The 57671-nt window shown below is 38.0% G+C and carries 58 protein-coding genes, 1 tRNA gene, 2 rRNA genes and 2 pseudogenes (1 of these 63 running past the window's edge); 15 read left to right on the top strand and 48 right to left on the bottom strand.

Features of this window, described 5'->3' with window-relative positions; translation table 11 throughout:
* Together IQ10_RS16095 and IQ10_RS16090 are read right to left on the bottom strand one after the other, a co-directional pair.
* A protein-coding gene (locus IQ10_RS16095) for a response regulator (RefSeq protein WP_144451493.1) crosses the window boundary here: on the bottom strand, window positions 1-202 show its beginning. 497 nt of this gene lie to the left of the window's left edge; 202 of the gene's 699 nt are visible here — the first part of the coding sequence; it begins with the start codon at window positions 200-202; its stop codon lies beyond the left edge, outside the window.
* Window positions 203-213: 11 nt separating this feature from the next.
* Window positions 214-1845 (bottom strand): ATP-binding protein, encoded by a 1632-nt coding sequence (locus tag IQ10_RS16090; RefSeq protein WP_144451492.1) that lies wholly within the window; start codon window positions 1843-1845, stop codon window positions 214-216.
* A gap of 229 nt (window positions 1846-2074) precedes the next feature.
* On the opposite strand from IQ10_RS16090, the gene IQ10_RS16085 reads away from it, so the two are divergent.
* The 4 genes from IQ10_RS16085 (at window position 2075) to IQ10_RS16070 (ending at window position 8647) form a co-directional block, all read left to right on the top strand.
* Window positions 2075-2437 (top strand): hypothetical protein, encoded by a 363-nt coding sequence (locus IQ10_RS16085; protein ID WP_144451491.1) that lies wholly within the window; start codon window positions 2075-2077, stop codon window positions 2435-2437.
* 398 nt (window positions 2438-2835) lie between these two features.
* The gene (locus IQ10_RS16080) at window positions 2836-4500 is read left to right on the top strand and encodes a hypothetical protein (protein ID WP_144451490.1); all 1665 of its coding nucleotides are present in this window, start codon (window positions 2836-2838) and stop codon (window positions 4498-4500) included.
* Window positions 4501-4578: 78 nt separating this feature from the next.
* Window positions 4579-6006 (top strand): S-layer homology domain-containing protein, encoded by a 1428-nt coding sequence (locus IQ10_RS16075; RefSeq protein ID WP_199757442.1) that lies wholly within the window; start codon window positions 4579-4581, stop codon window positions 6004-6006.
* Window positions 6007-6031: 25 nt separating this feature from the next.
* Window positions 6032-8647: a VWA domain-containing protein gene (locus tag IQ10_RS16070; RefSeq protein WP_158640067.1), complete on the top strand. Its 2616-nt coding sequence runs from the start codon at window positions 6032-6034 to the stop codon at window positions 8645-8647.
* A 128-nt stretch (window positions 8648-8775) separates the two neighbouring features.
* Here IQ10_RS16070 and IQ10_RS18635 read toward each other — a convergent pair whose 3' ends face one another.
* From IQ10_RS18635 to IQ10_RS16060, 3 genes are all read right to left on the bottom strand, one after another.
* Window positions 8776-9162 carry a thiolase family protein gene (locus IQ10_RS18635; protein WP_277878077.1) on the bottom strand — a complete coding sequence of 129 codons (387 nt, stop codon included), beginning with the start codon at window positions 9160-9162 and terminating at the stop codon, window positions 8776-8778.
* A 53-nt stretch (window positions 9163-9215) separates the two neighbouring features.
* Window positions 9216-9410, bottom strand: coding sequence for a thiolase family protein (locus IQ10_RS18630; protein WP_277878076.1), 195 nt, complete (start codon window positions 9408-9410; stop codon window positions 9216-9218).
* 186 nt (window positions 9411-9596) lie between these two features.
* Window positions 9597-10445, bottom strand: a complete 849-nt coding sequence (locus IQ10_RS16060) for a 3-hydroxyacyl-CoA dehydrogenase family protein (RefSeq protein WP_144451488.1) — start codon at window positions 10443-10445, stop codon at window positions 9597-9599.
* 312 nt (window positions 10446-10757) lie between these two features.
* Here IQ10_RS16060 and IQ10_RS16055 point away from each other — a divergent pair, with 312 nt between their 5' ends.
* Window positions 10758-11663 carry a LysR family transcriptional regulator gene (locus IQ10_RS16055; protein WP_144451487.1) on the top strand — a complete coding sequence of 302 codons (906 nt, stop codon included), beginning with the start codon at window positions 10758-10760 and terminating at the stop codon, window positions 11661-11663.
* 171 nt (window positions 11664-11834) lie between these two features.
* Here the strand turns inward: IQ10_RS16055 and IQ10_RS16050 are convergent, their stop codons facing one another.
* The 5 genes from IQ10_RS16050 to IQ10_RS16030 form a co-directional block, all read right to left on the bottom strand.
* On the bottom strand, window positions 11835-12278 hold the full coding sequence (locus IQ10_RS16050; protein WP_144451486.1) for a hotdog family protein: 444 nt from the start codon (window positions 12276-12278) through the stop codon (window positions 11835-11837).
* A 43-nt stretch (window positions 12279-12321) separates the two neighbouring features.
* Entirely contained in the window at window positions 12322-12879 is a 558-nt protein-coding gene (locus IQ10_RS16045; RefSeq protein ID WP_144451485.1) for an FAS1-like dehydratase domain-containing protein, read from the bottom strand.
* Between the two features lie 77 nt (window positions 12880-12956).
* Window positions 12957-14579, bottom strand: a complete 1623-nt coding sequence (locus tag IQ10_RS16040; RefSeq protein ID WP_144451484.1) for a long-chain fatty acid--CoA ligase — start codon at window positions 14577-14579, stop codon at window positions 12957-12959.
* Window positions 14580-14666: 87 nt separating this feature from the next.
* Window positions 14667-16976 carry a hydantoinase B/oxoprolinase family protein gene (locus IQ10_RS16035; RefSeq protein ID WP_144451483.1) on the bottom strand — a complete coding sequence of 770 codons (2310 nt, stop codon included), beginning with the start codon at window positions 16974-16976 and terminating at the stop codon, window positions 14667-14669.
* Between the two features lie 29 nt (window positions 16977-17005).
* Window positions 17006-19180 (bottom strand): hydantoinase/oxoprolinase family protein, encoded by a 2175-nt coding sequence (locus IQ10_RS16030; protein ID WP_158640066.1) that lies wholly within the window; start codon window positions 19178-19180, stop codon window positions 17006-17008.
* Window positions 19181-19514: 334 nt separating this feature from the next.
* On the opposite strand from IQ10_RS16030, the pseudogene IQ10_RS16025 reads away from it, so the two are divergent.
* Window positions 19515-19758 (top strand): annotated as a pseudogene (locus IQ10_RS16025) (tyrosine-type recombinase/integrase); the annotation flags it as partial.
* Between the two features lie 862 nt (window positions 19759-20620).
* On the opposite strand, the gene IQ10_RS16020 reads toward IQ10_RS16025, so the two are convergent.
* The 11 genes and pseudogenes from IQ10_RS16020 to IQ10_RS18625 form a co-directional block, all read right to left on the bottom strand.
* Entirely contained in the window at window positions 20621-21028 is a 408-nt protein-coding gene (locus IQ10_RS16020; RefSeq protein ID WP_158640065.1) for a polysaccharide biosynthesis C-terminal domain-containing protein, read from the bottom strand.
* A gap of 34 nt (window positions 21029-21062) precedes the next feature.
* Window positions 21063-22034: an NAD-dependent epimerase/dehydratase family protein gene (locus IQ10_RS16015; RefSeq protein ID WP_437177697.1), complete on the bottom strand. Its 972-nt coding sequence runs from the start codon at window positions 22032-22034 to the stop codon at window positions 21063-21065.
* Between the two features lie 14 nt (window positions 22035-22048).
* Window positions 22049-23653 carry a glycosyltransferase gene (locus IQ10_RS16010; RefSeq protein WP_144451479.1) on the bottom strand — a complete coding sequence of 535 codons (1605 nt, stop codon included), beginning with the start codon at window positions 23651-23653 and terminating at the stop codon, window positions 22049-22051.
* Between the two features lie 45 nt (window positions 23654-23698).
* A complete protein-coding gene (locus tag IQ10_RS16005; RefSeq protein ID WP_144451478.1) occupies window positions 23699-24952 on the bottom strand; it encodes a UDP-glucose dehydrogenase family protein in 1254 nt (417 codons plus the stop codon).
* Complete coding sequence (locus IQ10_RS16000; protein ID WP_144451477.1) at window positions 24949-26049, bottom strand: NAD-dependent epimerase/dehydratase family protein; 1101 nt, start codon at window positions 26047-26049, stop codon at window positions 24949-24951. The genes IQ10_RS16005 and IQ10_RS16000 overlap by 4 nt, the downstream gene beginning before the upstream one ends.
* A 71-nt stretch (window positions 26050-26120) precedes the next feature.
* Window positions 26121-26909 carry a glucose-1-phosphate cytidylyltransferase gene (rfbF, locus tag IQ10_RS15995; protein WP_144451476.1) on the bottom strand — a complete coding sequence of 263 codons (789 nt, stop codon included), beginning with the start codon at window positions 26907-26909 and terminating at the stop codon, window positions 26121-26123.
* Window positions 26910-27146: 237 nt separating this feature from the next.
* Window positions 27147-27665, bottom strand: a complete 519-nt coding sequence (locus IQ10_RS15990; protein WP_144451475.1) for a P-loop nucleotide/nucleoside kinase family protein — start codon at window positions 27663-27665, stop codon at window positions 27147-27149.
* 126 nt (window positions 27666-27791) lie between these two features.
* Window positions 27792-27854: pseudogene (gene rpsI / locus IQ10_RS15985) on the bottom strand (30S ribosomal protein S9); the annotation flags it as partial.
* A gap of 220 nt (window positions 27855-28074) precedes the next feature.
* The gene (locus IQ10_RS15980) at window positions 28075-28371 is read right to left on the bottom strand and encodes a hypothetical protein (RefSeq protein ID WP_144451474.1); all 297 of its coding nucleotides are present in this window, start codon (window positions 28369-28371) and stop codon (window positions 28075-28077) included.
* Between the two features lie 94 nt (window positions 28372-28465).
* Window positions 28466-28852, bottom strand: coding sequence for a transposase (locus tag IQ10_RS15975; RefSeq protein ID WP_144451473.1), 387 nt, complete (start codon window positions 28850-28852; stop codon window positions 28466-28468).
* Between the two features lie 106 nt (window positions 28853-28958).
* A complete protein-coding gene (locus IQ10_RS18625) occupies window positions 28959-29090 on the bottom strand; it encodes a hypothetical protein (protein WP_277878071.1) in 132 nt (43 codons plus the stop codon).
* A 180-nt stretch (window positions 29091-29270) separates the two neighbouring features.
* Here IQ10_RS18625 and IQ10_RS18620 point away from each other — a divergent pair, with 180 nt between their 5' ends.
* A complete protein-coding gene (locus IQ10_RS18620; RefSeq protein WP_277878070.1) occupies window positions 29271-29405 on the top strand; it encodes a hypothetical protein in 135 nt (44 codons plus the stop codon).
* Window positions 29406-29645: 240 nt separating this feature from the next.
* Here the strand turns inward: IQ10_RS18620 and IQ10_RS18090 are convergent, their stop codons facing one another.
* The 5 genes from IQ10_RS18090 to groES all read right to left on the bottom strand — a co-directional run bounded on the left by IQ10_RS18090 (window position 29646) and on the right by groES (window position 32516).
* Window positions 29646-29801: a hypothetical protein gene (locus IQ10_RS18090; RefSeq protein ID WP_158640064.1), complete on the bottom strand. Its 156-nt coding sequence runs from the start codon at window positions 29799-29801 to the stop codon at window positions 29646-29648.
* 13 nt (window positions 29802-29814) lie between these two features.
* Entirely contained in the window at window positions 29815-29958 is a 144-nt protein-coding gene (locus tag IQ10_RS18825; protein WP_437177698.1) for a hypothetical protein, read from the bottom strand.
* A 62-nt stretch (window positions 29959-30020) separates the two neighbouring features.
* A complete protein-coding gene (locus IQ10_RS18820; RefSeq protein ID WP_277878075.1) occupies window positions 30021-30260 on the bottom strand; it encodes a tyrosine-type recombinase/integrase in 240 nt (79 codons plus the stop codon).
* Window positions 30261-30544: 284 nt separating this feature from the next.
* Window positions 30545-32182: a chaperonin GroEL gene (gene groL, locus IQ10_RS15960; RefSeq protein ID WP_144451472.1), complete on the bottom strand. Its 1638-nt coding sequence runs from the start codon at window positions 32180-32182 to the stop codon at window positions 30545-30547.
* Window positions 32183-32231: 49 nt separating this feature from the next.
* Entirely contained in the window at window positions 32232-32516 is a 285-nt protein-coding gene (gene groES, locus IQ10_RS15955) for a co-chaperone GroES (RefSeq protein WP_144451471.1), read from the bottom strand.
* A gap of 356 nt (window positions 32517-32872) precedes the next feature.
* Between groES and IQ10_RS15950 the strand changes: the two genes are divergently transcribed.
* Both IQ10_RS15950 and IQ10_RS15945 read left to right on the top strand, forming a co-directional pair.
* Window positions 32873-33601, top strand: a complete 729-nt coding sequence (locus IQ10_RS15950) for a CPBP family intramembrane glutamic endopeptidase (RefSeq protein WP_144451470.1) — start codon at window positions 32873-32875, stop codon at window positions 33599-33601.
* Window positions 33598-33813: a YdiK family protein gene (locus tag IQ10_RS15945; RefSeq protein WP_144451469.1), complete on the top strand. Its 216-nt coding sequence runs from the start codon at window positions 33598-33600 to the stop codon at window positions 33811-33813. Before IQ10_RS15950 ends, IQ10_RS15945 begins: the two co-directional genes overlap by 4 nt.
* 403 nt (window positions 33814-34216) lie before the next feature.
* Here IQ10_RS15945 and IQ10_RS15940 read toward each other — a convergent pair whose 3' ends face one another.
* The 9 genes from IQ10_RS15940 to IQ10_RS15905 form a co-directional block, all read right to left on the bottom strand.
* Complete coding sequence (locus tag IQ10_RS15940; RefSeq protein WP_144451468.1) at window positions 34217-35362, bottom strand: glycerate kinase; 1146 nt, start codon at window positions 35360-35362, stop codon at window positions 34217-34219.
* Window positions 35363-35385: 23 nt separating this feature from the next.
* Entirely contained in the window at window positions 35386-36654 is a 1269-nt protein-coding gene (locus IQ10_RS15935) for a GntP family permease (RefSeq protein WP_144451467.1), read from the bottom strand.
* Window positions 36655-36907: 253 nt separating this feature from the next.
* The gene (locus tag IQ10_RS15930) at window positions 36908-38014 is read right to left on the bottom strand and encodes a CdaR family transcriptional regulator (RefSeq protein WP_144451466.1); all 1107 of its coding nucleotides are present in this window, start codon (window positions 38012-38014) and stop codon (window positions 36908-36910) included.
* Between the two features lie 100 nt (window positions 38015-38114).
* Entirely contained in the window at window positions 38115-38216 is a 102-nt protein-coding gene (gene cydS, locus IQ10_RS18905) for a cytochrome bd oxidase small subunit CydS family protein (protein WP_437177696.1), read from the bottom strand.
* 11 nt (window positions 38217-38227) lie between these two features.
* Complete coding sequence (locus IQ10_RS15925) at window positions 38228-39241, bottom strand: cytochrome d ubiquinol oxidase subunit II (RefSeq protein WP_144451465.1); 1014 nt, start codon at window positions 39239-39241, stop codon at window positions 38228-38230.
* Between the two features lie 12 nt (window positions 39242-39253).
* Window positions 39254-40585 carry a cytochrome ubiquinol oxidase subunit I gene (locus IQ10_RS15920; protein ID WP_144451464.1) on the bottom strand — a complete coding sequence of 444 codons (1332 nt, stop codon included), beginning with the start codon at window positions 40583-40585 and terminating at the stop codon, window positions 39254-39256.
* A 483-nt stretch (window positions 40586-41068) separates the two neighbouring features.
* On the bottom strand, window positions 41069-41836 hold the full coding sequence (tatC, locus tag IQ10_RS15915) for a twin-arginine translocase subunit TatC (RefSeq protein ID WP_144451463.1): 768 nt from the start codon (window positions 41834-41836) through the stop codon (window positions 41069-41071).
* Between the two features lie 17 nt (window positions 41837-41853).
* Window positions 41854-42048, bottom strand: coding sequence for a twin-arginine translocase TatA/TatE family subunit (locus IQ10_RS15910; RefSeq protein WP_144451462.1), 195 nt, complete (start codon window positions 42046-42048; stop codon window positions 41854-41856).
* A gap of 24 nt (window positions 42049-42072) precedes the next feature.
* A complete protein-coding gene (locus IQ10_RS15905) occupies window positions 42073-42708 on the bottom strand; it encodes a redox-sensing transcriptional repressor Rex (protein WP_144451461.1) in 636 nt (211 codons plus the stop codon).
* Window positions 42709-42926: 218 nt separating this feature from the next.
* On the opposite strand from IQ10_RS15905, the gene IQ10_RS15900 reads away from it, so the two are divergent.
* Entirely contained in the window at window positions 42927-44858 is a 1932-nt protein-coding gene (locus IQ10_RS15900; protein ID WP_144451460.1) for an ABC-F family ATP-binding cassette domain-containing protein, read from the top strand.
* An 86-nt stretch (window positions 44859-44944) separates the two neighbouring features.
* Here the strand turns inward: IQ10_RS15900 and IQ10_RS15895 are convergent, their stop codons facing one another.
* The 9 genes from IQ10_RS15895 to rrf (IQ10_RS15855) all read right to left on the bottom strand — a co-directional run bounded on the left by IQ10_RS15895 (window position 44945) and on the right by rrf (IQ10_RS15855) (window position 52578).
* Window positions 44945-45199, bottom strand: coding sequence for a hypothetical protein (locus IQ10_RS15895; RefSeq protein WP_242009866.1), 255 nt, complete (start codon window positions 45197-45199; stop codon window positions 44945-44947).
* A gap of 691 nt (window positions 45200-45890) precedes the next feature.
* Window positions 45891-48032 carry a hypothetical protein gene (locus IQ10_RS15890; protein ID WP_144451459.1) on the bottom strand — a complete coding sequence of 714 codons (2142 nt, stop codon included), beginning with the start codon at window positions 48030-48032 and terminating at the stop codon, window positions 45891-45893.
* A 303-nt stretch (window positions 48033-48335) separates the two neighbouring features.
* The gene (tsaD, locus tag IQ10_RS15885; RefSeq protein WP_144451458.1) at window positions 48336-49352 is read right to left on the bottom strand and encodes a tRNA (adenosine(37)-N6)-threonylcarbamoyltransferase complex transferase subunit TsaD; all 1017 of its coding nucleotides are present in this window, start codon (window positions 49350-49352) and stop codon (window positions 48336-48338) included.
* Window positions 49345-49806, bottom strand: a complete 462-nt coding sequence (gene rimI / locus IQ10_RS15880) for a ribosomal protein S18-alanine N-acetyltransferase (protein ID WP_144451457.1) — start codon at window positions 49804-49806, stop codon at window positions 49345-49347. Before rimI ends, tsaD begins: the two co-directional genes overlap by 8 nt.
* Window positions 49799-50515, bottom strand: a complete 717-nt coding sequence (tsaB, locus tag IQ10_RS15875) for a tRNA (adenosine(37)-N6)-threonylcarbamoyltransferase complex dimerization subunit type 1 TsaB (protein WP_144451456.1) — start codon at window positions 50513-50515, stop codon at window positions 49799-49801. The genes rimI and tsaB overlap by 8 nt, the downstream gene beginning before the upstream one ends.
* Window positions 50512-50967, bottom strand: coding sequence for a tRNA (adenosine(37)-N6)-threonylcarbamoyltransferase complex ATPase subunit type 1 TsaE (gene tsaE / locus IQ10_RS15870; protein ID WP_144451455.1), 456 nt, complete (start codon window positions 50965-50967; stop codon window positions 50512-50514). Before tsaE ends, tsaB begins: the two co-directional genes overlap by 4 nt.
* A 5-nt stretch (window positions 50968-50972) precedes the next feature.
* The gene (gene thiL / locus IQ10_RS15865; RefSeq protein ID WP_144451454.1) at window positions 50973-51965 is read right to left on the bottom strand and encodes a thiamine-phosphate kinase; all 993 of its coding nucleotides are present in this window, start codon (window positions 51963-51965) and stop codon (window positions 50973-50975) included.
* Between the two features lie 355 nt (window positions 51966-52320).
* Window positions 52321-52394 (bottom strand) — tRNA-Met (locus tag IQ10_RS15860).
* A gap of 68 nt (window positions 52395-52462) precedes the next feature.
* Window positions 52463-52578: ribosomal RNA gene (gene rrf, locus IQ10_RS15855) — 5S ribosomal RNA — on the bottom strand.
* Between the two features lie 218 nt (window positions 52579-52796).
* On the opposite strand from rrf (IQ10_RS15855), the gene IQ10_RS18085 reads away from it, so the two are divergent.
* Entirely contained in the window at window positions 52797-52952 is a 156-nt protein-coding gene (locus IQ10_RS18085) for a hypothetical protein (protein ID WP_158640063.1), read from the top strand.
* 152 nt (window positions 52953-53104) lie between these two features.
* Entirely contained in the window at window positions 53105-53257 is a 153-nt protein-coding gene (locus tag IQ10_RS18080; protein ID WP_158640062.1) for a hypothetical protein, read from the top strand.
* Here the strand turns inward: IQ10_RS18080 and IQ10_RS15850 are convergent.
* The 3 genes from IQ10_RS15850 to IQ10_RS15840 are packed head-to-tail and all read right to left on the bottom strand — an operon-like array spanning window position 53254 to window position 55226.
* A complete protein-coding gene (locus IQ10_RS15850) occupies window positions 53254-54408 on the bottom strand; it encodes a trans-sulfuration enzyme family protein (RefSeq protein ID WP_144451453.1) in 1155 nt (384 codons plus the stop codon). The genes IQ10_RS18080 and IQ10_RS15850 overlap by 4 nt on opposite strands.
* A 27-nt stretch (window positions 54409-54435) precedes the next feature.
* Window positions 54436-54816 (bottom strand): fluoride efflux transporter CrcB, encoded by a 381-nt coding sequence (gene crcB, locus IQ10_RS15845; RefSeq protein ID WP_144451452.1) that lies wholly within the window; start codon window positions 54814-54816, stop codon window positions 54436-54438.
* On the bottom strand, window positions 54813-55226 hold the full coding sequence (locus IQ10_RS15840) for a fluoride efflux transporter FluC (protein ID WP_242009865.1): 414 nt from the start codon (window positions 55224-55226) through the stop codon (window positions 54813-54815). The genes crcB and IQ10_RS15840 overlap by 4 nt, the downstream gene beginning before the upstream one ends.
* A 190-nt stretch (window positions 55227-55416) precedes the next feature.
* On the opposite strand from IQ10_RS15840, the gene IQ10_RS15835 reads away from it, so the two are divergent.
* From IQ10_RS15835 to modB, 3 genes are all read left to right on the top strand, one after another.
* Window positions 55417-55644 carry a group-specific protein gene (locus IQ10_RS15835; RefSeq protein ID WP_144451451.1) on the top strand — a complete coding sequence of 76 codons (228 nt, stop codon included), beginning with the start codon at window positions 55417-55419 and terminating at the stop codon, window positions 55642-55644.
* A gap of 62 nt (window positions 55645-55706) precedes the next feature.
* Window positions 55707-56495, top strand: a complete 789-nt coding sequence (gene modA / locus IQ10_RS15830) for a molybdate ABC transporter substrate-binding protein (RefSeq protein WP_144451506.1) — start codon at window positions 55707-55709, stop codon at window positions 56493-56495.
* Window positions 56495-57157: a molybdate ABC transporter permease subunit gene (modB, locus tag IQ10_RS15825; protein WP_144451450.1), complete on the top strand. Its 663-nt coding sequence runs from the start codon at window positions 56495-56497 to the stop codon at window positions 57155-57157. The genes modA and modB overlap by 1 nt, the downstream gene beginning before the upstream one ends.
* 392 nt (window positions 57158-57549) lie before the next feature.
* On the opposite strand, the gene rrf (IQ10_RS15820) is transcribed toward modB, so the two are convergent.
* Window positions 57550-57665: ribosomal RNA gene (rrf, locus tag IQ10_RS15820) — 5S ribosomal RNA — on the bottom strand.
* Window positions 57666-57671 lie beyond the last annotated feature (6 nt).

The raw sequence follows: 57671 nt of genomic DNA, 5'->3' as shown, positions 1-57671 counted from the left end.
AGCCAAAAACATCAGGAATATACACATCTAGCAAAATGAGATCTGGTAGTAAGTCGCTATTTTCAAGGTATGCTAACGCTTCTTTTCCTGTTTTAGCGATAGCTAGTACCGTAAAACCATCTATTTTCTCAACAAATTGACGATTGATTTCAGCAACTCGAAAATCGTCTTCCACGATTAAAACATGAAATACATTACCCATTCGTCTCTCCTTTAGTCCTTTGGTATCGTTATGATAAAACAAGCCCCTCCAAGTTCTGCGTCTTCTAAAAAAATCGTCCCCCCGACATCAGCTATGATTTGCTTTGACAACGCTAGCCCAATGCCACGGTGTGAGCCTTCCTTCGTTGAAAATCCTTGCTCAAATATATGAATCTCATCCTCTTCTGAAACGCCAGGTCCTGAATCTTCAATTTCAAAAATCATGTCCTCTCCTAAATCGGTGAAAAATAGCTTAATCCGACGATCTGGTTGACCTTTGACTGCTTCTATCGCATTTTCAATGACATTCCCTAACACCGTTAAAAGTACTTCTCGTTTTTCCCCTGATACTTGATGTGTCAGACTACTTTCTGGATCAATTGACAACGACACTCTTAGTTCGTTCGCCTGGTTTAATTTACCTAATAGTATAGCGCCGATCAAAGGATCAGGGACTTTTTCAAGCAAAAAGCGAATCCACTCTTGCTGAATGTCACTCTCTTTTCGAATAAAATCTACTGCCTCTTGTTTTTGATCTAGCTGTAGTAGTCCTAAAATGGTATATAATTTATTTGTAAACTCATGTGTTTGAGCTCTTAAGGCATTGGCATATTGTTTTATTCTTGATAATTCTTTTGTTAAATGTTCCATTTCCGTTTTATTACGAAATGTCGAGACAGCCCCCATCATCGTTCCCTCATAATAAATAGGAACTCGATTGACAACGACAATGTGCTTCCCAACAATCATTTCCCTATCATATTGACTTTCCCCAGATTCTAGGACTTCTAGTAATCTAGTATCAGGCAAAAATTCTTGAATAGGCTTCCCTACATAATTGATTTTTGTTTCACCTTCAAAAAGTAATCTCTCAGCAGCTGCATTCATTAACGTGATCAAACCATTTTTGTTCACGGCGATAATCCCTTCATGGGCAGATTGTAAAATCGTCTCTTTTTGAAGAAATAGATAAGATATTTCTTCAGGTTCTAAACCAAACAACACCTTTTTGATATATTGAGCAATCAAAATTGCCCCTACGATTCCGATTCCAGCAATGAGTAACAATACATACCATAACTCTTGAATAGAGCTACTAATATTCCTATCAACATCCTCAACCAAAAAACCGACAGAGACAACACCGATCACATCTTCCTCATCAGAAATCACTGGTACCTTACCACGTAAAGACGGTCCAAGTGATCCAACTGCTCTTGAAACGTAAGACTCCCCGTATAGAAAAGCACGCTCATTATCCTCTCCTACCATCTTTTCTCCAACAAGTTCTGGCACTGGATGAGCATAGCGAATTTCTTGTCTATTCCCGACAACAATAAACTCAGCACCTGAAGCTTCCCGAATTGGTGTCACAAGAGGTTGAATGACAGAAGCAGGATCATCTAGTTCAAAAGCGGCTTTTAACTCAGGAATATTTGCTACACTTTGAGCAACACTTAACGCTCTTTCTCCAACCTGATTTTCTAAAGCCTCTGAAAAAAAAGATTCCAGAAAAACCGCCATTATAGCGAACATTCCGATAATTAAAAGCCCAATTAAAAGGATCATTTTCATTTTCAATGTAAGCTTTACATTTGGCTTACTAGCATGCTTTTTTGTATCGATTCGATTAAACTGAATCATAGTCAGATGCTCCTTTTTACGGACTATCTCTATTTGTTAAGATCATAATTAGCATAAGGCATGACTTCTAAATTGTAAATGTATGTTATCTCTTCATATATGGCCCATAAAGCTTTACGATTAGATCGAGATGTTTATCGTCATTTCATTAGGGTACTTAGGTTTACATAAACTAGAGATTCATTCATCAAATAATAGACAGCATAGATTCGAGAGGAGAAAAGAAACAATGGCATTAAAAATTTTTTATGAGGAATTGGATGGGATGTTATCTCCAAAATTAGTGCTTTTGCCAAATATCTTAAATGAAGATTCTACAATGCTTACCTATAGTGTTGAAATTCCATTTGAGCGATTTTATCAAGAGGACTTTCATGACGATTTACGTATTATCTCTGTTTCCCAAGCAGCCTTACAGCCATGCCCATTTTATGACCACCAGTTTCATATGAACATTCATCAGATAAGACTTGATATAGAGAAACAAGGCCATGACCCACGCTCAATCGAGGAGACCGAGTATTTTAGTTGTCTAGTAGATGATTTGCAGGAGCTACTTGCTTATGATGTAGTGAGGAGGTTTGTTGGCTAACGAAACCATTCGAGAGGCATTGGGAATTCCAATGCCTCTTAAAATATATTCAATGTCCCCCTGTTAATTCAAACAAACTTCTTTTCAATTATGAAATTGTCATACTTAAAGACCACTTCTCTTCTTTGCCTATTTCTTCATTACTATCAGAACAATACCCAATTACTCTTCTCCTTTTAAAAATATATACCCTGCTAATTTTATGATTAAATACCCCTAAATTCGACATTTTTTTCAACAAATGAAGATTATACTTATTTGTATTGAACATTTAGGCCTAAAAACCAAATATGTTATTCTTTAAAAAATGATCAGAAAGTCCGATATAAAGATAACATGGTTTTCAATTAAATACTATTATTTACATATATAATGATTGAACCTAGGGGGCAAAATAAATGCTAAAATATTATTCCTATTTTTTCACTTTTGTTATTGTGTTTTTTTTAGGGCTATTTACTAGTGGCCATGCAGAAGCAAATTCAGTTATTAAAGGGACGTTTGTCGATGTGACCTATCAAGAGGTACGAATAAGTGAGGAAGTCACAGAAAAAAGATTGAAAGACATTACAATTGAAAATTCTCAAGGTCGAACGATTACACTAGCGATTGACAAATACGCTGTCCTTACCGTTGATACTCTTCCAACAACGATCGAGGCTTTTAAACCTGGGATGGAAGTCGAAGCCCATGTGAATTTCCGCCGTGTGAAGGAGCTTCATGGAAAATCAACAGAACACCCGGGGAAAATTGCATATGGCGATAAGGTCGTATCTGGAGTTGTCAACCGAATTGACCCGAATGGACGCTTTCTTTCGATTCAAGTAGATAAAAAAGGGACAGAAACATATTATGTCACTGGAAATACAAAGGTATTTAAAGGAACAAGCTTAGTTGATTTAAGTGTGTTATTTGAAGGAGACCGAGTTAAACTTAGCTTTCAAGAGTATGATACGAATGATATAAGTTCAATTGAGATCAACACACAAGGAACGAAAGTTGAATACTTATATAAAGCGACAATTGAGCGAATTGACCCTATCCGCAATACACTGGTCGTAAAAGATGCAAAGGTATTTGAGAATTGGGATTGGAGACATTTTCATGGTGCAGAGAGCACATCTTTTTCCTATTCTTCAAATACACCTATTTATGTTGGAAACCAAAAGATCCAACGTGATCGAATGCGTTTTTATCAAAATAACGAGGTTTATTTTGTCACCGTTAGTGAATTCGGAAAAGAAGTGATTAAACGAATTGTCATTAAAACAAAAAATGAGCGAACCTTTTATGAACCGATGCGTTCTGTAAACCTTAACTCTAAATTGATCGGCTTACAAAAAAGTGGAGCGATTCGTTACCACGATGGAACCATTCTTATCCGAAATGGTCGATTAGTCGATTCTAATAGCTTAACTGCTTTCGGAACCGCCTTTGTTATTACCGAAGGAGCCCAAACAAGTCAGTATGCAAATGTGGTTCACATCACAAACGACGGATTCCAAAGTCCGAACTTAACAGATCATACCATCTACTATGGTCGCATAAGTTCTGCCAATTCTTATGAGCTAAAGTTACAAAATGTGTTGTCATTAGAAAATAACTATTGGGCAAACGTTAGAACAGCAAGGCTATTTTATAGTAATGATACCGTTGCAGTGAGAGATTCCTCAGCTGGCGTGCTATCAATCGTTGCCAAGAACGAACTGGATGATTATATTGGCGAATACGGATATTTTTATGTCACAAATGATACGATTGTCGGTGCTCACATTGTCGGAAGAAACAATCCTCACGCAAGACTCGTCTCAGTCGGTCGAATTAATGATTTGATCCACGATCCAACACAAAGAAACGATGTGATTGAAATGAAAGTACGTAATGTTAGTCAGTGGGCAAATGGATCATGGATAGAAACTGGTGCTATCGAACGGATGAATATAAAACAAACAACGATTATTCGCGAAGGAAAAATCATTTCTGCTAATGAGTTAAATATAAATGACAGGGTCTACATCCTTCATGAATCACGTGTTAAAGGACGAATCCTTTTAGTAAATTAACAAAAAAATAGTCTTATAAGCACATTGATTATAAGACTATTTTCATAAAATGATCATTTTCTATTAAAGGGGACTATTATGTGTAACATTTTTGCAAGTCTGTTCAAAAAAATCTCTATTGGTATTAGTCTATCGATCATCACTATCTTCATCATGAGTCCACCAGCTGGAGCCGCGCCTCCAGATTTTAATGGTGGTATAAACAACGAGTATACATATGAGGAGTACATCTTTCTATCTGGAGAACCAGTTAAGTTTAGTGGACAAGTCACGGTAACAGAACGAGAACGTAATAACCAAATCACAACAAACTACCGTTTCAATTTAACAAATGCAGCTCAAGAAAAGCTAACTCGTAATGTAAGCTATATAACCAATCTAGCGGAGCGAACAGATAAAGGTCAAACAACAACGACAACTTCGGTTAATAGTTACAATGAGAAAACAACAATCGAAGGTACAACTTATACTTTAGATGATTACCAACTATCTCAAGGAATGATTATTGATAACCGACCTGCTTCAGACTACTATTCTGGCAATATTGTTGGTAGAAAAATATATAAAGTAAACAACCAATCCGATATCACAGTTCATTTCAGTGGTCGAAATGTTGGTTATGAGAATTTTTGGGGTGGCACAGAAACACAGATTATCGATTATCAAATCCTCTCAGATCGAGGAGAAGCTTTTATTACTAGTAAAGTGTCCGATAGTAAATCAAAAACCTTAAAATACGAGCCGCATGACCCTTCTTTATCTAGCTTTACCGGCGGACATGCTCGCATTAGCCAACAGGATATGATTGGTGAGTATACATACAATATCCCTTATGGAAATGGAACAGGAATCATCCATCTCAATCAAGAGATGGTTCCAATTATTGAAAGACTAATTGTACCAAAATTTCGTGATTTAACTGGACATTGGGCTCGAGATAATATTGAACGTTTATACTCTTTAGGTGTTTTTGATGAAACGACCCAGTTTTTCTCGCCTAATACGGTTATGAATCGATACCAATTTACAGTTGGTGTCATGAAAGCTGCTGATATACGTGTGTTAGTAGAACCACGAAACCAGCGAGCACCTAGACAAGCGATGTTCAGTGATCTCGATCCACGTGATCCTGATTACTTGTACATTGAAAGTGCTGTTAAAAAAGGAGTCGTAAATGGAATAAATAGCAGTCAGTTTGGACGCAAAAACGGATTGACACGAGCTCAAGCTGTCACGATTCTCATCCGAGCCTTAGGATTAGAAGATCGTGCTCCATCACCTGGATACCGAACGAACTATGTTGATAATGCACAAATCCCTTATTGGGCAAAAGATAGTGTGTATGTCGCTACAGAAATTGGCTTAATTTACGGTGATAATCAAAACCGTTTTAACCCAAATCAACCTGTAACAAGAGCTGAAGCTTCAGCGATGATCATCCGCTACCTTAACTTCTTGGAGAACGACTTAAAGCAAAATTACCGAGATGATATGCTGTTTTTCTAATAACTGAAAAAGGATGACCATAATGATGAACACTGTTCAAAAAAAGAATACTTTTCTCATTCTTCTAGTCTTCTTGTTCATGTCTTCTTTTTTCTCAGATCGAGCACATGCCATGTTCAAGGATGTAAGTACAAATCATTGGGCCTATTCATCAATTGAATGGGCCATCAACCAAGGTTTGATAAAAGGTTATGCAGATGGTACATACCGACCACAACGTACATTAACAGAAGCAGAATTTGTGACAATGCTTATTCGCTATGATTGTAGCGGTGATGCGACTGGACAATTGGGAGTATACACCGGTGAACATTGGGCTTCAGGAAATTATCGTTTTTTACAAAGAAAAAACATTCCCTTACGTGGCTATTCGAATGTAGCCTTACGTGACCAACCAATGACTCGCGGGCAAATGGCACGTATTGTGGCTGCCTTTAATGGGCTTGATTTATCCGAACCTCACGCCGTTCAATATATGTATATTCAAAATTTATCATCTGGTATGACAGGTAAAAGAAATTATAACGATTATGGTGTTAATCGCTCCTTAAATCGTGCGGAAGCAGCTGTATTTCTAGAACGTATTGCTAATAAGGGAAGATGTCGTATGGAAGGCTTAAGAGTTCCTGCTGCCGGATTAGATAATCAACAATATTATCCATTCCCTGTCAATTTTTTCGGAAACGAAACAGCTACTACATTTTCTCCTCCAACGTCACCACCTGTCGTGACGCAACCGGGGCCAATCAGCGATTTAAGACTAACAGATGTAGAAATTGAAAAGCAAGTATTAACATCGAACGGAGTAGATTCAACCTTTATTAATTTGACGCTAAAAGATTGTTATGGAAATCCGATACCTTATGATGAATCCATTTCATTTAATGTTTCTTCTGAAGGTGGAGCTAGTCTCGCTGGCGGTGGTAGCAATATCCCATCCTATTCAATTAGATTTGGTACCCTTATTTATTCATGGGGGCTCCAAGGTTATACACTAAACGGATCGATCATTTCAAATCATCCAGAGATTTATTCTGTTCGAGTCTCACTGGATGTTGATGGATTTCGTGAAACACATGAAGCCAGAGTCATAAATAACGAATATACAATTGAAGGGGGTAATGACTCTATTACTTTCGACACTGGAACAATAACTGTGACAGTTCTTGATCGACAAGGATCCACACTTGATTCAGCGCTTTATGTTCTTAACGATCAGCAAATAGAAGCAGCTGCTTTGCCAGAACATGAGACAACTCTCAGTATATCATCTACTTCAACCTCAACCTGGACGGATGGACCTGAACTAGCAGTAGAGGTAACAGCTCCTCAATCAAATAGAGCTCGAAAAGATACAATTTCGTTTCGTGTGACCTCTACAGGGGCTACGAATATGGCTTGCTATCGAAACCCTATTGAAATTCCGCTTAGCTACGAACCAAAGGCTGAACTTCGAGTAGAAGCACAAGATCCAATCATCTCAGCAGATGGATCCGCTAAAACTCAAATTACTGCAAAAATCGTTCGACCAGGTGGACAAACGATTACTAACTTTAACGGCCGAGTACAATTCCGCTCAGCCCAAGGAGCCTATTTATCGAATAGTGAGGTTAATTTTATAAATGGAGTTGCAACGACTACTTTAACATCTATTTCTACATCGAGAGTCGTAACTGATCAGATCTTTGCAGAAATCGTTAGTGTCGACAATCGGTACCGTCAAGACATCGAATCGGTACTAAATCAAAGTCACAGCACAGATGTTGTCTATGATCCAAAGCTGCAACTTGGCGGAGCTTGTACAGTAGATGATCTTGAAATTGCTTTTGTTATCGATTCTTCAGGCAGCATGAGACAAACGGACAGAGACAGATTACGCGTGTCTAAGTCTCAGGAATTACTCTCAAGTATAGGAGCAAATCAAAACATCGCTACTCACTTTAACGGGAGAGGCCATTACCTTGCAGGACCTGCTATTGTACCTGTCGTTAGTCCTACACTCCAACAAGTCATTCAATCTGGTGGAACAAATATGGGGGCAGGATTAGAAGTTGCGTTTAGTAACTTCACCACAAATTCTACTAAAAAGGTCGCTATTTTATTAACAGATGGACGCTCAAGTCAACGTAAAGTGACAGAAATGATGGAGAAAGCTAAAGCTGAAGGCATCACGATTTACACAGTGGGACTAGGAAAGAAAAATCAATTAAATGAAGCCTTATTACAAAAAATTGCTGAAGAAACAGGCGGAAAATATTTTCATGCTCAACAAAACATTGATATTAGTACAGCCTATCAATCGATATTAGATCAAATTCTTTGTGACGTACCTCCTTCAGGTTGTGTGCAATCAGGTCAAATTTTCTCTGGGGCATCCTTAAAATCAGCTCGTACTCACTTCTACATGGAAACATTCATGAATAATAATTGTGGAGATATCGATAAAGTCATTGTTCGCTTCCACGCTACCGATGGTGATATTGACTACCAATTAATCAATCGAGGACAAGATTACTACGCCTTGAAAATTGATAACGATGAAATTGCAAGACTCGCACTGCAACGTGAAGGAACCTTTTTAGCTTACAATAAAGATGGCAAATTAGTCGGGCAAACGCAGATTCCTATTCAGTACAATTAATCGTAACCCTTCAAATGTCAGCTTACGTTGATGTTTGAAGGGTTTTTAGTTCCTAGTTAGAAAAAAAGAGTAAGTTTTATACATCCAAGGGTGAGAGAAAAAGTTTATTTATTAAACACGTATCATTTTCACGTTAGATTACTTACCAATTTTATTCTTAAAACTAGTGAACAAATATAAGATAGAAATGCGGGGAAAAATATATTTTTGAGTGAAAGCTCTGATTTTGTTCTCGAATCACTTAATTCGATGGTGGAAATAGAATATTTTACAGCTAAGTTTTCAGCTGTCATGCCCATACCACAGCCAACATAATTATCCTTTAATGTTTCCCATAACATATCATCAACAATTGGCACTTTACTTGGTGAACCGAAACAAGTGCCTCTTAAGATATGCGGTGATAAACTCATATTTTCTGTACCGTCTGCCACTATTACATTAGCCTCCCCTAAAGCGATGGATTGTGCCCTGGATACAATCGATTGTAAGCCTGATCCACAAAATCTATTCAACGTTAAAGCTGAAGAAGCTTCTTTTAAGCCGCTTTTCAAGCCAATATGTCGAGCTAAATAGGGAGAATATTTTTACTATTTTGAATTACATTCACAAAAATAATTTCATCAATATCCATAGCCGGAATGTTACTTCGCTTAATCGCTTCCTTTGTAGCAATTACACCTAAATCAACTTCACTAACATCCTTTAAAGATCCTCCAAATGTACCTGCTGTTCTTGCCCCATCAATAATATAAGTTTTCATCAAATCATTTCCTCATTTTCCATTTACATGTAAGCTGTTCTCATCATTTTGCTATCCCTTATTAAATCCCTTACTTGGATAGTCAAAACCCTAAAAAGATTCTTCATTCCACCTGTGTAGTCACTTTGAGGTATTTCTATAATCGGCATATTGTTCCTGTCTATAAAAGGATAGAATATCAAGGCATTATTTGTACTCATAAAATCCTCTTCCCGTCTTTTTGCCAAGATGGCCAGCTTCCACCATTCTTTTTAATAAAGGACACGGACGATATTTTGAATCATTGTAGCCTTCATATAAACTTTGCAATGTATATAACACAACATCAACTCCCACCATGTCAGTTAGTTTTAACGGTCCAATAGGATGGTTAGCACCGAGCATCAGGCCCTTATCTATTTCAGATGGAGCATTCCCTTCCATAACAAGAAAAGCAGCTTCATTTAGCATTGGCACCAGTACTCTATTTACAACAAATCCAGGATAATCCTTTGCTATAATAGTCTTTTTTCTCAGTTTCTCTCCGAAAGCTTGCGCCCACTCTATAACAACTTTGGATGTGTTAATTGAAACAACAATTTCAAGGAGCTGCATAATCGGAACAGGGCTAAAAAAATGTAGCCCTATTACCTGCTCCGGTCTTTTTGTAACCGAACTCATATCTGCAATTGATAAGGAAGACGTATTGCTTGCTAAAATGGCTTCTGGCTTTAAAAGTTCATCTAATGTAACAAATAGCTCTTTTTTCTGATCTATTTTTTCAGGAATTGCTTCAATAGCCAAATCTGCATTTTTTCCATCGCTTATTCGAGTTGAGAAGATAATCCGTTTTTTTATTTCCTCCTGCGCTGTAGCATCTTGCTTTCTTAATGCTTTTTCAATCTGGTTTTTCCCCTTAATAAGATCTTCTTCCGTTCTGTCCATAACAATAACATTAAACCCAGCCTGTGCAACTACTTGAGCAATACCGGCACCCATTAAACCACAACCAATAACTAATACTTCATTGCACTGCTTTAATGATAATTGAGACATCTTGTCCGCCTCCCTATTTAGCGTAGCTAATTTAAGCCATTTTTTTGCCAATATGATTGATAATTGTTTTTGATAACTGGAAAAGTTAATCCCGCTTTCATAAAGAACTTCAACGCACTATTAAAAGCTCCAACCGTTATCCTTTTTACAGCGACCATATGTCCAATTACTAATTGTTATGCACACACTCCTTCTTTTGTTATACAAAATAATTAGCTTGTTAGAACGTAAGTAAGCGCTTAAAATGAAGAATATTAACACTTTTTAAAACTTATTCTTAGAAGAATTATAGATCTAAGGGAGTGTCATTACATGCATATTGAACAACTAAAGTATATTCTAGAAGTTGCAAAAAAAGGAACTATTTCTAAAGCTGCAGAAACATTACACGTATCACACTCTGCTATAAGCCAGGCTATTTCAAATCTTGAGTCCGAGTTAGGGATACCTATTTTTAAAAGGTCCCGTTCAGGAAGTGTTTGCACAGAAGAGGGTAAGACTGTTCTTAAATTATCCTATGATATCATGAATAAAATCACAGAGCTTAAAGAATTCGGTCAGAAATCAAGTTTAATGAAGGGGAATTTATCTATGTCTTCATCCCCAATCTTTTTCTCGACGGTTCTTCCTGAAGCTTTATATGCATTTAAAAATGATTACCCCAATATACAAATTGAAATAAACGAAGATAGCACGGAAAGTATTATTGCAGCGGTTAAAAACTATCAAATAGACTTAGGCTTAATTTTTGGTTCTCATGAAACGTTGAAATCTGTCTCTCAACACTTGATATCCCGTTCGCTTTATCAACCCAAGTTTATGGTTTCTGTCAGTAAACATTCACCTTTAGCCAGTAAAGAAGTAATATATCCTGAAGAAATGCTCCAATATCCATTAGTTATTCGTAATGAAAAATTTGCAAAAGAAGTTTGGGAAAATATCTTTTCAACATACGGTAAAGGAAATATTCTATTTTATTCAAACAATGACGATGTAATTAAAAATGTAGTAGCAAAAAACTTAGCAATTGGTTTTTCAACTGATTTAATGAAATATGATCCTCTTGTTAAAAATGGAGAAATCATCATGATTCCCTACGTTGATAATAAGAATAAACCTATCCTTCATTTGATTTGCATACAAGCAAAAAATAAATATCTTTCTGCTATTGAAAAAGAATTTGTAAACTGTATAACCATGAAAATCAATTCGTATTAGGAAATAATTTATAGAACTAATTTAGAAAGTGTGTATTTTATTCTTTTAGAGACAACCCCTAAATTTGATTTTTGCAAGAAACCTATAAAAATTTTTAATTACTCAAGAGATCTGATAAATACTATGAAGTTGTTTGAATAGATTCTGATAAGCTATTTTATAATTTAGATCTTACTGATTTTTCTTAGGTAGAGTAATAACAACCTGTCCTGGACCTACAGTAATATTTCCGGAATTTTCAGACCATACTTCCAATTCTACAAGTGACTCATTATTTTCATGCCATTTCTTTTTGACAATTCCCTTTGTCATTACTGTCTCTCCAACCGTATTGAAGACCTTCATGCGGAATTCCTTCACACTCTTAATCGTACCTGAGAGACCTATAAAATTACGGACTGTCCTTTCCCACATTCCGTAAAGAAAAATAATATTTGCGTACATCTCAGGGGCACCAGTCTGTTTTGCATACTCTGAATTGTGGTGAATGGAATTAAAATCACGATTGGCGCCAGCTGCCATAACCAGCCGGGCAACACTAAGCGGAAAATGCAATGATGGAATTTCGTCTCCTATCTGAACATCTTCCCAATAACGTCGTTGTTTATTTTCCATATATGGTAATTCCTTTCAATTTTAGATCCACTTATCTTTTCAATTATTCATGCGGAAAATAATGATATGTTTCTAAACGTATTTTTGCCACGAGCTCTTCTTTTTGATTTTCTATTTTTGTTTCCCAAATTTGAAATGCTCCTCGCCCAACTTTTGTTTCTTTCGGAACACAAGAAAGCAAAACGTCTCCGGCTCGGCAAAGGCGATCTCCAATGATCACTGGCTTGATATAGTCAACCTCAACATTTGTTGCAAAGTAAAAGGGGGTTGGAGGAGTTAAATCAGTTTTAACTACTAGCAACGGAAGTTTAGTAGCGGGAACGTTTCTTTCCGCACTGTTAAACACCTCCATACCCGGCTCCCAATAAGGAGGAATCAACCATGTAAAGAGACTGCTATAAGGAGCAACAATATCACTATAACCGTATTCATCTGCAACAGCTTTATCATAGTGAAGAGGACAATCAAACTCAAGAGGTTCAAGAAATTGGCGAGTTGGGCCCTGTTCAACAGGATCTGCCCCCCATTGTTTCAATCCCTCGTTAAAATTTGTTCCTATTGCATCAATCATAGGTTGCCAATCTTTTTTCCAATCTTCCATCCGTTATAATCCTTTCTGTCGTTTACTTTACTTTCGTAGATTCAACTTATATATAATAATAGTACTACCTCTATTAATTAGCTTGGACTCGAGAGAATGGATTGACTAACAATTTCCCTTAATAAGTTTTTATTGTATTTACCGTTTGCATTCTTCGGAATTTCTTCTATGAACATAAATTGATCGGGTAACCACCATTTAGGAAACTTTGGTGTGAGCCACTCAACGAGTGCTTCTTCTACATTAGTTGTCCCTTTTTCTTTATTTTTTAATAAAATACAAGCAATCGGGCGCTCCAGCCACTTTTCATGGCTGACTGCAACAACACAAGCCTCTAAAACATCCGGATGAGCCATTAGTTCATTCTCCAATTGGACCGACGATATCCATTCGCCCCCACTCTTGATCACGTCTTTGTCCCGGTCAACGATACGTATCGATCCTTGTTCATTTATCGTTGCAATATCCCCACTCTTCCACCATCCATCAATAAAACTGGTGCTTGATCGTTTGTCTTTAAAATATTCGCTGGCAATCCATGGACCACGCACCAAAATTTCTCCCATATGTTCATCATCCCACGGGACTTCTTTTCCTAATTCATCTATAATTTTCATTTCTAAGCCTGGCAAGAGCATTCCTTGTCTTGATCGAATTTCATTCTTTTGATCATCACTTAGTCTCTCTTGGTCTCGTCTAATATGAAAAAATGTTACAATTGGTGACGTTTCCGTGGCACCAAATCCTTGTACAATAGGTACTCCATGTTTTTGGGAGTACTTATCAATCAAAGCTTTTGGTACCGCTTGCCCTCCCAACATGAGTTGGCGCAAACTTGATATGTTATATTTTTTTTCTTCTAGAATGGTCAACATGTCAATTCCTAATGTTACAGCACCAGCTGAAAACGTAACTTTCTCGGACTCTATTAATCTCAAAAGGTCTTCTGCTTTTGGCCGTGTACCAGGTAGTATTAACTTTGCTCCTGTTGCAATAGCAGCATAGGGGATGCCCCAAGCACATACATGAAACATAGGAACAATCGGCAAAATATGGTCATGTTCAGAAATTCCCATTACATCTGTAAAGCATAAAGCGGATGCATGAAGATATATACTTCTGTGACTATATACGATCCCTTTTGGAAGTCCTGTTGTAGCAGAGGTATAGCATATCGAGGCTGGTGAATTCTCGTCAAGTTCCTCAAAAGAGTAAGTATGATCCGCGCTGGATAGAAGGCTTTCATAGCTAAATACAGGAGAAAGACTCGTCTCAGGTATAGTATTGTCCAATATTACATATGCTTTGACTTTAAGGAGTTTGTGAGCTATTGCTTCCATTTTTGGTACTAAATCTTTATCTAAAAAGACAACCTCATCTTCAGCATGGTTAATTGCGTATGCAATTTCCTTTTCACCATACCGAATATTTACGGTATGTAATATCGCTCCATAACATGGAATTCCAAAATACAATTCAAGATGTCTATGATTATTCCATGCAAAAGAAGCAATTTTGTCTCCTTTTTTTATACCTAAGAATTTTAAAACATTTGCTAGTTTCTGAACTCGTTCATAGTATTGGGCATAATTATATCGAAACAACGAATCATCTGGTTCTCTTGAGATAATTTCATTTTCAGGAAAATACCGTGCAGATCTTTCTATAAATGTTTTTAAATTCAATTGAAATGAATTCATTTTCTTCCTCCGTTCTGCTAGGCACTAATAATAGTTCTAGCTTTCCTACCCAAACGAGGAAAGCTAGTCATATTTATTGTTTTTTGCTTAAAGGCTAATTTCAAATTCTCTCGAATGCTCATCTTGAGGACGCTTGACTTCTGTCGCCACCCTTGTTCCACAGTTCGGGCAGAAATATTGAAAGAAAGACATGGCTTGGTCAACATATCTATCTATGTCAACAAAATGTTTTCCCGCTTCCTGAATCGTCCCTTCATAAATTAAGCTGCTTGCCTTAAAGTCTTGAGTTCCCTTGGAAATCACTTCTCTGCAGCAACTACAGCTTACATTGATGGTTTGACTGCTGTTTTTATGAACAAACAAATAATCTCCTACCTGAACTGCATCTATAGGAATATCCACATTTTGAGATAAACGAGCCTCCAAATTATCTGGAGCCTTTTCTTGACATTGTTCAAAGCGGTTTTTCCGCATTTCAAGACGGTTGGCTTTTGTAGCTTCTTCGTCTACATATCCTGTTGATGTAAATTTAACACCATATGTCTGTTCCGCTGCTTCTTGAGAGATTATTCTATCTGCTACATCCATACGCACCAACTCTGGATCACGATCAAGTTCATCTCCATAGCCCGAACTTGATCCCCAATTCCATTCGACTATATCTGTCTCAGATAAATCGATTGGCATACCTTTCCCATTGGTTAACACTTCTTGCCCTTGAATTTCCGCTATTGATGCTGGCATTTTTCCTTCACTGAATAACCTGCTAATATTAGAGTTCTTGATAATTCGAGTATCTCCTCGGCTACCTGGCAATCCCCCCTGTAAACCTACAGTTTTTGGTATTCCTTCTGAAGAATGCGTACCCAAAGTTACTTGTCCCTTGTAGGGAATATACGCTAATATCCCCCCATTTCCACCTCGAAAACGCCCCGATCCTGCTGAATCTTGGTGTTCGTTTCTATAAAGGTATAATATAGGCCAATCTCTTTCACAAGCTTCTATATTTGGTCCCTTTCCTTCTGGAACCCACCAAAGCCCATTGGCGAATGAACCGTCTCTATTAAGAGTTGCGCCTGTTGTACCGATCATGTTCTCCAGCATTGGTCCAACATAATATTCCCCTCGTTGGTTAGTACCATAATGTATATTGATATGCCACTGAGATGGAGTAGGACATAGTGCCAACTTTCTCAAATTAGTGTCAGTGGAAGACATTATCATTTTACTGATGATCGAATTGGCCATAGATATCGCCAATTCATTTGCATAAATTCCTGCTGGGCTAACAGCAGCTCCATAATCAGGACACGTAAGTGTTCCCGGAGTAGGATCAAATTGCAAGTGGGGAATCGCGCCACCGATCGCACCCATTTGGTCTGGAAGCAAAATAACATTAAGTGCTGATAAAATTGTGCCTCTCCAACCGCAAAACGGAGCGTTGATGGCACCTACCTGAGGATCTGTTCCTTCATTTTTAAAAATTAACGTATCTCCTTTTTTTGTGACAGAAAGTTCGACTTTATAAACCCCTCTATCCCCTGTAAGTGCAACCTCCTGATAAACTCTTTCACTCCAAGTTCCATCAGGAATAGATCTCATACAATCCATAAAAGCAGCTTCACCTGCATTCATCATCTTTCGCATAGCAGCTTTCACTTTGTTCGGACCATATTTCTTTAACATTTCAACGATACGAGTTTGTGATGCATGGCATCCTGCAATAGCTGCTCTTAAATCAAGCGCAAGATTATTTGGCGTTCTTGACGCTCTTAAATAAATCGCTTCTAATTCAGGGTCAATTTTTCCCTCTTTCACAATCTTCATAGGGGGAAAACTAGGGGGATCCGAAAAAACATCGGGAGCATTCTGACAAAAACTCCCTGGCATTATTCCTCCAATATCGTTTTGGTGCATAACGTTCGACACCCAACAAAAAATCTTGCCTTCCCACACTACAGGCGCACATACTCCTACATCAGGCTGGTGGGGAGCGCCAATCCAAGGATCATTCTGTAAAAACATATCTCCCTCGTTGATACCTGCTTCTCCTCGGTGCTCCAATATATACTGAATTATTAAATCCATTGCACCGGAAAAGTACTGGAGGTAAGGACCGAACAGAATAATATCTCCTTCTTCTGTGTGAAGGCTAGTTTGAAAATCCCTTGTTTCTAAAGTGATTGGGGACACTGCCAAGTTTTCTATTACTTTTCCATGTTCTTGGTTTACGCCCCATAAACTATGTCGAATAACTTCAAACGTAATCGGATCCACTTCTTCATCATATTCTTTGTGAAGCTTTACAATTGGAGAAATATTCAGAGGTTTAAACGGTATATATGCATGTTCTTTACCATTCCAGAATTCCTTTAATTGAGCAAGAGTTTTTTCCATAATTCGGTTCCTCCTTCTTCTATTTCTTCTTAAACAGAATCTTCAATGGTAGAAACAAGTTCATTTGATTGATTCTTTTTTAATTTTTCTCCTAAACTTAATATAAAATCGCCACGTTCCGTTTTTTGTACTTGCTGACCTTTATCAATAACAATTGAGGTGCCAGGAAGATCGATAACAGCCGGTCCATTTACTATATTTCCACCTAATAACTTTGAACCATTATATATTTGGGCATTCACTGGAGATGTCCCTCCCAAATAGACCAATCTTTCTGGCTTCTTTGCTCCTTCTGGAGGAGTAGCGGATGAAACCGCTTCCGTTTTTCGTTTTGGTTTCCACACACGTACTACAGGTTCGGAGCGAATTGATTCTATTTCCAATTGTGCCCCCGGAAGTATAGATGCAGAGCCATACCGCTCTTTGTACATAGATGTAAAGTCATTTACAACCTGTTTAATTGTTTCTTCATTCAAAGTTTCAGAAGACAATGGAACTTCCAAGGAATGTTTTTGCCAATTAAATCGCATCCGAACATACCGTTTAAATTCAATGTTTGCATCTTCCCCTACCTCTTTGTAAACCAAATCTTTAGAGTTGTTCTCTATTTCAAAAAAAAGGGTTTCCAATTCTTCTGCATTGAACGGTGAAAGAAGCACTACCTCTTTTTCAGTCTCATAACGAATGTCACTAATTGATATTCCGAATGCAGACCATACAGAAGAAATTTCACCTGGGATAATAACCGTTCTAATGCCGAGGTCTTCCGCATAGGATGCCGCATGTACTGGACCTGCTCCCCCGTATGAAACCACAACAAAGTCTCGTGGATCTAATCCATGCCCTATTACTTCGTTTTCAATGAGATTGGCCATTTTTGCATTTGCGACGTCTACAATCCCTTGAGCAGCTTCAATTGTACTTATCCCAAGTGTTGACGCAAGTTTAGAAACAGCTTTCTCAGCCAACTCCTTATTCAGATGCAGCCCGCGACCTGAACCAGTGCCAAATACCGTCTCAGGATCGATATATCCAAGAAGTAAATCAGCATCCGTAACGGTCGGTTCTTCCCCGCCCAATCCGTAACAAGCCGGGCCAGGATTAGCCTTAGTACTTTGAGGTCCAACGCGGAGCCCCCCACTATAAGAATCAACCCATGCTATACTTCCTCCACCAGCACCAATGGACTGAATTTTCACATTAGGAGCATTGTAGAAAAATTTATCCACTATTGCCTGTTCAGAAGTCAATGGATCTCCATTCACAATCAAGCCTACATCAAAAGTTGTTCCACCCATATCAGTACCAATGATATTTTTATATCCTAATTCTTTTGCTAAACTTTCGCATCCCATAATCCCACCGACAGGGCCCGATCCTATGGTTAATACAGGAGCTTGGCGGCTGCGGATAGCGGGGAACATGCCCCCATGACACTGCATGATAAGGAAAGATGCATCAGACCCTCTTGAGCGGATCCCATTTTGGATCTTTTCAAGATATTTACTCGTTGTTGGACCTACATAGGCATTAATTGCTGCAGCAATTGTTCTTTCATATTCTCCAAGCGTTTGAGAGGCCTCATGTCCACATGTAATAAAAAGGTCTGGAGCCATTTCTTGAATAATTTCTTTTGCTCTTAATTCATGTAAAGGATTCTTAATACTCCACAAAAACGATATTGAAATCGCTTCCACTTTTGAATTTATTAAATTTCGCACAGCTTCGCGGATCTCTTGTTCATTGAGTTCTACTACAACATCGCCATTACAATCCATTCGCTCTGAAATGCCTTTTATTTGCTGACGGCTTATTAGTGGGTCTGGCTTCGGTATCTCCACAACTTTTAGTATATTTTCAGGTGTTTCCCCAGCTACACGCCCTAAGCCTCTCATCATAATAATCGTATCTTCATGTCCCTTTGTCGTGATTAGCCCCACTTTCGAGCCATTTCTTTCTGTAACAATATTAGTTGCTACAGTAGAACCGTGTGAAATCCTAGAGAGCCTTTGAAATACTTCTCCTGAAGAAAGCCCCATTTGTTCCCCAGCAGCTTCTATACTATTAAAGAAACCCGATTCAAATCCATCTTTATAGGATGTAAGTGCTTTACCGTAAACTACATTTCCATCTAAATCTAGCAAAACACAATCAGTAAATGTACCACCAATATCTACACCACAAACGAGTTCAGATTTTGTCATGCTTTCTTCTCCCTTCATTCATTGAATAATTGCTATTCTTTATTTTTTGGACTTTAGTGACAACATTCAATGTATTTTTTGTGTACAAGTTACATTGTTAATAACAAATTATTTTAGCTTCAACCTCCTAAATGTCTAAATTTTCTAAATGTTAAGATTACAATTTAAGTATATTTAATTGTTTTATAAAGGTAAAGTTAACAATTTCTACAATTATGTTAATCATACTTACATAAAATTCAATTTCCAAAACGGTAATTTATCAATTGCTTTTTTTATAATCCGCCTTTTATTAAGCTCATTCTTATTTCTCTATTGGCAGGTCAAACTTATCGTTCGAGACCGTATGAAAAGGCTGCTTACCATCGCTGGCCTAAATGAAGAGTTAACACCGCATTCTTTACGACATACACATACTTCACTACTAGCAGAAGCTGGTGTTTCACTCGAACAAATCATGGACAGACTTGGTCATTCTGACGACAAAATCACAAAATTTTGTGTATCTCCATGTAACCCAAGAAATGAAAAAAGAAGCCTCTCAAAAGTTCAGTGAACTCATGAGAAGCCTCCGTTAATTAACCTCAATGTTAGCAAAATGTTAGCATTTCACTCTCACCTTACCAACAAACCCAGTCATACCAAGGGTTTAAGGAGCAGATTACATCATGCCGCCCATAAATCCTCCGCATTGTAACATGTTTAACGGAAGTTTATAAATGTGGATTAACTCACTTTATATCAACGTTTTTTATAAATTTTTTTTGTAACATCTTTAACATTAAATTATTATTAATTACGAGCTTACGTTACCCGTTTGTTACTCCACTTTTAATCAATGGTACAATGGGGCTCTGCCTTTTATTTTATTTACCATTATTGAATTAAACATTTTTTAGAGCGTATTTTTTACGCTCTTTCATTTATTTATTAAATATGAGGAAAAACGAATTATAGTATTTCTTAAATTGCCTGATAAAACAGGCTTTTTTATGTTAATTCAAAACTGTATGTTAAACGATTCTATATGTTTTGTGGTTAGAAGGTGGTCAAACAATATATAACATTTGCTATTAAAAACTTAGGTTAAGCCACAACAGGATCCTCAGGTTCATCATCAATATCAAATTCTCGTGTCTTATAAAAATGTTTTTGCTTTCTTACCCAAATACCATGTTAAACCCTTATTTGCACTAAATCCAATAACCACCAACTCCAAAAGGAATTGATTTTTCTAGCGCTTTCCTTGTAAACCAAAAGGAGCCTCAACGACCTAAGCGTTGTCATTCAGATCAGGTTTGAAGCAGGGTCTATGTATTGACTGGCGATATGGACTATGATCGAGAAATTGGTCTATAGCACTTTTTATGCATAAAAAAGACCCCCAGCCAAATTGGATGAGAGCTATTTAAAACGTTGAAAATTCACGTATAAATCAATTTACTGTAAGATTTCCATTTTGAATGTATCTGTATCAAGTTTATTATACTCCTTAGACGAAATAGCAAGCATGATTAATGGCAGGTCCTCTTCGTTTTTAAAAGCATGGACTACATATGGCGGAACTTTTAAAATCAAATTATCACTTGATGAAATATTGATTTCTTCTATTATTCCTTTATCCAAATTCCTCAGTGCGACCTTTGCTTTCCCACTAACAATCACAAAATACTCTAAAGTTTTTTTATGATAATGGTTGCCCCTGATACTTCCATTTTCAGAATATAGCAAGTAGACCTCTTCGATTTGTTTATTTCCTTCAAGCTGGCTTTTCATTAAGATTTTTTTTAGACTTCCACGTTTATCCTCATAGGGTTGAATTGAAATTAATTCAAATCCTTTCTCCATCATAACAACTCCTTCTCATCCAATACCGTGAACATCATCTTCCTTTTCCTGTAAATTTCTCTTTATTTTCCTTATACCAATCAATGGTTCTTTCTATACCGTCATGGAGACTGATCTTTGGTTCCCAATTTAAAAGGTTTTTAATTTTTGAGGTATCTGGCTGTTGTCTCCAAACTTCATTTTCCCTATAAGATAAGGCACCGTAATTAGGTGTTTTATTTAGGCCCATTTGATTGTAAATCATGTCAACATAGTGCTTTAGCTTATTAATACTGCCGCTGCCGATATTGAATATTTCGTTTTTTATCGTCCTGTTTTGGGCAGCCAAAATAAAACCTTCGATAATGTTGTCTATATAACAATAATCCCTATATTGCTCACACGGAGTTAAATTCACATCTTTGTCTTCTAAAATAGACAAAATGATATACGGAAAGAATTTATGGCTTCCCTCTTTTTCACCAAATACACCGAAAGGTCTTAACGTTACAATATCTATATTATTTTCTGCAGCAAGTTGGTGGGCAATGATGGATGCCGATGCTTTCGTACTTCCGTAAATACTATCAGGCTCCAAGTGGGAGTCCTCTTTGATGATTTCCTTTTTATCGCCGTACTCCATACAAGTTCCGATATTAATAAACTTCTTGCATCCTACGTCTTTTAGTGAGTTTAACATATGCATTGTCCCAATTACATTTGTGTTAACTGCCGTAAAATAATCCTTTTGTCTAGAATCTACACCATATGCCCCAACATGAAAAATATAATCGGGCTTAAGCTGTTTTACGCAATGATCAATTGACGAGGAATCTCTTAAATCAATCCGATGGATATCAATCTCCTTTTTTAATTCTTCAATTCTCCATAAGTCGGATGATTCCCTAACGATAATGGATACATTGGCTTGTTCTTTCACCATTTTTTGAACTACATGAGAACCAATGAAACCATTGGCACCGGTAATAAGAATCTTTTGATTATCAAAACGATTAGTCACCGCCATATTCTCCTCCATTGTTATTTTTCCAGTTCAGGAGTTCTAGTGGGGATCTCCATAACTTTCACTCCTGAAAACAGATGAGGCCATTTTTCTAAATACTTTTGCTCTAACCAGCGATCTTCTTCCACTTTATTAAAACACCACTGAATACAATCCTTCTTCCATTGGTATAGGCACTCAAGTCCGATTTCATTTCTTTTAAATCCAATTAGTCCCGCATCATAAACGCCATATTTCTTTTCTTCTTCGACAGAAATGGACCTATTGACAATTAAAATAGAGTTTTTTTGCTTCAGCTCAGCAAATATACGATTATAATCTGTTACAAAGTTATGATCAGCGTCGGTATAAACAATCGAATTCACTTGATAATTATTTTTAAATACATATGAAATAAAGGAAGATTTTAATGTCCGGAAATATTCATTCGAGTTTCGAGTGTCTTTAATGCTCAATAGCTCGTTGCCCTCAATGTTTTTTAAAGAAATGAGAATGACATGGTCTAAACACAATTTGTTTAAGTAGGAATAGGTTGTATCGTCTAGGCAGCAAATCCATAGTTGGAAATTCGGGGTATTCAGCTTAAGGGAGTTATAAAATGCTAAAACTTGTTCTAGTGTCTCTTTCCCCATAATGGTACAAATATTATATTTCTCTTCTTCTGTTGACACATTTATGTCAAGGTTAAAATAATTTCTTATATGATAATCCTTTACGTCCTTTTCTTGGACAAAATCACCGTCAACGTCAACGTCTTTTATTTTATCTATCATTGTTATTGAGGCATTTATATATGGAATATAAATATGCTTGGTGACGTCATCCCTGCAATTCATGACATAATTACAAATATCAAAGACATTGCCGTCATAGTATTTAAACCCATAGAAATGGAAAAATATTATTTTTTCATTATTGATCAATATATCTTGGTCTGTTTTAATAACTGGACTTTCTAATAACTTGTAATTTATGATATAAGGAGTAAGATTGACGCCTACATTCTCGATAACTCCAACATTTTGAAATCTGTCAGGCCAATCATTTGCATATACCTGGTCGCTCCAACGTCCTTTTTCCCATCTGTCAAAACACCATTCTATCAGCTTTTCTCTAAACCAATGAAGGCATTCCATCGAGTATTCATCTCTTTTAAAACCCATAAAACCAGTATTGTAAATGCCGTTCGTTTCACCAAGCATACTATGTTCTTCAAGCCATTTTTCGCCTGTCAGCGTAACAGAGTAATCACCCCATTCGGTAAATATAGGATCTGGATTTGATAGGAAGAAGGTATCCCCGTCCAGCCATACAATATGATCGATTTCTTGGAAATGGTTTAATAGGTATAGACATACTGACGCTTTAGATGTCCAAATATATTCCTTGTCATTTCGAGAACTTTTTACCGATAATAATTCTTTGTCTTCCTTTTCAACCTCCTCTAAACTTATTATAATTGCATTAGCTAGATTCATTTTCTCAAATAAATTTTTTGCTTCTTCATGAAGACATATCATAAAAAAGTTAAAATCCTTATCATGTTGTTCAATTGAGTTGTATAATAATAAACCTTTATAGGCGTAATCCTTACTAAACGTTGAGCAGTAATAATGTTTCACTGTTCAATCTCCTTTCAATTTTGGGGCGGCTTAGCCTTCCTTTTACTATTGGTAAATATAACGATAATCAATAACATTCTTCTTCTTTATCAACTCTTCGTTTTTAATAAATTCATCCCAGGCCGTTACGATAACAACATGATCAACCCTTGAAAGAAGTGATGGCAGATTAGGAGCATATTCAATAGGAAGACCGTATGCCTCTTTAAACTCTTCGTTTGCCATAGGATCATAGGCGATAATATTCTTGTACCCTTTTTGCAGCAACCCTTGAATTATTGCTTTTGCCGGTGTATCCCTAATGTCATTTGAATTTGGCTTAAATGCCAACCCGAGGATTCCTATATACTCATTCTCTTCTGCTTTACTTACTACATCACAGATAACAAATTCTTTAATCGTTTCGTTTACTTTTAAGACACTTCTTAGTAGTTCCGGTGTGTAAGAATTCTTTAAGGACTGACTCACTAAAGCCATCGTATCCTTAGGAAGGCAGTAGCCGCCAAAGCCACAACCTGGAAAAGCATAGGAGGTCATATTAGCGGGTGAACCAAACCATCTTCTGTCGAGATGTAAAACCTTAAAGGCGTTCTTAATATCAATCTCTCCGATGGACTTGGCGATGAGCGACTGTTCATTTGCGAAACTGATAAGAGTTGCCAGCAATGTGTTAGATAAATACTTAATATATTCAGCAGTATTTAGAGTAACCCGATATATCGGGGCATTAAAAGGGTGATAAATGGTTTCGACTATTTGTCCGCTTTTCTCATCTTCCTGTCCGATAACAATTCGATCCGGATTCATAAAATCTTCCCAAGCATACCCTTCTCGTAAAAATTCAGGATTATTGGTTAAGCCAATATCAATGCCAACCTTAAAACCTAATTGTTCTAAATAAGGTTTAATCCTTTCTCTTGTTGTGGATGGCGGAATAGTGGATTTAACAACTAATACTTTAAATTCCGGTTTTGTTATATAGCCAGTTAAACTATTAATCGCATCGAAAATATAGCCTAAATCCGCACTGCCATCTGCTTTGCTCGGTGTTCCCACACAGAGAAAAATAACTTGACTGTTGATTACGGCTTCTTGTAAATCGTCCACAATTGTAAATCCTTTGTTTAAGTGCTGTTTTAATTTTCCATTAAGATAAGGTTCATAAAAAGGAATTTCCCCTTTTCTTAATTGATCTTTCTTTTTTTCATTAATATCATAACCGTAAACACGGTAGCCTTTATCGCTAAATCCTAGAGCTGTTGTCAATCCCACAAATCCAAGGCCAATTACCGTAATCAATGAATATCACCTTCTTCCTTCAAAAAGGTTAAAAAGCGATAAACACCTTCGTCGATTAAAATGGACGGGGAATAGTTCAGAATTTTTTTAGCCTTTGAAATATCCGGGCATCTTCTCAGAGGATTATGGGTTAAATACACCTTTTCTTCGGATTCTCTAAATTCGATAGACTGATTAAAACCAAAAAGGACTGAGCCTATATCCTTATATATTTGAGCCAAATCTTTAATCGAAATTTCCGGTTGATCTATTCCTATATTAAAGTAGTCAAACGGTTCATATAATAGAGCTTTTAAATAACCAGTGATTGCATCTGTCACGTAACAAAATGTCCGAGTTGGTTTTCCGTCGGAATGCATGACCAGTTGTTTATTCTCTATAATGGCTTTTGCAAAATCCGCAGGAACCCGCATATCATTCAATCTCATTCCCGGTCCAAAATTATTAAATGGCCTGACTATGGAAATCGGCATGCCGAATTTTTCGGCGTATAAATAACATAGCGTCTCTCCGAATCGTTTTGCCTCATCATAACATGCACGTGGTCCTATCATGTTCACATTCCCTCTATACTCCTCGGAAGTCGGAATATAATTTGGAAATGGGTCACCATACACTTCACTGCTTGAGAAAAACAAAAACCCTTTAATTTTTTTATCCTTATAAAAATTCAGCAAAGCCCTTAGTCCTGATACATTTGCATCAATGGTTTCAAGAGGATATTTACGGTAAAAGGTCGGCGAGGCGATGGAAGCCATGTGGATAATAAAATCGGCATCGTTAATTTTATTAGCATCAAATGATGCAAACTGCGTAATATCAAAATTATATAGTTCAATCTTTTCATTTGCTGTGCTTAAATCCGTAATCCAGTTAGGTTTTCCAAGTTTAAAATTGTCAATCCCAATAATTTTTTTAATCCCAATCCGTTCTGAATTGTCAGATAAAAATGACATGAAGTAATAGCCTAAAAATCCAGCGCAACCCGTAATTAGGATGGATGAATCCTTAAGTTTTTCGATTTCAGACTGGTCAAGATTATTGAATATATACTGAAGATCTGATTGATAAATGGTATGGTTTTTAACTGTTTCCATTTAATCCACTCCACATTAATTCTTTTTCCTGAATATAATTACAACTGCTGCAGTTGCGTCCTCGCATCTTATTAATTATTTTTATCCCATATTTTCCAAGGAGCTTTGTTGGACTCCCACAATTCTTGTAAATATTTTTTATCACGTAAGGTATCCATTGGATACCAAAACCCGCTATGTTTATAGGCCATTAATTGACCTTCCTTAGCCAGGGTTTCTAGCGGTTCCTTTTCAAATATTGTTTGTTCGCCCTGATTTAAATAATTAAATACTTGTGGCTGCAATACCAAAAAGCCGGCATTTATCCATCCGCCATCTCCTTGTATCTTCTCCTGAAACTTTTCTACCTTCTGATCAGATGACAAAGACAACACACCAAACCTGCCCCCTGGCTGTGTTGAAGTTAATGTAGCCAGCTTCCCATGAGAACGATGGAATTCTACTAATTCCTTAATATTTACATCACTGACTCCGTCACCATACGTCATCATAAACGGCTGATTCCCGACATAATCCTGTACTTTCTTGATACGGCCGCCCGTCATTGTGTTTAAACCTGTGTCAATCAAGGTAACCTTCCAGGGTTCAACCGAATGTTGGTGAATAATGAATTCATTTCCCTTATGAAATTTAAAGGTTAAATCAGAATTATAAAGGAAATAATTAAAAAAATATTCCTTGATAACATGACTCTTATACCCTAAGCAGATAATAAAATCGTTGTATCCATAACTAGAGTAGAGTTTCATTATGTGCCATAGGATTGGCTTTTCACCAATTTCTATCATAGGTTTCGGCTTTAAATGGGTTTCTTCGCTTATTCTCGTGCCAAACCCACCTGCTAAAATTACGACCTTCACATGATTACTCCTTTCTTAGGTTTTGTTTGCACCACATGAAATTGCCTGCTACGCGAATTTCTTTATAACATATTCTTAACTTCTAAAATTGTTACGGCATATCGGACAGATTAAAACCCGTTTTTAAAAAGGAAAGTTACATGTGTCTTTAACTGTAAAAAGGAGAAAATATTTTAAGATGTTCAGAGAGGGGGAAAATTATTGAGAGCATTTACATATAAACGAAGGTAAGGAGAGTTAAAGACAAAATTGATCAATGCGGCTTTTTAAATCTTGAATGATTTCGACTGGCCGTTTATTGGTTGTATCATATAGATAGTCTTTGTTTGGTAAAAAGTTTTTAAATTGATTTAATAACATTAAAGATCCTTCTATTAAAAAATCATCCCCTCTTTCATTTAGTCGAGAAATAAGTGTATTTTCATCCGCACTTAATACAACATAATAAATCTTTACATTTAAATCCGAGAAGTACATGGGAAACCACTCTACTTCCGTTCCAACAACATAATCAATAATTACATTAATGTTTTCTTCAACGAAATTCCATGTTAAAGAAAGAATATTTCTCCATACAATTGAAGCCTCTTCTCCCATCGTTGGCGGGGTTTTTCCTTTGAACATTAATTTGATTTGGTCACCTTCGATTAATGCAACTTTATCCATCTCCTGGGTAAGCTCTTTTGTTATCGTAGATTTTCCCACTCCATATGGACCCGATATGATGTAAATTGAACGATTATTTCCGTTTTCCATTTTTAGTTTCCTTTCTTCAAACTATTTTCTAAAGGATATTCTGAGTTGACTCAACTTGTGCTAGTAATCAAACGCGTTTTGAAGAACTTCAACCAAATCGGTTGAGAGCCTTTGAAATGTTGATAATTAACGCTTTGAGAACTGAGGCGCACGACGAGCACCTTTAAGACCGTATTTCTTACGCTCTTTGTACATTAAATATGAAGAAACACACTATAAAAAAATCCTTATTTTATTAATGTATAGTCGTATTTTTCGAACTAAATGAAAATGAAATAATTTACGATTCTAAGGTATTAATAGTAATTAATGACGTGTTTTCTTATGTTCTTCGTAAAGTTCATACATCCTTTTTAAAATTGTCAAAGCTTTTTCCTTATATGGTTCTTGCCACTCGTTCCAATGAGTATTATTTGTAGTAAGTGGAGGACATTTCTACAATTGGCATATCAGTTGAGGGTATAATACTCTCTTGCTCTTGAGTCCTCGCTAAATGTCTAACGACATCATGAAAATCATTGGCACTCCATAAGGTCTGTTTAATACAAATTTCTAAGGCAAATTCAGTAAATGGTTCAAAGTTCTTTACTGCTCTGCTTAAAATCTGTAACTGATCTCGCATGTATCTCGGATATCGCTTTTCAACTTCTTCAAGAAATAGTTGAATCTTTTTCTGATCATCAAAAGAAGCTTTTATAGTTTCCATATATGCTTGTATACCTTTTGACTTATCTCTTGAATGATCCGAGTTCTTTATCAGCTGCTCTTTTTTTCTTGAAAGAGGATGGGTAGCTAATAGTTTACCTCCAGGATTCTTTTCGATAATCAGGGGCAAACACTTCGGTAGGTCTCTTTTTTATTGTGTTATGTACTTGATAGTTTCCTTTTCTATCAAGCCAAGCTAAACATTGCTCATTCCAAGTCTCTAGCTGATGATACACTCGATTTTTCGCAAAGTTTCTTTTAATGAATTTCACCACATTTTCAATCTTACCTTTAGTTTCTGGATCTGCTGCTTTACACAAATAAACCGAAAACCCTCTTTGCTGTTTATAAGCTTGAAACTCTTCCGTATATATAATGTCACCTCCATTTTCACTTACTGTCATAAGCTTATCTTGGTCATGTACAATCTCGTCTGTTCTGCCTCCGTAATACTCAAATGCATTCTCCTGAGAACGTAACACATCACGAGTAGTAAAAGGCCGATCTTGCCACTCCGCATATTAATAACGTGATTGAGAAAGTACAAAGGCAATTACATATATTTTTATCCACTTCCCTTCAAATGTCCTAATCTTTAATTCTCCAAAATCTACTTGCATTTGTTGTTCTGGATAAATTGCATTTTCTTGCAATAGCTGCAACTTTAAATCCCTGTCGTTTCAATTGATGAACTTCTACAATCACTTCTAATTTCAACACCTTCCCGATCCTCCAGTACATCAGTCATATTCATACTTCTTGATTTTAACTGATTGGAGGTTAATTAGCAGAAAGTGTTCATTTTTATCAAGCAAAAACTGTTCAATTTAGTCTAGCAGTTACAAGAAGGCAGAAGAAAGATTTGATAGTCAAAAAACACTAGTAGTAAGAGTAGATATAATGGCTGATAAACATTTAGCAGAATTAAATGGTGAAGTTAATTATGATGCACCATCATATGAAGAAGAAGAGCCACTTGACGAAACAGACTATAATGCTTGGGAGTATGAACAACAAATGAAAAAATTCGCTTGATAATGAGTGGGGTAATTGAAGAACAAAAAAAGAAACCGCTTAATACATAATCATTTGTCCATGTTAGCAAATAGGTAGCATAGATTTTTTCATTTTTAAGGTGAAGGAGCTATTTGATTGACGAGTTATGTAGTTGAATATTATCAAAACCCTTTCCTAAATGCGAAAGGGTTTTGACATTCCATTTTTAGATATTTAGAAAGGAGCGGACTACGGCAGTAGCTACCACAAATATATTACTTAAACTTTAAGCATCTCATTCAGTAATTTTTTATACAATAATAATCTATTGTGACGAAATGAGTTTCTAAAACCTGTATATGTTGGTCTTACTTTTGCACCTTCTTGTACTACTTTCTTGGTGTAATAGGCAATACGCTTCATCTGTTTACTCATTTTTTCTCCACCCTCAAATATCTAATGAATTTAATGGATTATACTTGTCATTTTGCTCTCTCAATTCGTTTCCCCACATTGCAACATATTTCATTGCGACCGCTATATTTTGGTGTCGCATGAGCTTTTGAATAGCAAAGGCACTCATACCAGACATAGCAAGTCTATGACAAAATGTATGACGAAACGTGTGAGCAGATACTCTTACATCTTTGAAATTCATCTTTTCTGTAAATATTGAAATATCAGCATTAAAACATTTTCAGTTAGTTGGTTATTATCTCGCTTTACAAAAACATAATCACTTATAATTCCCCAATATTGCTTACAAAAAGTATGATAACCTGCTAGTTCTTTTACTAACTTATCCGTAATAGGAATTGTTTCTTTTCTTCTGCTCTTTCCAAAAACAGATATTGATTTATTTACGAAATCAACGTCTGACCATTGAAGATTAATGACTTCCCCTCGTCTAATCCCTGTACCAAGAATATTTCAATGCAATAATCAATGAATTTACCTAGCAACATTTCGTAATTTTTGATATTCGCCTTACTTGTGAAACGTCTGTCATCTAAATAGTCTTGATATGCAAATTTTAACAACAAAAAAACCACTCCCTATTTTTTAGGAAGTGGTTATTGTTACTGAAAATAATTCTTTACATGACTGCTTCACAGTTTGGGTGAAAAGTAGTTGTAACTATTTCTCAAATATAAGGCTTCAATAAGACTTAGAAAGCCTTACATCATGCCGCCCATTCCACCCATGCCCATGCCGCCCATGTCAGGCATGCCGCCGCCAGCGTTTTCTTCTGGCATATCAGCGATAACAGCTTCAGTTGTTAGGAACATTGCAGATACACTTGCTGCGTGTTGAAGAGCAGAACGTGTAACCTTAGTTGGGTCAACGATACCAGCTTCAACCATGTTTACCCACTCGCCAGTTGCAGCGTTGAATCCAATTCCAACTTCTTCGCCTTTAAGACGTTCAACGATAACTGAGCCTTCAAGACCAGCATTGTGTGCAATTTGACGAACTGGCTCTTCAAGAGCACGTAGTACAATGTTTACACCAGTTGCTTCATCGCCTTCAGCGTCAACGGCTTGAACAGCTTTGATTACGTTAACTAGTGCTGTACCACCACCTGCTACGATACCTTCTTCAACCGCAGCACGAGTAGAGTTCAATGCATCTTCAATACGAAGCTTGCGTTCTTTTAATTCTGTTTCAGTAGCAGCACCAACTTTAAGAACAGCTACACCACCAGCAAGCTTAGCAAGGCGCTCTTGAAGCTTTTCCTTGTCAAACTCAGATGTTGTTTCTTCAAGTTGAGCTTTGATTTGGTTAACACGAGCAGAGATTTGATCTGGCTCGCCAGCACCTTCAACGATTGTTGTGTTTTCTTTTGTTACAACAACCTTGCTTGCGCGACCAAGTTGAGTGATGTTTGCAGACTTAAGGTCAAGACCTAGGTCTTCAGTAATCACTTCACCACCAGTAAGTGTTGCGATATCTTCAAGCATCGCTTTACGACGGTCACCAAATCCTGGAGCTTTAACAGCAACAGCATTGAAAGTACCACGTAATTTGTTCACAACAAGTGTTGCAAGTGCTTCACCTTCAACATCTTCAGCGATGATAAGGATTGGCTTACCTTGTTGAACAACTTGCTCAAGAACAGGAAGAACTTCTTGAATGCTTGAGATTTTCTTGTCTGTGATAAGAACGTAAGGGGTGTCAAGAACCGCTTCCATTTTATCTGAATCTGTTACCATGTAAGGAGATGCGTAACCGCGGTCAAATTGCATACCTTCTACTACATCTAGCTCAGTAGAGAAGCCTTTTGATTCTTCGATTGTGATAACACCATCATTACCAACACGATCCATTGCCTCAGCAATGATTTGACCAACTTCTTCATCAGCAGAAGAGATCGCAGCAACTTGAGCAATTGATGCTTTGCCTTCAATTGGCTTAGAAATGTTCTTAAGCTCTTGAACCGCAGCAGCTGTTGCTTTTTCGATACCCTTACGAATAACCATAGGGTTTGCACCAGATGTTACGTTTTTAAGACCTTCACGAATCATCGCTTGAGCAAGAACAGTCGCAGTCGTTGTACCGTCACCAGCGATGTCATTTGTCTTACTTGCTACTTCAGCAACAAGCTTAGCACCCATGTTTTCGAATGCATCTTCAAGCTCGATTTCCTTTGCGATTGTAACACCATCATTTGTGATTAATGGAGAACCGAACTTCTTCTCAAGAACAACGTTACGTCCTTTTGGTCCTAGTGTTACTTTCACAGCGTTTGCAAGTGCATCTACCCCGCGAAGCATAGAGCGGCGTGCGTCTTCACTAAACTTAATATCTTTAGCCATGATTTCTACCTCCTGATTTGGTTATATGTAGTTCCACACATTTGTTTATTTAGCCAATAATTGCAAGTACATCACTTTCACGAAGGATTAAATATTCTTTGCCTTCATACTTCACTTCTGTTCCTGCATATTTAGAGAATATGATTGCATCGCCTTCGCTTACTTCAAGAGCGATACGCTCACCGTTGTCTGTTACACGACCAGTACCAACAGCAACGACTTTTCCTTCTTGAGGCTTTTCCTTTGCAGAATCTGGTAATACAATTCCGCTCGCAGTTTTCTCCTCAGACTCAACTAATTCAATGATAATACGATCACCTAATGGCTTTAACAAGGAAAACACCCTCCTTCAAGATCTTAAAAATTCAATTGTTATGTTATTAGCACTCACTCACCATGAGTGCTAACACAATTATTATGATAATCATATCGACTTACTTTTGCAAGCCTTTTGCCAAAAAAAATTTACGACATAACCTGTCATTTTCAGCTGTTGCTACAGAGTTAATTTACAAGCAAAGACCTTTTAATCATATCCAACTTTCCGTTCATTATTCCTTCATATTCTGTACATAAACATCGAGGCTTTCGTTCTGCTTTTCTTACGTGCATATGGTAAAATATAAAGATGCATTTTAGACAACGGTTTTTAGTAAAATTGAGTACACTATATCAAAGGAGAACAGTCTATTGAATAAACGCTATTGGTGGATTCTAATCACGTACGTACTTATGCAGCTTTCGGCTATCCCTGGTGTCTTTCTTCTAAGAGAGCTTGGTATTTCAGGCGAGCGAATTCCTGGTATATGGAGTATGTTTAGCTTCAGCCTCGGATTGTTAATCATTATCCTGCTACTGATTCCTGACATCCGTGAACGTCACCACATTCGCAACCGTTCGACAAGAGGAGAAGCCATTCGCTGGACCATTATTGGTGTATTCATGGTCTTTGGTGCTCAATATGCAGCAGCTTTAATTGAAATGTATGTTCTTGGAATTGAACCAGGATCGGAAAATACGCAAACCATTATTGAATTTGCAAAAGCTTTTCCAGCTTTCATTATCGTTGTATCCGTAATTGGCCCGATTCTTGAAGAAATCGTTTTTCGTCTGATTATTTTCGGCGCCCTCTATAAGCGCTTTAACTTCTGGATAGCGGGCTTTATTAGCTCACTTATTTTCGCTGCTATCCATTTCGATTTCACACATTTACTCGTCTACACAGCGATGGGCTTTGTTTTTGCCTTCTTATATGTAAAAACAAAACGAATCCTTGTTCCGATTATCGCCCATATTGCATTGAACTTATTTGTTTCAATCGTCAATGTTCTACTCGCTGATCAAATTGAAGGATGGCTTGAGCAGCTTGAACAAATGGAACAACAAATGTCAGTTATCATTGGAGGATTATTACAATGAGAGCATCTCCAATAACGATGGCGATCGTTTATTTTTCGATTGGCGTCTTACTTGTTTTTTTCGCTATACAAAATGTCAGTCTCGCTGGTTGGAACTTTTGGAGCTATTTAATTATCTCCTTTGCAGCGATCGACTTTATGGTCGCATATCGTTTTTATCGACTACGTAAAGTCATTAAACAAATTCAGAATCAGAATAAAAAGAAAGATTAAAAAAAGGTCTGATCTAAAGATATCGATCACCGATCGTTGGATATGACGATGATGATCGCTCTTAGAATCAGACCCTTTTTTATTGTTCGCATATGTTATTTGCGATGTTTTCTTGCGTGATGATTGAATAAAACATCGTATAGAGTAAATGTTGATTTTGTATTTATCTTGCTTTTCAATAAAAAAAGCGCAAGCGCCTTGGTTAACCGTAACCAGCATTGAAAGCCTGCGATTGTGTTGCTAGGTTTTAGGAAACCTACCGCAGGCTAAAATGACCTCGAGCGGCTATGCGCTGGGACTAGACATCATCAAATTTTATCCTTTCTTATCTTTTAAAAGGACTGCATCTTTCAAAGATCCTTCTACATTAGAAGATGATTTTAAGAAACCGTCTTTTTTTGTCCTATTCCATTTGTTGTTGGATAGACATTATTTTCGCGGTATTATAAGCTGTCCCTTCTAAATAACGAAGTCCATTTTCAAGGGCATCCTCAATTGAGAGAATTCCAGGGACGATAGAAAAAGCAACATCAATTCCGTGTTCAAAGATTACCTCATGCCCATTGGCTAAACCACCTGCAAAAGCGAGAACAGGGATATCAGTTTGTTTGGCAGCCTTTGCGACACCGATTGGCGTTTTCCCAAAGATTGTTTGTTGATCGAGTCTTCCTTCTCCAGTTATCACTAGTGATGCGCCTTTGACTCTTTCATGAAAGCCTGTTGCTTCAAGGATTAAAGTTACTCCCGAATCTAAGCGAACATTAAGAAAAGCTAAAAGCCCTGCGCCAAGTCCTCCAGCTGCCCCTGCTCCAGGAATATCACGAATGTCCTTGCCTAACGTTTCCTTAATTTTATCTGCATAATGAGCGAGACAGCGATCAAGCTCGCCAACCATTTCTTCATTTGCTCCTTTTTGAGGGCCGTATATAGCTGAAGCTCCCTTTTCCCCTAGCAAGGGATTATCAACATCACAGGCAACTTCAATCGTCACTTCTTTTAGACGTGGATGCATGTGATCAATTTCAACTCGCTCAAGCTTAGCAAGAGCTGCACCACCGTAATCAATTTGAGTCCCGTCGCTAGCCAATAATTTTACTCCAAGTGCTGTCGCAAGCCCTGCACCACCATCATTTGTCGCACTACCACCTATGCCAATAATAATATGCTCCACACCCTTTTCAAGTGCTTCAATGATTAATTGACCCGTTCCATACGTGGTCGTGATAAGTGGATTACGTTTATCTGGTGGAACTAAATGAAGCCCCGATGCAGCAGCCATTTCAATTACAGCAACTTTTCCATCTCCAGAAACACCATAAGTCGCTTCAACTTCATCACCAAGAGGACCGACAACTGTCACTGTTTCAATCGTTCCATGTAAAGCATCAACTAAGGATTGTACCGTTCCTTCTCCTCCATCTGCCATTGGTATTTTGACGTATTCAGCCTGAGGAAAGACTCGACGAAACCCCTTTTCAATTGCATCTGCTGCTTGCATCGCAGTAAAGCTTTCTTTAAATGAATCTGGAGCGATCACTATTTTTCTCAAAACATCCCTCTCCCTTCATTTGATTATAAGAACCATTGAAAAACACCAAAAATTAACGTGGAAACAATGGCAATAACTAAACCTATCAGTGATTCATAAGGTATTAATTTCAAGCGTTCATTTATTTGCATACCTACACTACCTGCCGTTGCGTGAAAGAAACTTCCGTGAGGCAAATGATCAAGGACTGTGGCACCTGCATGAATCATTGCTGCACCAGCAAGTCCTGCAACACCTAACTCTAAAATGGTTGCTCCAAAGACGCTACTTGCCACAGCAGAACCCGCAGTCGTTGAAGCCGTCGCTGCTGACATAAAGATCCCTGATGCCGGAGCTAATACATAGGCAGGTAGACCAAGGCTATCTAACCCATTCACAAGGACATTCCTCAAGCCTGAATTTGAAATAATACCTGCAATGGCCCCAGTTCCAATTAAAAGGATCGCCACTGCCGACATTTTATTCAAACCTGAGATCGCATATTGATTCATATGACGGAGTTTACCCATCACAAGCGCACCAATCAGCCCACCAACAGGTAAAGCAATCATTGGATCGATGCTAATATCAAAAATGGGACGAAGCATTAAAAGAATAATAGCAATCACCGGCGCAACGATTGCTGCTTTAAACGACGGTATTTCTCCTTCTTTTTGTGACTCAACCTCATGAATATCTACTAAAGATCCTTTATTCGATAAACGTTTCGCAATGAAATAGGTTACCGTTAAGCCAAATAACCCAGGTATAATCCCAGCCGCCATAACAGAAGTTAGTGGAACGTTAAACGCATCGGACACAGCTATCGTATTAGGGTTCGGACTCATTACGTTTCCTGCCTTACCTCCCCCAATCATCGCAAGTAAAATCGCTGTCTTTGAAAGCTTTGCTTTGCTCGCAATTGCAAGTGCAATCGGTGCAACAGTTATAACAGCAACATCAACGAAAACACCAACTGCCGTCAAAATCATCGTAGCAAGTGCTAATGCTAATAACGCACGCGTTTGTCCGATTTTTTTGACTATTGCTTCAGCAATAGTAGATGCTGCTCCTGACTCGATTAGTACACCAGCCAATATACCAGCTGCTAGAATTCGAAGGACTGCAGGAATAATACCACCTGCACCACCAATCATTAAATCAACTGTTTCCGTAATAGAAGCGCCGCCAACTGTTCCACCAATAAGTGCACCTGCCATCAAGGCATAGACTGGTGGAATTTTACGCAAAATCATAACAATCGCAATAACAAGGCCTAGAATCGCTCCTATCGCCGTAACTTGTACATCCATCGTATATTCCCCTTTATTAAACCGTTTTCACAGTTTAATTGTAAGCGTTTTCTGATATTCTAGTCATTGTGCAAGCTATTAAATTATTATTACACATATTGAGATATATTGTGCATATGCACAATCATCAATTAAATAAACGTTTAATTAAAAGTCCGACACATCGATCATTCATCCGTTCAATCATCTACAAATAAGAGCTACATTATTCAATAGCACTACAGAGTTCTCAGGTTCGCTATCAATTCACTTGTTATTCTTTTTCAAATTGATTCAACCTCATACCAGCATATAACTCAAATAGATCCTTGAAGTCTCTCGGATCCTTCCCAGTTAGTTCTTTAATTTTATGTAACCGGTATTGCACTGTATTTCGGTGAACAAACAGCTCGCTAGCCACTTTCTGAATCTCCCCGTTACAACGAATAAACGCATGTAATGTCGCTTCTAGCTCTTCATTTTTTTCAAAAGAACGAATCGGCGAAAAAAGACTCTGCCATTCTCTTACCTCTATTGTATCTCCTAATCTATACAACATTGTATCTAGCAAACACTCACGTGAAAACCGCAGTCCCTTCTCTTCTTCGCCTTTCGTAACCATATAAGTGAGATACGCCTGCTCATACGATACTGCGATATCCATTAATTGCGTAGCCCTATTGCCAACGCACACGACCAGCGCATATTCCCTAGCAAACTGTTGAACATCAGCATAAATATCCTTGTTAATCTCTGTTTGATTAACTAATACAATATGGCCCCCTGAGTCAATTCGAATCATTTCATGAGTGCTACCAATGACCATTTTTAAATCGTTGTGCAGCCGCTCTTCCTCCGCCCGAGTCCGAACTTTTCTAGCGTAGACATACCATACTTCACAGGGCAAGGGCAATTTGAGTCCAAATGACTCAGCTCGTTTTAAAAATGTATTTTTATTTTCAACTCGACCTTCAAGTAATTGACGCAGTAGTTCCTCTTTATGACGCTTATCCCATTGCAGTTCAGCTGTGAGAAATGCTTGATTTAATGAGAGCTCAGCTGCCATTTTCACAAGCTTACCATACCCTCGAATTTCCTCTAATGGCCCTGTTACGCCGATGACACCTACGATTTCTTCACGAAAAGAAATGGGGAGGTTGATCCCTGTCTTCGTTCCTTGCATGTTCTTAGCATAATGATCATTAATTTCAATTTCCTGCTGCTTTTTTATTGCTTCGACTGCTCCTGCATGAACCTCATATAAGCGCTTAGGATCGCCACTACCAATGATTACCCCGTCTTTGTCCATCACGTTGACATTATAGCCAATAATCTCAATTGTCCGATCTGCTATTTCCTGTGCGAGCCGTTTCGTTAGCATTCTAGTTCCCCCTACAGAGTACTTTCATCTATATTGCTATTTTAACTCAAAATAAAAAACCTCTCCACGCCGCTTAAAAGCAGTGAGAAGAGGTTCTTCCTTATTGATATGGCTCTTTTCCTTTAGCTCCCCACCAAAAGAGACCAATAACGGAGAAGATTAGAATGAGAAACGGAGCAATCATGATTAAAAAGAAACTCATCTGAGTACCTCCTATTTTCTTCCTTGAACGTACTTATTATCGAACAAAAACAATCTCATAAGTAAGTAGAGTGACGGAATTAATAAAAGCAGTCCAGCAATAAAGGCAATAATTAAAGCAATCGCCATCGCCTCATTTGTAAAGCCATCGTAAATAGTTAAATATGGAAATAACAAATATGGAAGATGCGATGCCCCGTAGCCGAAAAAAGCTGTCGCAAATTGCAGCATAACAAAGATGAATGCAAGCCCTAATCTTTTCTGCTTCCAAATTAGGTATACCGCGCCTAAAAAGAAGAGAAACGATAGACTGAACAACCATGATAAATCGACCATGCTTGCAAAGTGCGTAGGGTTATGCTGATTCAGTGAAAAGAATACAAGCACACTTGCTAGGATAGTTGGAAAGCTCCAGAATAACGCATATCCTCTTAAGACAGCAAAGGCATTCATATCACGTGCTTTGTAAGCATAAAACGTAAGGAAACACGCTGAAATATAGAGCACACTCACAATAGCAAGAACAACAACCGTCCAAGAATAAAAGCTTGTGAACAGTGCCCCGTAATTCATATGAACTTGCTCATTTACAACCGTAATAAATCCACCTTCTGAAATCGTTAGTACAACCGATAATGATGCTGGAATAAGTAATCCAGTAGCCCCGTACAAAAATTGATAGAATCGGTTCCCTTTAAATCCATAATGGTGAAAAGCGTAATAAGAACCGCGAATAGCGAGAAGTACAATCGCTATACTACCTGGAATTAACAGCGCAGTCCCGTAATAAAAAGCTGTTGAAGGGAAAAATCCGACAATCCCAATAAAGAAAAAGACTAGAAAAACATTCGTTACTTCCCATACTGGCGAAAGATAGCGATTAATAACCTTACTAATCACATGTTCTCGACCGGTAATGGTTGAATAGTAGCTAAAGAAACCTGCGCCGAAGTCAATCGACGCAACAATTAAATACCCATAAAGAAAGGTCCAAAGCACCGTAATTCCAATTAATTCATAATCCAATTCTCTTCACCTCTATTCTATTCCACGGTCTTTTAATTCCTGTTCAACCGGATTGGATTTAAACATTCTTCTAAGAACCGTAATGCAGGATATAGCTAAGACAAGATAGAGCAGAATAAACATATAGAGCATGAGATCCACATGTGCTGAGGTCGTTGCTCCTTCGGCAGTCCGCATATAACCAACCAGAATCCATGGTTGTCGCCCCATTTCATTAAAGAACCAACCCATTTCAATGGCAAGCATAGCAAGTGGTCCTCCTGCAAAAATGGTCCAAAGCAATGGTTTGTTATGTTCATTCCATTTTGTCACACGTCTCATCATGACAAAAATAATGGAAATGAGCGCTAAGAACATTCCGATTCCGACCATGATATCAAAGAAGTAGTGAACAATTAATGGTGGTAAATCTTCTTCAGGAAACTCCTCGAGTCCGATTACTTCTGCACTTGGAGTCCCATGCGCAAGAATACTTAATGCATATGGAATTTCCATTGCATATTTTACTTCATTCTCTTCTGTTAACACACCTCCGAGAATAAGAGGCGCTTCTGTAGACGTTTCGAAATGCCATTCTGCCGCAGCTAGCTTCTCAGGTTGATATTCTGCTAGAAATTTACCCGATAAGTCACCAATTAAAGCAGTCGCGATCGCAAAAACAGCCGCTACTGTCATCGTTAAGTTTAATGCCTTTTTGTGATAAACATGATTTTTACCGCGAAGCAAGGAAATCGCTGCAATCGCCGCAAGAATGAAAGCAGAAGTTAGATAAGCAGATGACAGAACATGGGCCATCTTTGTCGGTGTTGCTGGATTGAACATTGCTGCAAGCGGATTAATATCCGTTACTACACCGTTCACCATTTCAAAGCCATGTGGTGTATTCATAAATGAATTGACCGTTGTGATAAAGAATCCAGATGCAGTTGCACCTATTGCAACAGGAATAACAAGAAGCCAGTGATGAATTTTCTTCTTAAACCGATCCCACGTATAAAGATAGATGCCAAGGAAAATCGCCTCAAAGAAAAAGGCAAATGTCTCTAGAAACATCGGTAAGCTTATCACATGCCCAGCTACTTGCATAAAGTTAGGCCAAAGCAAGCTTAACTGCAAACCAATCGCTGTACCTGTTACAACACCAACCGCAACTGTAATGACAAAGCCACGAGCCCAACGTCTTGCAAGCAGGCGGTAATGCTCATCATTACGCTTAATCCCAATCCACTCAGCTAAGGCAATTAGTAGCGGAATTCCGACCCCTATTGTTGCAAAAATAACATGAAACCCTAAAGTGACCGCCGTTAAAATACGGCTATATATGACCGGATCATACTCAAACATCGCCACTCACTCTCCTAAAAAAGACTCGTACAACATTGAACCTATAGGCAGCCAAGATCGAACAAGGAATAATGCCCCCTAACTTTGCTCACCTTTTCACATTCAAACAATAAAATGAAAACCTAGAATCCATTTGCGTTACGCCATATAGCATTTCTCTTATACTACATACCCGATTTAACGCATTCTATACACTAGGTTCAGCATTTATAGTGAGAGTGTAACATACCATACTCTCATTGGCTGCGACAATTAATGAATTTTTTGTGAAAAAGATCACATACTTGTTCAAGGCGGAAAAAAACATATATAACATTCACAATATCTCACGTATATTTTTTCTTAATCCTGCTCTTGTCCTTTTTCTTCTTTTTTCGATGCTTTCTCTAGTAAGTAGGCTTTTTCCTCTTATTCTATCGTAACACGAATCAGTGATGATAAAAGCAAAAAGCAGATACCTCATCTTGAAGTATCTGCTAACAATTATTTTTCTTTCTCTGCTTTTTCAAGAGCTGCTTCTCGTTCTTTCTCTGCTTTTAAAACTTTACGATATGTCAGATGTGAGACCCAAATACTAAATTCATATAGTAATAAAAGAGGTACTGTAACGATCATGTGGGAAATAACATCAGGTGGTGTGATCATCCCTGCAATCACAAGCAATACAAAATAAGCAACTTTTCTGATTTGCTTTAACACAACTGGTGTAATGATCCCTAAACGCGTCAAGAACATAACAACGACTGGCAATTGAAAGAGTGCTCCAAATGGCAACGTTACTTGAAAAAGAAACGTGAAGTATTCGTTAATACCATATTGCTCTGTAATTCCAAGCCTTTCAGCCATATTGCTCATAAACTCAACAATATACGGAAAAAGAATAAAATAAGCAAACGAAAGCCCCGCTAAAAACAACAAGAATGCTATCGGAATGTAAGCAAGCGTTGCTTTTTGTTCATTTTCATGCAAACCTGGTTTCACAAAACCCCATAGCTGAAAAAGGATAATGGGAAATGTTAAAATCAAACCAATTGCAAACGCAAATGTCATAAAAATCCGAATCGAATCGGTCATTTTAAAGGCGTTCATCGGCAAGTCATGAGCAGTTGGCGTACTTAACAAATATGAGATTATTGGTGTCGCTAAAAAAAAGCCAGCGACAAAAGCCACCGTGAAGAAAACCAGCGTGAAAATAATTCTTCGCCTTAGCTCCACAATATGTTCCATCACTGGCATATTATGTTGTTCCATGTATAAACCCTTCCTACTTAGGCTTTATCTGTTTCTGATTCTTTATTTTTCTTTTTATCTTCCGTATCATCGTCAGCTAAGCCTTTTGTCGCGTTCTTAAACTCGCGTAATGTATTACCAGCAGCTTTTCCTAGTTCTGGTAATTTCTTTGGACCAAAAATTAATAAAGCAACAATTGCAATAATAGCAATGCTTCCTGCTCCTAAACCCATAGATGGCACCTCCTTGTCCTACTATTATACTGGATAATGCTTAAGAAAATAAACTAGTGCTTGCAATTCAACTGATAAGTCAATATGGTGAACACGAATTTCATCAGGTACATCTAATCTAGCAGGTGTAAAGTTCAAAATTCCCTTAATCCCTGCTTCTACTAACTTGTCCGCAATCTTTTGAGCCGCAACCGATGGTACAGTTATAATAGCGACGGTTACTTCTGGATCCATGATCTCTGTAAGTTCGTGAAAGTTATGAATCGTCACGCCGCCCATCTCTGTACCTATCTTCTCTTCATCAACATCAAAAGCCATGACAATTTCGGTATTGTTGTTTTTCGAGAAGTTATAGTTCAGAAAAGCTGTTCCTAAATTCCCGACCCCAACTAGAATAACTTTTGTTAGTTCATCCTGATCAAGAGTTTTACGAAAAAAAGAAAGCAAGTAATTAACGTTATATCCATATCCTTTTTTCCCAAGAGCTCCAAAATATGAGAAATCCCGACGAATCGTTGCTGAATCTACTTTAACTGCCTCACTCAATTCAGTTGAGGATACTCTTTGTTTCCCTGAGGCCTGAAGATTCTCCAAAAAGCGATAATACAACGGCAATCTCTTTGCAGTTGCTTGGGGAATCCTCGCTTGATCCGCTTTCATCAGTTGCCTCCCTTCTACCATTGAGAGTGACTTATTAACATCTCAAATGCTAGTAATCAGACACTTTAATTTCGAGTCACACTCGCTCTCCTATTGTACACCATTTCTAAGAGATTGTAATCGTTTTACCTTAGTGTTCAATAAGTTGTTGAAAGATCGAATCTGCGATACACTCAAGATAAACAATACTGATTTTAAGAGAATAGAGAGGAAATTAAATGATTGTCTTACAATGCATCAATATTGCGAAATCATTCGGTGTTGAGCCAATTTTATCAAATATTAAGTTAGATATTCAAACAGGAGAACGTGTTGCTCTTGTTGGCCGAAACGGTGCAGGAAAATCGACATTGCTCAAAATTATAGCTGGTCAGCTTTCTTATGACAGCGGGCAGGTTTTAATGCCTAAAGGGACCGAGCTTGGTTACTTAGCCCAAGACACAGGGCTCGTGTCCGCACTCTCGATATGGGATGAGATGTTAACAGTATTTGAGCCATTAAGAAAGATGGAAAGCCAGATTAGAGCGATGGAACAGCAAATGTCCGATCCTAACCTACTGGCAGATTCCACACGCTATGAGAAATTATTAAAAGAATATGATGAGCTTCAGCTAACGTTTAAAGATCGTGGTGGCTATCAATACGAAGCAGATATTCGTAGTGTGCTTTCTGGCATGAACTTTGCCGATTTTGACTACGCCACAAAAATTTCAACGTTAAGCGGTGGGCAGAAGACACGCTTAGCCTTAGCGAAGCTTTTACTAAAAAAACCAGAGCTACTTATTTTAGATGAGCCGACAAACCACCTCGACATCGAAACGTTAACATGGCTTGAACAATATTTAAATGGCTATAAGGGTGCAATATTAATTGTCTCCCATGACCGTTACTTCCTTGATAAAATCGTCACAGAAGTGGTCGAAATTTCACGAACCAAATCGACGAAATACCCTGGAAACTACAGTGCCTATCTTGAAGAAAAGGCAAAACGATATGAGCTTGAACTTAAACAGTTTGAGAAACAACAAGACGAAGTGGCTAAACTACAAGATTTTATTCAGCGCAATATTGTACGTGCCTCTACAACCAAACGAGCACAGAGTAGAAGAAAACAACTGGAGCGAATGACTCTTCTTGACCGTCCTGCAGGTTCAGAGAAATCTGCTTCTTTTTCATTTGATATCGACAAACAAAGCGGTAATGAAGTCCTTCGCGTGAAAGATCTTCATGTGAAATACGGTGAACAAACGATATTTGCGAACCTTGACTTATATGTAGATCGCGGTGAAAGTGTCGCTCTCATTGGGCCTAATGGTGCTGGAAAATCAACATTACTAAAAGCACTGTTAAAAGCAATACCGATTGAAGACGGGACAATGCGCTTTGGTAGTAATGTGACAGTTGGTTATTATGATCAAGAACAAGCGAATTTAAAATCAAATAAGCTTGTCCTACATGAGCTTTGGGATGACCATGCACTTTTACCAGAAAAAGAAATTCGAACCGCGCTCGGCAATTTTCTATTCAGCGGAGATGATGTCTTAAAACCAGTCTCCACTCTTAGCGGTGGCGAGAAAGCCCGACTTGCTTTAGCAAAGCTAATGATGAAAAAAGCCAATTTTCTTATTCTTGATGAGCCAACAAACCATCTTGACCTAGATGCAAAAGAAGTTCTTGAAGCGGCCTTAATTGATTATCCAGGTACATTGCTTTTCGTTTCCCATGACCGCTACTTCTTAAATCGGATTGCGACACGAATGGCCGAGCTAGAAGACGGTCAGATCACGAATTATCTCGGCGACTATGACTATTATGTTGAAAAGAAAAGCGAAACCGAACAACGTGAACTTTTAAAACAACAAGAATCAAATTCGTTCTCTGAGACAATAGAGGTTCAACCTGATAAACAATCATATGAATTAGAGAAAGAAGCCAAAAAACTAGAGCGACAACGAACGAGACGAATTGAGGAAATTGAGAAAACGATTGAGACATTAGAAGCTTCACTTGCCGAACATGAAGAAGCACTTTGTGATCCAAAAATTTATTCCAATCATGAACAAGCTCAAGCTATTCAACAAGAAATTGACGAGGCAAATGCTAAGATTGAAGAGCTTATGGAAGAATGGGAAGAGTTACAAGAAAAATAGAAAACTTGATGAATAACCCAATTAGTAAAGCGGCCAGCTTTAGTTTATCTAAAGAGGCCGCTTTTTGTTAAAATAAAAGCATTAACCTACGCTCCTGGTGTAATTTTTCTGACAGAAATTTCATCCAAATTTGTGACAAAAAGGTCGTCAGTAGCACTATTTACCCAGACTAAAAAATTATCCTCAATACGGATAAATGTTCCAGTACCAAGTGATACTCCTGCTGAAAAGACTTGAATAGCATCTCCCTCTCTTAGTCCATTCAGCCTTCTAAATTTAGGATTTCTATCATCCTTATCATGTTTGTCACACTTATCAAATTTATCGTAATAGTATCCCATATATTTCTCCTCCTTCCCTTTTAATACTAAATCATATGTCGCAAAGGAAAAGGAGGAATAAACGTATTCACTAGAATAGTAGAAATTGTATATTATCATCAAGTATAGATAACCACTTACCCGAAATAATAGGTTTATCCCTTTAAACTCCTATATGTTTGTACAAGAAGTAATCGATTAGAAACTCTAAATCAATTGACACTCCTTTATTTCCTGAAGAACATCACCAATTCCATCAAAATATGGGTCGGAGGCTGCTTCATTTGGAGGGCATCTTCTTTACTCGTCGCACCACAACATTAAAGAATCGTATCTGCCGCCTGTAGGAACAGTTTCTTCCCGTTGAGAAGGGTGCCGTCAAGATCAAAAAAGTAGGTATAAAATTCTTCATGCTCTCCCCTCCATTCACATTGATGAGTATAAAAAACCTTAACTGTTGCAAAAAGACAGACTAATCGCCGTGTTCTTTAAGCAGCAATTAAGGTTCTCTCAAATGGTCTCCAACAAAATTGTCTGTACATATTTTGCTTTCGTAGCTAAATGTATCACCTTAGTGTAAAGAGGAAGTTAAAGTAATATTTAGATTCATTAATGACGTTGTAAATAGCACACAGTCAACGTTAAGACTATGTGCTAAAACTTCTAACCTCCATATAAGAACACTAATTTTTCATCTTCGTCCCAGAATGATTTATTTTTTAATGACGCGATGATCCGTCTTACTTACAGACAACCAGTAATAATGAGCGGAGACAACACAAAACATCGATGTAGCAGCCGCAACAACACCCGAATCATTTAACAAAAGCAACGCAAACGAAGAGACGACACCCGTTTGTAAAAATAACTTATTTTGTACTCCAAGCAGGAGATGCTTTCTCCACAAAATAACAGCTCCAAGTATGTAGCTCGTAACGAGTAATTGCGTCCAATTGGAATGTCTAAAAATTTTTAAATTCATAGCGAGCTTTCGTTGAATTAATTCGAAAATATAGAGAAAATCTCCGCGGTATAAACGTTGAAAAGCAGAACCAATATGTGTTTGTTCTCCATTTAATTGGAGCATATATAAAAGAGCGACTCCTGCTACTGCTAATAGACCGAACAGAAAACTAATTTTACCCCATGACCAATTCAAACGATTTACTCGGTAAAAAAGAAAAGAAAAGGCGATGCCTGCAGATAATGTCGCTCCTGCGTTCGTACCTAGTGTATTTTTTCCAAGAAAGAAAACTAGACATAAGAATATGATCATTACACTAATGTTGGTGACCACTTTCTGTTTTTTCATTAAAAACGGATGAAGAACCATTAGCGCTGAAATGAGATACACACCTGCAAATTCATTGCCAATCCCGTAATACCTAGCTCCGATGATCGGATCATACCCTAAATAAGAGCGTTGCATCAGGGGAGATGCTAGCGACACGTCAAGGGTAATGAGCACAAATGTCATTGCCCCAATCCAGAAAATCGGCTGTCGACTCAACTTTTGCACAACATATCCACAAAGGGTCGACGCACCGATAAGCGTTAGCACAAACCCACTCACCCCAACCAAGTTAATGATATTAGATAAAGCAAGAAACCAAAAAGGGGACCATAACGCCGAGAGAAGCAATAGTCTTATGACAAAACGCCAAGTCTCTTGTTTTGTCATTCCAAAAAAACAAAAAGCAGCCGCACCGATTAAAGCGAGGACGAGACAAGAAATGTATGTGGATAAAACACTCGCACGGCTTTTATAAATAAAAACGATTTCATCCATTTTCTCAAAAAAATGTTCTTTATCCACATTTCCACGATCTTCTCGCACCATGGCACGCCCTGTCCATTCATCTGCTGTATTGATGCCAAAGGTTTGGAGTATGGTTGGAACAAAATCAATGCTACTAACTAAATAAGGCTGCTTCGTAGTACTAGATGTGAGAAACCCTCCTTTTCCTTCTCCCCAGTAAAAAACAGGTGCTAATTGTTGCTTTTGATCATACGCTTGCTTATGCATCATCGGTGCTAGTAGCCATACCTCTAATTTCTTTTCCATCACAACTTCTTCAAGAAAATTGCTTAGACGTAAAAGCTGTTCGGCACGCTTCTTTTTAAATTGCTCCTCTTCCATAAAAACTTTTTGTTCATATAAACGATGAAAATCTCCCCACTCTATTACCGTCATACGATCTCTTTCTACATTTGTTGATAACTTGTTAATAAGATACTCAACATCCATTTCTAATCCATACGAAGCAGATTCGTTTTTCCTCACTGCTTTGTTTAATTCCCCTGTTCCTCTTCCTTTTTCGTCCATAGTAAGTAAAGAACCATAACGAACAGGGTTTTCGACTGTATCACTATGACCATAAACCACACGTTCCACTCCAGCTTGCTTTAGCAATCCTCCAAACTGTCCTATGTCTCCCATTTGTTCATTTTTGATTGCAAGTCTGTGAATAGCAGGATGGTAAAGGTCTGTCTCAGGTAGTTCACCTGAAATTTGCTTGATCCAATCACGTACTTCAAAATCATTTACTTTTTCTCCAGCTTCAAAACTATTCCAACCTTGAACACCGACAGCTCTCTTACCACTACTAAGCGTCACCATATTATTTAAATAGGAAAAAGAACCATCGGGACGGACATTCATCCCGCCTATCGCAGCTTGCTGCCACAGCGATTGATTTTTATCTGTTTCTACTAATTGTCGTGCCTCTTCGAATGAAAAACTAGGCACGACCACAATTAACACATTTGTATAATGATCCTCTTTCGCATGTATAGTCACAGGATAAATGAGGATAAAAAGAACAATCATCACGCATGTTAGCTTTTTCCACATCACTCTCAACCTTTTTGCTCTAATTTTCTGACATATCCACACTATCCACATATTTATTCACAGGTAAAACTCCTTATTTATAAGGTTATTTTAATTTATTCACATTATACACAGACTTATCCACAAATTAGTTAGTCACAACATATTTAGCCTATTTTCGAGGATTTTTAGTAGTTATTCACACATCTAACAAGCATGTGGATAACAATTGTGCACATCATAAGAATTTACCTTTACATAAGTCCATAAATAAAAACCACCTATTGATAGCATTCGCTCCAATAAGTGGTTTTAAACATTTAGTTATGCTTTTTCTAAATCAAGACCAGGGTTACCATTTAAATCATAGGAAGCAAACTCACTTTTCTTCCATTTCACACTTGCAGCAGCCCCTATCATCGCCGCATTATCTGTACAAAGAGATAATGGGGGGATAAGAAGATCAACATCAGCTGTTGCAAATTCCTTCTCTAACGCTGCTCTAAGTCCCTTGTTCGCTGCAACTCCCCCAGCTAAAAGTAACTGTTTTACTTCAAATTCTCGAACTGCTTTCTTCGTCTTTCCAACAAGTACATCAATCACACTTGCCTGAAAGCTCGCCGCAACATCCTCTATTTTCACTTCTTCACCACGCTGCTTATAGTTATGCAGGGTGTTAATAACAGATGATTTCAATCCACTAAAGCTAAAATCATAGGAATCAGCCTCGAGCCAAGAACGAGGAAAATCAATTGTCTCACTTCCCTCCGCAGCCAATCGATCAATATGCGGGCCTCCAGGGTAAGGCAAGCCTAGTGTACGAGCAACTTTATCGTAGGCTTCTCCGACTGCATCATCTCTCGTTTCTCCGATAATGCTAAAAGAACCGTCTTCCTTCATATAAACGAGCTCTGTATGTCCTCCAGAGACTACTAATGCGAGTAGCGGGAAGGAAAGTGGTTGAACGAGTTGATTGGCATAAATATGGCCAGCAATATGATGAACCCCAATTAAAGGCAGGTCGTGAGCAAAAGCAATCGCCTTTGCAGCACTCACCCCGATAAGCAGCGCACCGACAAGTCCAGGACCTTCTGTAACAGCAACCGCACTAAGGTTCTCAAACGTCACATCTGCCTCTTTCATCGCTTGCTCAATAATGATCGTCATTTGTTCAACATGATGACGCGAAGCAATCTCTGGTACAACACCACCGAATCGTTTATGACTTTCAATTTGTGAGGAGACAACATTACTCAAAATCTCCCGTCCATTTTTAATGATCGCCGCTGATGTTTCATCACAGCTCGTCTCAATTGCTAAAATCAATTCATTGCTATTCATGTAATCCCACCCACATCACTAATGCGTCTTCGCCGTTATCCGCATAATAATTTTTTCTAATCCCGCCTTCTTGAAAGCCGAGCTTTCGATATAATTGTTGTGCCACATGATTAGAGACACGCACCTCTAAAGAAAGCTTCATTACACCAAATTGTCCTAAAAAAGCGATCGCAAAACGAAGCAATTCTTCCCCACGTCCTTGTCCCCTAAAATCAGAATGGATCGCAATATTAGTAATCTGCGCTTCATCCATCACCAGCCACATTCCACAATAACCGATGATTCTTCCGTCATATTCATAAACGAGGTAATGAGCAAATTGATTTGAGCGTATTTCATTATGAAAAATAGCAGGGTCCCACGGCGTTGGAAAAGCATCACGTTCAACTTCCATTACACCTTCAATATCGTCATGAGTCATAAAACGAATGGACGCTTTATTCTGTTCAATCATTTTTCTCGCTCTTTTCTTGTTGCGCTTTTCTCCAATTCGCTTCTGCTTCTGCTAATTGATGATAATTCGGAACAAACTCATGCGTGAACCCACTCGCTTCCTGCTTTTGTCCAAGGTTTGCCAGTTCACTTGGTCGAGGCAACATAGCTGAACCTGGCGCAAACTGAGCCTTAGAGCCTAATCGCTCCACGATCATTGATCTGTGTAATTCAACGTCTTGACCAACAAAGAGAACTTGCTTATCCTCCTTATCTAAGTCATCAAGCCAATCCGTTAACATCACTAAACGATCACTCTCATCCCCTACTACTACATCGTTATTTGAAACATAATGTCCTGTATATACTTGCCCACGTCTTGCATCCATAATCGGTGAAATAACCCCTTCGAAGTAACGCCCCGCTTGCGCCATCACAGCTAAGCTAGACACACCAATGACAGGAATACCAAGAGACCACGCAAGTGTTTTTGCCGTCGTTACTCCAATTCGCACACCTGTGTAGGAACCTGGACCGTTTGCAACAATGACTTTTTCTAATTCCTTCGGTGATACGCCGACTTCTTTCATTAATTGTTCAATCGCTGGCATAAGACGAATCGAATGGTTTTTCTTTATATTCGTCGTTACTTCTCCAAGCGTACGTTCACTTTCTGTCACTGCAATTCCCATGACAAACGATGAGGTATCAATCGCTAATAGTTTACTCATTCTTGTAGCTCCTTACATAGCACTGCTGAGCGTACTCCAGTAGATTTTATTGAAATTTTTCGCGTCGTCTCTCCAAGATGATAAATCGAAATCATCAATCTGTCCTCAGGTAATTGCGACGGAATCATACTAGGCCACTCGATCACAGAAACACCTTCCCCGTAAAAGTACTCATCAAGTCCAAGGTCTTCAGCTTCATCTTCCATTCGGTACACATCCATATGATAAAGCGGCAGTCTTCCTTGATATTCTTTGATAATCGTAAAGGTTGGGCTGTTCACAACCCGCTTCACACCAAGCCCCTTTGCTAATCCTTTTGTAAAGCTTGTCTTTCCAGCCCCTAGATCACCTTCAAGTGTGATCACATCCCCTTCTTGAACAAGCTGTCCAAGATTTTCAGCTATACGCATCGTCTCTTCAGGTGACTCTGTAACAATTGTCCACTCTGCCATTTTTTTCACCCACGCTTTTGAAAATGATTATATCCATGCTTTTCTAATCGTGTTACTTGCTGACCATCTTTTAAAAACACACCAGGCTCTCCTGCCTCAACGTTTCCGATTTCAAAAAATAATACATTTCGTTTGCGAAAACGTTCACTTAATTTGTTCACATACTCTTTGGCAACCGTTCCGATTAAGACAAAGTCCTCTCCACCAAAAAGTGCCCAGTCAAGCTGTTTTTCTCTTGAAAAGTTTTTCATGCTTTCATGAAAAGGGAGAGCATCTGCCTCGATTGTCACTTTTACCTTGCTTGCTTCAGCTAACTCGTTCGCTTCACTAGCGACTCCATCACTCACATCATTCAAAGAAATCCGTTCATGGAAGGTAGCTAGTATTCGTCCCGCTTCCACATGTGGAGTGGGTTCCTGATGAGCATGAACAAGAACCTGCTCTGCTACTGTAAATTCTCCGCCAACACCCTTATCAAATAATAATTCCAATCCCGCTGCAGAAGAACCAACATATCCAGTTAGAAACACGACATCTCCTGCATTTGCCTGATGACGATACTTCGCCTGGTTACGCTCAACTCGGCCCATGACAGTAACCGTCAAAACAAGAGGTCCATCCGTTGAAACGGTATCTCCACCAATTAAGTCCATGTTATACCGCGTTGCTAGCTCGTCCATCCCTCTGTAGATCTCAGCAAGCTCTTCTTCATTCCAAGAAGACGGAATCGCAATGGAGACGAGATAAAAAGCAGGAATGGCTCCCATTGCCGCAAGGTCACTAACATTTATCGCAAGACCTTTTTTACCAATTTGATAAGGAGAAAGAGTGTCTCGGCGAAAATGAACACCCTCTACCATTGTATCCACACAAACAACTTCATCCATCTTCTCAGAACCACGATAGACAGCTGCATCATCACCGATCCCTTGAACAAGTGAAGATTGATAAGTTTTTATTGGAGCTATTTTTGAAATAAATGCAAATTCATCTTTCATTTATAACCACCCTCACCATCAAGACCGCATTAGAAAATCAATCCTATAAAAAACCTTAGGAATACTCTACTCCTAAGGAAGTCCCTTCTAGTTTATCCGATTTTGATGAAAAAGCCCATGACCAAATAGATAATTAGGCGGCGCAGAGCACTTTTATGCCTACAGGACGTAGGTACTCGGCGTTACTCACAGGACGTGAGTGTCTTTAGCCAAGTTTCCTTTTTATAGGACGTGAGTGTCTTTAGCCGAGTTTCCTTTTCTATAAGAAGTGAGTGTGGCTAGCCAAGTCTCCTTTCTCTTCAAGTTCCTCAAAAAAATAAAAAAACCGAAACGAAATCGTTTCGATTTTTTGGTATTGCGGGGGACGGATTTGAACCGCCGACCTTCGGGTTATGAGCCCGACGAGCTGCCAGACTGCTCCACCCCGCGTCGTTATAAGTAAGATGCTCTCTAAATAAGGATACCCAACTTCACTTTATTATATTCAGGAAAAATTAGCCCGGCAACGTCCTACTCTCACAGGGGGAAGCCCCCAACTACCATCGGCGCTGAAGAGCTTAACGACCGTGTTCGGCATGGGAACGGGTGTGGCCTCTTCGCTATCGCCACCAGACTATTTTCTCTCTGACACAATTTCTATAATACCATGTTAGTTTAATGAAAACAAGTCTTTTTTAAAAAAATATTTCCATTGCTAAATATTATTCTTTCATAGTATTATACTCTCAGTGATACACCATAATGGTTAAAACGAAACTTCGCTAAGACCGCCGTATCTTGTGACATCTTGAATTCACATGCAACACATTTTTCCTAAGGGAGGAACCCTCTATGGTTCGTAAAATATGGAATGCTAGTCGTGTAATGCTTTTAAGTCCAGTTGCACTTGTTTTAACAATTTTAATTCTTCCAGTCTTAATTTTGACTGATAATGTTCCTATACTCCAACAACTCCTTGAATATATACACCAAAACGACAACCTTTAATGGCTGTCGTTTTTTTAGAATAATAGTCAATAAAATAGAATAGATCATTATTGCAAATATTCAGAAAATAAATTATAATATATTTAACATTAAAGCTATTTTACATAGTTTAGTGTTTTAAACTATTGTTTTATTAAAGGGAGGATATCAATATGATTCGTAAAACCTGGCATGCTAGTCGTACAATGTTATTAAGTCCAGTCGCACTTGTTTTAACGATTTTATTTCTCCCAGCCTTATTAGTAACAGATATTCCAACCCTGCAACAATTCTTTGATTTTATACACCAAAATGACAGCCATTAAAGGCTGTCATTTTTTGATAAATCAATCGCTTGTCGAAAAGCAGAAATAATATCATGTTCATCTTCTATCCCTACTGAAATACGGATAAGTTGTTTTCCTATCCCTAATTCATTTCTTAATTCATCAGGGATGGTTCGATGTGAAGTCCGAATCGGATAGGAAACAGTGGTTTCCACTCCTGCCAATGTAGGAGCGATTTTGATCCACCCTAGAGAACGGAAAAATTGTTCAACATTCACGTCCACAGCTAGATCAATACTAACCATTGCCCCATTTCCTTTATTTGAAACAAACTCAGGGTAATAAACATGTGCTACATCAGGATATAAAAGCAGGGCCTCTGCAAGCGCCTGCGCATTCGCGCTCTGTCGTTCCATTCTTACACTTAATGTTTTCATTCCCCTACACGCTAGCCATCCTTCAAACGGGCTAAGATTGCAACCCAAACTAATGACTTTTGACTTAGCTTTGTTCACTAATGATTGCTCTCCCACTAACACACCAGCTGTAACATCGCTATGTCCACCAATATATTTCGTCGCACTATGAACAACGAGATCAGCACCTAATGTAGCTGGCTGGAGTAAATAAGGAGTCGCAAACGTATTATCAATCATCGTTTTAATATTGTGAGCTTTTGCTAGTTGAATAACTTCTTCTAATTTTTCGACACGAAGAAGCGGATTTGTAATCGATTCTGTATAGAGCAAAATTGATTTATTTGTTATTGCTTTTTTAACATTATCCAGATCTTTGAATGAAACGAAGCTGACATTGATACCAAAGTTAGGTAGTTCTTTTGCAAACAATTGATACGTTCCACCGTATAAATCATCTGATGCAATGATATGATCTCCTTGACTCGCCACAGCAAGAATGCCAACTAAGATCGCTGACATTCCAGACGATGTCGCTACACCGTCCTCTGCTTCCTCAAGTAACGCAACCCCTTTTCCTAAATCATCTGTATTTGGATTGCTATATCTTGTATATAAATATTCTTTTTCACCCTCATAAAAGCTTTCCATATCATCTAAATCTGAGAACACAAACGCTGATGTTTGATAGATAGGTTTCGCTTTACTCGCATTTCGAGCCATTTCCTTTGTTTGAAAGTGTACCGTCTTCGTATTAAAATTTGTTTCCTTCACTTCCTCATCTCCCTTTTCATACGTTTTTTATTTCATCATCATTAGCCCAATGACAAACATCAGAATCGAACCAACAATGGAGAGACTTATATATGCCAAAAGCGGCTTCCATAATTTCTTTTGAAACAATTGAACAGCTTCTATACTAAAGGTCGAATATGTTGTAAACGCTCCAAAGAAACCAAGCGCTATCAATAAAAAAAGCGGTTCTTCATATGCACTGGCAGCAGGAGTTTGTCCATAATGAAAGCCATAAAAGAGCCCCAACCCTAGCGACCCTATCATATTAACGACTAGCATAGCAATTGGAAAAGGGGACTCACTATATCGCTTCATCATCACAAGACCAAGCAAGTACCGACAAATCGCACCTACCGCTCCTCCAATACTAACAAGTAAAAGATTCAAGCCTCCCCCACCTCCTGCTGACTCCTTTTTAAACCAAGCTTTTGTCCAAGAAGAAAGCCTCCTAATGCACTGCCCACTCCTCCAAAAACAGACACGACTAAATAGATCAAACTTAACCACCATGTATGGTGAACAGTCAATGACACACTGTCTGCAGCAAGTGTCGACATCGTTGTAAAACCACCACAAAGGCCAACTCCGAGTCCCGTCTTCACCCATTCACGTGGAACCTTATAGATAAACCACCCTGTCAACAACCCTAATAATAAACTTCCACTCATATTTTCAATCAATGTGCCAATTGGATAACCAGTCGATACTGTAGATAGATTTAAATAATACCGTAAACTTGTCCCCACCGCTGCACCGATCATAATCGCCACAATATTTTTCAGTAAATTACATTTCACAAAGACTCTCCTTAATAAACGAATATTTCAATTTTATCTTAATAAAGGATCAAGTAACAAGGTCATCACGATAAAATCTTTTTCTATAACAAAGTTTATGATTTATCAGAGATCATTGGAACAGCTGAATAAGTAGTGATATTATTAATTCATAGATATAGTTAGAATAAAAAATGAAAGGTGGTATTTGATGAGCTCATGTAAGATTGATCACACATTAGAAGACGTCCAAAAAAAACTAGACGACCAAAAACCATTTCTTCCAGAGGAATTGTATAACGGGAGTGTTAATCTACTAAATCAAAAACCAGATCAACAGACCCTAAATGAACTATTTCATTTGCTTAAAAAGTATGATCTAGCACCTGTTGAGGAAAAAGAACAGAGAAACGAAAAACTTCAATCATTAATTAACTAGTATCTTTACTAGATCGATTATTATTTAGAATAGAAAGGTTTGTTGTATGATTGCTTAGAATAATGTTCATTCTATTTACTACTTTCATTCTATTTTTCACATCCGCCTGCTCTAACAATGAGGGCACTAGAGAACTAACACCTGATAACACGGCTACTGATGTGTATATATCGGCAGCTAGTAGCTTACAAAATGTTTTAAATGACATAAAAGAGACATTTGAAGAAGAACATCCAAATGTAAATATCATTTATAACTTTGGTTCATCAGGCGCCCTAAAACAACAAATCTCTCAAGGTGCTCCAATTGATTTATACTTCTCAGCTTCTAGTGATTTATTTCATGAGTTGGTGAAAGAAAATCGTATAAGCGAAAATCATTCCTCATTTATTATTGGAAATGAGCTTGTACTGATTCAACCTAAGAGTAGTTCTTCATCATTTGAGGATATGGAAGCTGTCATGTCTTCTGATGTTAGACGGATTGCCATTGGAACTCCTGAAATTGTTCCAGCTGGTCAATTTGCAAAAGAAGTATTAGAAAATCTCGACTTATGGGTGAAAGTCCAGGATAAATTAATCAACGCACAAAACGTTCGCCAAGTACTAACCTTCGTAGAGAGTGGTAACGCTGACTTAGGTTTTGTCTATAAAACAGATGCTCTTCAATCAGATAAAGTTGCCATCATCACGACAATTGATCACACTCTTCATGAGCCGATCATCTATCCATTAGGTATCATTAAGGAGTCTGCGGAAAAGAGTGAAGTGATCACTGTCTATCATTACCTCCAAAGCAAAGAAGCACAAGAGATATTTGAAAGGTATGGATTTAATCCAGTGTTAAATTAATGATATTTTCTGCTCACTTTTGGGACCCAGTTATTTTATCAATAAAAACAGCAGGAACAGCCATTATCATTGTCTCGATCCTAGGCATCATCTGTGCCAGGTTCATGCACAAAGCAACATTTAAAGGCAAGCTTTTAGTAGAAACGTTTTTTCTACTTCCTACTGTTTTACCTCCTACTGTCATTGGCTTTTTATTAATTATTATTTTTGGGAATCAAGGTATTATTGGTGAGTTTATTTACTTTTTCACTAATCAATCCGTTATGTTTACATGGGGAGCAGTAGTGATTGTCGCAGTAATTATTGCCTTTCCGTTTATGTACCAATCAGTTAAAACGGGACTAGATAACATAGATCCTGAAATCGAAATGGCAGCTCGTAATGCAGGGGCGAATGAACTTCAAGTATTTCTCTATATCTCGCTACCACTTTGTATAAAATCGATTATTTCAGGCATCATATTAAGTTTTTCAAGAGCATTAGGAGAATTCGGAGCTACGTTTATGTTTGCTGGGAATTTACCTGGGGTATCACAAACCATTCCTATTGCTATTTTCACAGCATTAGAAGCAGGCAATACCGAGCTTGCATGGGCATGGGTTATCGCTATCATCACTCTTTCTTTCTCAATGCTATTGTTCATCCGACGATTCTCAGGATAAACAAAAAACAGGCACAGACAAGAGCTTTAGGTCTGGGCCTGTTTTTTGTTTATCGGCAGCAATTAATCCATTTTATGAAATTTAGTGATAATGGATGCCTTACTACAATTGTTCTTCATTTGTTTTAGTTCTTAATAGGCCTTGATCCTTAATGTTCTGCAAATTAAAAAAGCACTCCCTATCGGAATGTACTTTAGCCCAACAACATCCTGGCTCACTACTTCTCTTCCACGAGGGAAGTAGTGAGCGTCGCTTTTCATTCAGATGTTTTACGAAGAGAAACGAGCTCGTCTCACAAGGGGACATGATGTACATTCAATGAAGCTCACTCACGATGCTTCCATCATTTTATGTTAAATAAAAAAGCACTCCATAACGGAATGCTTTAAAGTGCCCGGCAACGTCCTACTCTCACAGGGGGAAGCCCCCAACTACCATCGGCGCTGAAGAGCTTAACGACCGTGTTCGGCATGGGAACGGGTGTGGCCTCTTCGCTATCGCCACCAGACTATTT

The organism is Halalkalibacter nanhaiisediminis (assembly GCF_007830185.1).
GTDB lineage: Bacteria > Bacillota > Bacilli > Bacillales > Bacillaceae_D > Halalkalibacter > Halalkalibacter nanhaiisediminis.
This window is presented reverse-complemented; position numbering and strand designations above follow the sequence as displayed.

What these genes read in the sequence shown, in the direction of transcription:
- IQ10_RS16090 (WP_144451492.1), bottom strand. Translation starts at nt 1,845, where the DNA reads ATGATTCAGTTTAATCGAATCGATACAAAAAAGCATGCTAGTAAGCCA.
- IQ10_RS16085 (WP_144451491.1), top strand. Translation starts at nt 2,075, where the DNA reads ATGGCATTAAAAATTTTTTATGAGGAATTGGATGGGATGTTATCTCCA.
- IQ10_RS16080 (WP_144451490.1), top strand. Translation starts at nt 2,836, where the DNA reads ATGCTAAAATATTATTCCTATTTTTTCACTTTTGTTATTGTGTTTTTT.
- IQ10_RS16075 (WP_199757442.1), top strand. Translation starts at nt 4,579, where the DNA reads ATGTGTAACATTTTTGCAAGTCTGTTCAAAAAAATCTCTATTGGTATT.
- IQ10_RS16070 (WP_158640067.1), top strand. Translation starts at nt 6,032, where the DNA reads ATGAACACTGTTCAAAAAAAGAATACTTTTCTCATTCTTCTAGTCTTC.
- IQ10_RS18630 (WP_277878076.1), bottom strand. Translation starts at nt 9,410, where the DNA reads ATGAAAACTTATATTATTGATGGGGCAAGAACAGCAGGTACATTTGGA.
- IQ10_RS16060 (WP_144451488.1), bottom strand. Translation starts at nt 10,445, where the DNA reads ATGTCTCAATTATCATTAAAGCAGTGCAATGAAGTATTAGTTATTGGT.
- IQ10_RS16055 (WP_144451487.1), top strand. Translation starts at nt 10,758, where the DNA reads ATGCATATTGAACAACTAAAGTATATTCTAGAAGTTGCAAAAAAAGGA.
- IQ10_RS16050 (WP_144451486.1), bottom strand. Translation starts at nt 12,278, where the DNA reads ATGGAAAATAAACAACGACGTTATTGGGAAGATGTTCAGATAGGAGAC.
- IQ10_RS16045 (WP_144451485.1), bottom strand. Translation starts at nt 12,879, where the DNA reads ATGGAAGATTGGAAAAAAGATTGGCAACCTATGATTGATGCAATAGGA.
- IQ10_RS16040 (WP_144451484.1), bottom strand. Translation starts at nt 14,579, where the DNA reads ATGAATTCATTTCAATTGAATTTAAAAACATTTATAGAAAGATCTGCA.
- IQ10_RS16035 (WP_144451483.1), bottom strand. Translation starts at nt 16,976, where the DNA reads ATGGAAAAAACTCTTGCTCAATTAAAGGAATTCTGGAATGGTAAAGAA.
- IQ10_RS16030 (WP_158640066.1), bottom strand. Translation starts at nt 19,180, where the DNA reads ATGACAAAATCTGAACTCGTTTGTGGTGTAGATATTGGTGGTACATTT.
- IQ10_RS16020 (WP_158640065.1), bottom strand. Translation starts at nt 21,028, where the DNA reads ATGGAGAAAGGATTTGAATTAATTTCAATTCAACCCTATGAGGATAAA.
- IQ10_RS16015 (WP_437177697.1), bottom strand. Translation starts at nt 22,034, where the DNA reads ATGGCGGTGACTAATCGTTTTGATAATCAAAAGATTCTTATTACCGGT.
- IQ10_RS16000 (WP_144451477.1), bottom strand. Translation starts at nt 26,049, where the DNA reads ATGGAAACAGTTAAAAACCATACCATTTATCAATCAGATCTTCAGTAT.
- IQ10_RS15990 (WP_144451475.1), bottom strand. Translation starts at nt 27,665, where the DNA reads ATGGAAAACGGAAATAATCGTTCAATTTACATCATATCGGGTCCATAT.
- IQ10_RS15980 (WP_144451474.1), bottom strand. Translation starts at nt 28,371, where the DNA reads ATGGAAACTATAAAAGCTTCTTTTGATGATCAGAAAAAGATTCAACTA.
- IQ10_RS18620 (WP_277878070.1), top strand. Translation starts at nt 29,271, where the DNA reads ATGGCTGATAAACATTTAGCAGAATTAAATGGTGAAGTTAATTATGAT.
- IQ10_RS18090 (WP_158640064.1), bottom strand. Translation starts at nt 29,801, where the DNA reads ATGAGTAAACAGATGAAGCGTATTGCCTATTACACCAAGAAAGTAGTA.
- IQ10_RS18825 (WP_437177698.1), bottom strand. Translation starts at nt 29,958, where the DNA reads ATGTCTGGTATGAGTGCCTTTGCTATTCAAAAGCTCATGCGACACCAA.
- groL (WP_144451472.1), bottom strand. Translation starts at nt 32,182, where the DNA reads ATGGCTAAAGATATTAAGTTTAGTGAAGACGCACGCCGCTCTATGCTT.
- IQ10_RS15945 (WP_144451469.1), top strand. Translation starts at nt 33,598, where the DNA reads ATGAGAGCATCTCCAATAACGATGGCGATCGTTTATTTTTCGATTGGC.
- IQ10_RS15935 (WP_144451467.1), bottom strand. Translation starts at nt 36,654, where the DNA reads ATGGATGTACAAGTTACGGCGATAGGAGCGATTCTAGGCCTTGTTATT.
- IQ10_RS15930 (WP_144451466.1), bottom strand. Translation starts at nt 38,014, where the DNA reads ATGCTAACGAAACGGCTCGCACAGGAAATAGCAGATCGGACAATTGAG.
- cydS (WP_437177696.1), bottom strand. Translation starts at nt 38,216, where the DNA reads ATGAGTTTCTTTTTAATCATGATTGCTCCGTTTCTCATTCTAATCTTC.
- IQ10_RS15920 (WP_144451464.1), bottom strand. Translation starts at nt 40,585, where the DNA reads ATGTTTGAGTATGATCCGGTCATATATAGCCGTATTTTAACGGCGGTC.
- tatC (WP_144451463.1), bottom strand. Translation starts at nt 41,836, where the DNA reads ATGGAACAACATAATATGCCAGTGATGGAACATATTGTGGAGCTAAGG.
- IQ10_RS15910 (WP_144451462.1), bottom strand. Translation starts at nt 42,048, where the DNA reads ATGGGTTTAGGAGCAGGAAGCATTGCTATTATTGCAATTGTTGCTTTA.
- IQ10_RS15905 (WP_144451461.1), bottom strand. Translation starts at nt 42,708, where the DNA reads ATGAAAGCGGATCAAGCGAGGATTCCCCAAGCAACTGCAAAGAGATTG.
- IQ10_RS15900 (WP_144451460.1), top strand. Translation starts at nt 42,927, where the DNA reads ATGATTGTCTTACAATGCATCAATATTGCGAAATCATTCGGTGTTGAG.
- IQ10_RS15895 (WP_242009866.1), bottom strand. Translation starts at nt 45,199, where the DNA reads ATGGGATACTATTACGATAAATTTGATAAGTGTGACAAACATGATAAG.
- IQ10_RS15890 (WP_144451459.1), bottom strand. Translation starts at nt 48,032, where the DNA reads ATGTGGAAAAAGCTAACATGCGTGATGATTGTTCTTTTTATCCTCATT.
- tsaD (WP_144451458.1), bottom strand. Translation starts at nt 49,352, where the DNA reads ATGAATAGCAATGAATTGATTTTAGCAATTGAGACGAGCTGTGATGAA.
- rimI (WP_144451457.1), bottom strand. Translation starts at nt 49,806, where the DNA reads ATGATTGAACAGAATAAAGCGTCCATTCGTTTTATGACTCATGACGAT.
- tsaB (WP_144451456.1), bottom strand. Translation starts at nt 50,515, where the DNA reads ATGAGTAAACTATTAGCGATTGATACCTCATCGTTTGTCATGGGAATT.
- tsaE (WP_144451455.1), bottom strand. Translation starts at nt 50,967, where the DNA reads ATGGCAGAGTGGACAATTGTTACAGAGTCACCTGAAGAGACGATGCGT.
- thiL (WP_144451454.1), bottom strand. Translation starts at nt 51,965, where the DNA reads ATGAAAGATGAATTTGCATTTATTTCAAAAATAGCTCCAATAAAAACT.
- IQ10_RS18085 (WP_158640063.1), top strand. Translation starts at nt 52,797, where the DNA reads ATGGTTCGTAAAATATGGAATGCTAGTCGTGTAATGCTTTTAAGTCCA.
- IQ10_RS18080 (WP_158640062.1), top strand. Translation starts at nt 53,105, where the DNA reads ATGATTCGTAAAACCTGGCATGCTAGTCGTACAATGTTATTAAGTCCA.
- IQ10_RS15835 (WP_144451451.1), top strand. Translation starts at nt 55,417, where the DNA reads ATGAGCTCATGTAAGATTGATCACACATTAGAAGACGTCCAAAAAAAA.
- modA (WP_144451506.1), top strand. Translation starts at nt 55,707, where the DNA reads ATGTTCATTCTATTTACTACTTTCATTCTATTTTTCACATCCGCCTGC.
- modB (WP_144451450.1), top strand. Translation starts at nt 56,495, where the DNA reads ATGATATTTTCTGCTCACTTTTGGGACCCAGTTATTTTATCAATAAAA.